The 53,494-nt window shown below is 63.2% G+C and carries 56 protein-coding genes and 1 pseudogene (2 of these 57 running past the window's edge); 27 read left to right on the top strand and 30 right to left on the bottom strand.

Going from position 1 to position 53,494, the window contains the following annotated elements; all coding sequences use genetic code 11:
- From PC358_RS28000 to PC358_RS05790, 4 genes and pseudogenes are all read right to left on the bottom strand, one after another.
- Positions 1–844, bottom strand: the 5' portion of a protein-coding gene (locus PC358_RS28000; protein WP_077068427.1) for a hypothetical protein. 71 nt of this gene lie to the left of the window's left edge; 844 of the gene's 915 nt are visible here — the first part of the coding sequence; the start codon lies at positions 842–844; its stop codon lies beyond the left edge, outside the window.
- A gap of 480 nt (positions 845–1,324) precedes the next feature.
- Positions 1,325–1,582, bottom strand: a pseudogene (locus tag PC358_RS28085) (site-specific integrase); the annotation flags it as partial.
- Between the two features lie 183 nt (positions 1,583–1,765).
- A complete protein-coding gene (locus tag PC358_RS05800) occupies positions 1,766–2,086 on the bottom strand; it encodes a hypothetical protein (protein ID WP_033700074.1) in 321 nt (106 codons plus the stop codon).
- A gap of 504 nt (positions 2,087–2,590) precedes the next feature.
- Positions 2,591–2,848 carry a hypothetical protein gene (locus PC358_RS05790; RefSeq protein ID WP_033698126.1) on the bottom strand — a complete coding sequence of 86 codons (258 nt, stop codon included), beginning with the start codon at positions 2,846–2,848 and terminating at the stop codon, positions 2,591–2,593.
- 271 nt (positions 2,849–3,119) lie between these two features.
- On the opposite strand from PC358_RS05790, the gene PC358_RS05785 reads away from it, so the two are divergent.
- The 4 genes from PC358_RS05785 to PC358_RS28080 all read left to right on the top strand — a co-directional run bounded on the left by PC358_RS05785 (position 3,120) and on the right by PC358_RS28080 (position 5,269).
- The gene (locus PC358_RS05785) at positions 3,120–3,692 is read left to right on the top strand and encodes a DapH/DapD/GlmU-related protein (protein ID WP_238338587.1); all 573 of its coding nucleotides are present in this window, start codon (positions 3,120–3,122) and stop codon (positions 3,690–3,692) included.
- A 569-nt stretch (positions 3,693–4,261) separates the two neighbouring features.
- Positions 4,262–4,558, top strand: a complete 297-nt coding sequence (locus PC358_RS05780; protein WP_033698122.1) for a hypothetical protein — start codon at positions 4,262–4,264, stop codon at positions 4,556–4,558.
- 60 nt (positions 4,559–4,618) lie between these two features.
- The gene (locus PC358_RS05775; RefSeq protein WP_033698120.1) at positions 4,619–4,816 is read left to right on the top strand and encodes a hypothetical protein; all 198 of its coding nucleotides are present in this window, start codon (positions 4,619–4,621) and stop codon (positions 4,814–4,816) included.
- 153 nt (positions 4,817–4,969) lie between these two features.
- On the top strand, positions 4,970–5,269 hold the full coding sequence (locus PC358_RS28080) for a hypothetical protein (protein ID WP_077068425.1): 300 nt from the start codon (positions 4,970–4,972) through the stop codon (positions 5,267–5,269).
- Here the strand turns inward: PC358_RS28080 and PC358_RS05770 are convergent.
- The 3 genes from PC358_RS05770 to PC358_RS28075 all read right to left on the bottom strand — a co-directional run bounded on the left by PC358_RS05770 (position 5,241) and on the right by PC358_RS28075 (position 6,344).
- Positions 5,241–5,483 (bottom strand): hypothetical protein, encoded by a 243-nt coding sequence (locus PC358_RS05770; RefSeq protein ID WP_050506063.1) that lies wholly within the window; start codon positions 5,481–5,483, stop codon positions 5,241–5,243. The genes PC358_RS28080 and PC358_RS05770 overlap by 29 nt on opposite strands.
- A 75-nt stretch (positions 5,484–5,558) precedes the next feature.
- Entirely contained in the window at positions 5,559–6,020 is a 462-nt protein-coding gene (locus PC358_RS05765; RefSeq protein ID WP_033698118.1) for a GNAT family N-acetyltransferase, read from the bottom strand.
- A 102-nt stretch (positions 6,021–6,122) separates the two neighbouring features.
- Positions 6,123–6,344: a hypothetical protein gene (locus PC358_RS28075; RefSeq protein ID WP_050506062.1), complete on the bottom strand. Its 222-nt coding sequence runs from the start codon at positions 6,342–6,344 to the stop codon at positions 6,123–6,125.
- A 193-nt stretch (positions 6,345–6,537) separates the two neighbouring features.
- Between PC358_RS28075 and PC358_RS05755 the strand changes: the two genes are divergently transcribed.
- A complete protein-coding gene (locus PC358_RS05755; RefSeq protein WP_033700067.1) occupies positions 6,538–6,897 on the top strand; it encodes a hypothetical protein in 360 nt (119 codons plus the stop codon).
- Between the two features lie 61 nt (positions 6,898–6,958).
- On the opposite strand, the gene PC358_RS05750 is transcribed toward PC358_RS05755, so the two are convergent.
- Positions 6,959–7,165, bottom strand: a complete 207-nt coding sequence (locus PC358_RS05750) for a hypothetical protein (RefSeq protein ID WP_033698116.1) — start codon at positions 7,163–7,165, stop codon at positions 6,959–6,961.
- 305 nt (positions 7,166–7,470) lie between these two features.
- On the opposite strand from PC358_RS05750, the gene PC358_RS05745 reads away from it, so the two are divergent.
- Both PC358_RS05745 and PC358_RS05740 read left to right on the top strand, forming a co-directional pair.
- Positions 7,471–8,271: an LPS biosynthesis protein gene (locus PC358_RS05745; protein ID WP_033698114.1), complete on the top strand. Its 801-nt coding sequence runs from the start codon at positions 7,471–7,473 to the stop codon at positions 8,269–8,271.
- 77 nt (positions 8,272–8,348) lie between these two features.
- Positions 8,349–8,849, top strand: coding sequence for a methylated-DNA--[protein]-cysteine S-methyltransferase (locus PC358_RS05740; protein WP_033698112.1), 501 nt, complete (start codon positions 8,349–8,351; stop codon positions 8,847–8,849).
- A gap of 23 nt (positions 8,850–8,872) precedes the next feature.
- Here the strand turns inward: PC358_RS05740 and PC358_RS05735 are convergent, their stop codons facing one another.
- The 3 genes from PC358_RS05735 to PC358_RS05725 all read right to left on the bottom strand — a co-directional run bounded on the left by PC358_RS05735 (position 8,873) and on the right by PC358_RS05725 (position 10,448).
- On the bottom strand, positions 8,873–9,097 hold the full coding sequence (locus tag PC358_RS05735; protein WP_156310068.1) for a hypothetical protein: 225 nt from the start codon (positions 9,095–9,097) through the stop codon (positions 8,873–8,875).
- Between the two features lie 14 nt (positions 9,098–9,111).
- Positions 9,112–9,855 (bottom strand): carbon-nitrogen hydrolase family protein, encoded by a 744-nt coding sequence (locus tag PC358_RS05730; RefSeq protein ID WP_033698108.1) that lies wholly within the window; start codon positions 9,853–9,855, stop codon positions 9,112–9,114.
- A gap of 77 nt (positions 9,856–9,932) precedes the next feature.
- Complete coding sequence (locus PC358_RS05725) at positions 9,933–10,448, bottom strand: DUF3016 domain-containing protein (protein ID WP_033698107.1); 516 nt, start codon at positions 10,446–10,448, stop codon at positions 9,933–9,935.
- Positions 10,449–10,523: 75 nt separating this feature from the next.
- Here PC358_RS05725 and PC358_RS05720 point away from each other — a divergent pair, with 75 nt between their 5' ends.
- Positions 10,524–11,249: a metallophosphoesterase gene (locus PC358_RS05720; protein WP_033698105.1), complete on the top strand. Its 726-nt coding sequence runs from the start codon at positions 10,524–10,526 to the stop codon at positions 11,247–11,249.
- Here PC358_RS05720 and PC358_RS05715 read toward each other — a convergent pair.
- Complete coding sequence (locus PC358_RS05715; protein WP_033698102.1) at positions 11,197–11,811, bottom strand: LysE family translocator; 615 nt, start codon at positions 11,809–11,811, stop codon at positions 11,197–11,199. The two genes, PC358_RS05720 and PC358_RS05715, sit on opposite strands and share 53 nt — an antisense overlap.
- A gap of 65 nt (positions 11,812–11,876) precedes the next feature.
- On the bottom strand, positions 11,877–12,689 hold the full coding sequence (locus tag PC358_RS05710) for a helix-turn-helix transcriptional regulator (protein ID WP_033698100.1): 813 nt from the start codon (positions 12,687–12,689) through the stop codon (positions 11,877–11,879).
- Positions 12,690–12,819: 130 nt separating this feature from the next.
- Here PC358_RS05710 and PC358_RS05705 point away from each other — a divergent pair, with 130 nt between their 5' ends.
- Entirely contained in the window at positions 12,820–13,443 is a 624-nt protein-coding gene (locus PC358_RS05705; RefSeq protein ID WP_033698098.1) for a LysE family translocator, read from the top strand.
- Between the two features lie 20 nt (positions 13,444–13,463).
- Here the strand turns inward: PC358_RS05705 and PC358_RS05700 are convergent, their stop codons facing one another.
- The 10 genes from PC358_RS05700 to PC358_RS05655 form a co-directional block, all read right to left on the bottom strand.
- Positions 13,464–13,739 carry a peptidylprolyl isomerase gene (locus PC358_RS05700; protein WP_016499499.1) on the bottom strand — a complete coding sequence of 92 codons (276 nt, stop codon included), beginning with the start codon at positions 13,737–13,739 and terminating at the stop codon, positions 13,464–13,466.
- Between the two features lie 59 nt (positions 13,740–13,798).
- Positions 13,799–14,278 carry a serine protease inhibitor ecotin gene (gene eco, locus PC358_RS05695; protein WP_033698096.1) on the bottom strand — a complete coding sequence of 160 codons (480 nt, stop codon included), beginning with the start codon at positions 14,276–14,278 and terminating at the stop codon, positions 13,799–13,801.
- Positions 14,279–14,333: 55 nt separating this feature from the next.
- Positions 14,334–15,104 (bottom strand): 3-hydroxybutyrate dehydrogenase, encoded by a 771-nt coding sequence (gene hbdH / locus PC358_RS05690; protein ID WP_033698094.1) that lies wholly within the window; start codon positions 15,102–15,104, stop codon positions 14,334–14,336.
- A 44-nt stretch (positions 15,105–15,148) separates the two neighbouring features.
- Positions 15,149–16,165, bottom strand: a complete 1,017-nt coding sequence (locus tag PC358_RS05685; RefSeq protein WP_033698092.1) for an ABC transporter permease — start codon at positions 16,163–16,165, stop codon at positions 15,149–15,151.
- Entirely contained in the window at positions 16,165–17,223 is a 1,059-nt protein-coding gene (locus PC358_RS05680) for a microcin C ABC transporter permease YejB (RefSeq protein ID WP_033698089.1), read from the bottom strand. Before PC358_RS05680 ends, PC358_RS05685 begins: the two co-directional genes overlap by 1 nt.
- A complete protein-coding gene (locus PC358_RS05675; RefSeq protein ID WP_241381064.1) occupies positions 17,220–19,055 on the bottom strand; it encodes an extracellular solute-binding protein in 1,836 nt (611 codons plus the stop codon). The genes PC358_RS05680 and PC358_RS05675 overlap by 4 nt, the downstream gene beginning before the upstream one ends.
- A gap of 64 nt (positions 19,056–19,119) precedes the next feature.
- Positions 19,120–19,401 (bottom strand): peptidylprolyl isomerase, encoded by a 282-nt coding sequence (locus PC358_RS05670; RefSeq protein WP_033698087.1) that lies wholly within the window; start codon positions 19,399–19,401, stop codon positions 19,120–19,122.
- Positions 19,402–19,480: 79 nt separating this feature from the next.
- Positions 19,481–20,542 carry a 3-deoxy-7-phosphoheptulonate synthase gene (locus PC358_RS05665; protein WP_033698085.1) on the bottom strand — a complete coding sequence of 354 codons (1,062 nt, stop codon included), beginning with the start codon at positions 20,540–20,542 and terminating at the stop codon, positions 19,481–19,483.
- 548 nt (positions 20,543–21,090) lie between these two features.
- The gene (locus PC358_RS05660; protein ID WP_033698083.1) at positions 21,091–21,642 is read right to left on the bottom strand and encodes a YbhB/YbcL family Raf kinase inhibitor-like protein; all 552 of its coding nucleotides are present in this window, start codon (positions 21,640–21,642) and stop codon (positions 21,091–21,093) included.
- 48 nt (positions 21,643–21,690) lie between these two features.
- The gene (locus tag PC358_RS05655; RefSeq protein WP_033698082.1) at positions 21,691–22,002 is read right to left on the bottom strand and encodes a hypothetical protein; all 312 of its coding nucleotides are present in this window, start codon (positions 22,000–22,002) and stop codon (positions 21,691–21,693) included.
- 274 nt (positions 22,003–22,276) lie between these two features.
- Here PC358_RS05655 and PC358_RS27700 point away from each other — a divergent pair.
- A protein-coding gene (locus PC358_RS27700; protein ID WP_156056779.1) for an IS3 family transposase occupies positions 22,277–23,631 on the top strand; the annotation gives its coding sequence in 2 pieces (ribosomal slippage) (positions 22,277–22,747 and positions 22,750–23,631; 1,353 coding nt in all).
- 36 nt (positions 23,632–23,667) lie between these two features.
- Here the strand turns inward: PC358_RS27700 and PC358_RS05640 are convergent.
- Positions 23,668–24,957 (bottom strand): MFS transporter, encoded by a 1,290-nt coding sequence (locus tag PC358_RS05640; protein WP_033698075.1) that lies wholly within the window; start codon positions 24,955–24,957, stop codon positions 23,668–23,670.
- 757 nt (positions 24,958–25,714) lie between these two features.
- On the opposite strand from PC358_RS05640, the gene fdnG reads away from it, so the two are divergent.
- From fdnG to PC358_RS05615, 5 genes are read left to right on the top strand one after another with little or no spacing between them, the layout of a single operon-like run.
- On the top strand, positions 25,715–28,765 hold the full coding sequence (gene fdnG / locus PC358_RS05635) for a formate dehydrogenase-N subunit alpha (RefSeq protein ID WP_077068421.1): 3,051 nt from the start codon (positions 25,715–25,717) through the stop codon (positions 28,763–28,765).
- Positions 28,766–28,778: 13 nt separating this feature from the next.
- The gene (gene fdxH, locus PC358_RS05630) at positions 28,779–29,663 is read left to right on the top strand and encodes a formate dehydrogenase subunit beta (protein ID WP_033698073.1); all 885 of its coding nucleotides are present in this window, start codon (positions 28,779–28,781) and stop codon (positions 29,661–29,663) included.
- Complete coding sequence (locus PC358_RS05625) at positions 29,660–30,295, top strand: formate dehydrogenase subunit gamma (protein ID WP_033698072.1); 636 nt, start codon at positions 29,660–29,662, stop codon at positions 30,293–30,295. The genes fdxH and PC358_RS05625 overlap by 4 nt, the downstream gene beginning before the upstream one ends.
- Positions 30,292–31,203, top strand: a complete 912-nt coding sequence (fdhE, locus tag PC358_RS05620) for a formate dehydrogenase accessory protein FdhE (RefSeq protein ID WP_033698070.1) — start codon at positions 30,292–30,294, stop codon at positions 31,201–31,203. Before PC358_RS05625 ends, fdhE begins: the two co-directional genes overlap by 4 nt.
- A 56-nt stretch (positions 31,204–31,259) precedes the next feature.
- Complete coding sequence (locus tag PC358_RS05615) at positions 31,260–32,135, top strand: AEC family transporter (protein ID WP_033698069.1); 876 nt, start codon at positions 31,260–31,262, stop codon at positions 32,133–32,135.
- Positions 32,136–32,542: 407 nt separating this feature from the next.
- Here PC358_RS05615 and PC358_RS05610 read toward each other — a convergent pair whose 3' ends face one another.
- The 3 genes from PC358_RS05610 to uvrA are packed head-to-tail and all read right to left on the bottom strand — an operon-like array spanning position 32,543 to position 37,899.
- Positions 32,543–33,676: an HlyD family secretion protein gene (locus PC358_RS05610; RefSeq protein WP_033698068.1), complete on the bottom strand. Its 1,134-nt coding sequence runs from the start codon at positions 33,674–33,676 to the stop codon at positions 32,543–32,545.
- Positions 33,673–35,322 (bottom strand): MFS transporter, encoded by a 1,650-nt coding sequence (locus PC358_RS05605; RefSeq protein WP_033698066.1) that lies wholly within the window; start codon positions 35,320–35,322, stop codon positions 33,673–33,675. Before PC358_RS05605 ends, PC358_RS05610 begins: the two co-directional genes overlap by 4 nt.
- A 60-nt stretch (positions 35,323–35,382) precedes the next feature.
- Positions 35,383–37,899, bottom strand: a complete 2,517-nt coding sequence (gene uvrA / locus PC358_RS05600; protein WP_033698064.1) for an excinuclease ABC subunit UvrA — start codon at positions 37,897–37,899, stop codon at positions 35,383–35,385.
- Between the two features lie 344 nt (positions 37,900–38,243).
- On the opposite strand from uvrA, the gene PC358_RS05595 reads away from it, so the two are divergent.
- The 4 genes from PC358_RS05595 to PC358_RS05580 all read left to right on the top strand — a co-directional run bounded on the left by PC358_RS05595 (position 38,244) and on the right by PC358_RS05580 (position 43,123).
- On the top strand, positions 38,244–39,419 hold the full coding sequence (locus PC358_RS05595; RefSeq protein WP_033698062.1) for a M20 aminoacylase family protein: 1,176 nt from the start codon (positions 38,244–38,246) through the stop codon (positions 39,417–39,419).
- A 96-nt stretch (positions 39,420–39,515) separates the two neighbouring features.
- Complete coding sequence (locus tag PC358_RS05590; RefSeq protein WP_033698060.1) at positions 39,516–40,826, top strand: citrate-proton symporter; 1,311 nt, start codon at positions 39,516–39,518, stop codon at positions 40,824–40,826.
- The gene (locus PC358_RS05585) at positions 40,823–42,280 is read left to right on the top strand and encodes an amidase (protein WP_033698057.1); all 1,458 of its coding nucleotides are present in this window, start codon (positions 40,823–40,825) and stop codon (positions 42,278–42,280) included. The genes PC358_RS05590 and PC358_RS05585 overlap by 4 nt, the downstream gene beginning before the upstream one ends.
- Before the next feature lie 69 nt (positions 42,281–42,349).
- Positions 42,350–43,123, top strand: a complete 774-nt coding sequence (locus tag PC358_RS05580; RefSeq protein ID WP_033698056.1) for an IclR family transcriptional regulator — start codon at positions 42,350–42,352, stop codon at positions 43,121–43,123.
- Positions 43,124–43,138: 15 nt separating this feature from the next.
- On the opposite strand, the gene PC358_RS05575 is transcribed toward PC358_RS05580, so the two are convergent.
- Positions 43,139–44,026, bottom strand: coding sequence for a helix-turn-helix domain-containing protein (locus PC358_RS05575; RefSeq protein WP_033698055.1), 888 nt, complete (start codon positions 44,024–44,026; stop codon positions 43,139–43,141).
- A gap of 180 nt (positions 44,027–44,206) precedes the next feature.
- Between PC358_RS05575 and PC358_RS05570 the strand changes: the two genes are divergently transcribed.
- Genes PC358_RS05570 through PC358_RS05555 form a run of 4 tightly spaced genes read left to right on the top strand, consistent with a single transcriptional unit; the run spans position 44,207 to position 48,473 of the window.
- Positions 44,207–45,037, top strand: a complete 831-nt coding sequence (locus PC358_RS05570) for an SDR family NAD(P)-dependent oxidoreductase (RefSeq protein ID WP_033698053.1) — start codon at positions 44,207–44,209, stop codon at positions 45,035–45,037.
- Complete coding sequence (locus PC358_RS05565; protein WP_033698051.1) at positions 45,034–46,752, top strand: FAD-dependent oxidoreductase; 1,719 nt, start codon at positions 45,034–45,036, stop codon at positions 46,750–46,752. The genes PC358_RS05570 and PC358_RS05565 overlap by 4 nt, the downstream gene beginning before the upstream one ends.
- A complete protein-coding gene (locus PC358_RS05560) occupies positions 46,752–47,081 on the top strand; it encodes an NIPSNAP family protein (RefSeq protein ID WP_033698050.1) in 330 nt (109 codons plus the stop codon). The genes PC358_RS05565 and PC358_RS05560 overlap by 1 nt, the downstream gene beginning before the upstream one ends.
- A 48-nt stretch (positions 47,082–47,129) precedes the next feature.
- Complete coding sequence (locus PC358_RS05555; RefSeq protein WP_033698048.1) at positions 47,130–48,473, top strand: MFS transporter; 1,344 nt, start codon at positions 47,130–47,132, stop codon at positions 48,471–48,473.
- A gap of 35 nt (positions 48,474–48,508) precedes the next feature.
- On the opposite strand, the gene PC358_RS05550 is transcribed toward PC358_RS05555, so the two are convergent.
- Both PC358_RS05550 and PC358_RS05545 read right to left on the bottom strand, forming a co-directional pair.
- Positions 48,509–49,420 (bottom strand): LysR family transcriptional regulator, encoded by a 912-nt coding sequence (locus PC358_RS05550; protein ID WP_033698047.1) that lies wholly within the window; start codon positions 49,418–49,420, stop codon positions 48,509–48,511.
- Between the two features lie 121 nt (positions 49,421–49,541).
- The gene (locus PC358_RS05545) at positions 49,542–50,198 is read right to left on the bottom strand and encodes an HAD family hydrolase (protein ID WP_033698046.1); all 657 of its coding nucleotides are present in this window, start codon (positions 50,196–50,198) and stop codon (positions 49,542–49,544) included.
- Positions 50,199–50,300: 102 nt separating this feature from the next.
- Between PC358_RS05545 and lexA the strand changes: the two genes are divergently transcribed.
- The 4 genes in view from lexA to PC358_RS05525 are tightly spaced (at most 6 nt apart) and all read left to right on the top strand, a layout consistent with a single transcriptional unit that may run on beyond the window.
- Positions 50,301–50,909 (top strand): transcriptional repressor LexA, encoded by a 609-nt coding sequence (gene lexA / locus PC358_RS05540; protein WP_077068526.1) that lies wholly within the window; start codon positions 50,301–50,303, stop codon positions 50,907–50,909.
- Positions 50,909–51,529, top strand: a complete 621-nt coding sequence (gene imuA, locus PC358_RS05535; protein WP_033698043.1) for a translesion DNA synthesis-associated protein ImuA — start codon at positions 50,909–50,911, stop codon at positions 51,527–51,529. The genes lexA and imuA overlap by 1 nt, the downstream gene beginning before the upstream one ends.
- Before the next feature lie 6 nt (positions 51,530–51,535).
- Positions 51,536–52,954, top strand: a complete 1,419-nt coding sequence (locus PC358_RS05530) for a Y-family DNA polymerase (protein ID WP_033698041.1) — start codon at positions 51,536–51,538, stop codon at positions 52,952–52,954.
- Positions 52,951–53,494: the 5' end (the start) of an error-prone DNA polymerase gene (locus PC358_RS05525; RefSeq protein WP_033698039.1), read on the top strand. 2,537 nt of this gene lie beyond the right edge of the window; 544 of the gene's 3,081 nt are visible here — the first part of the coding sequence; it begins with the start codon at positions 52,951–52,953; its stop codon lies off the right edge, out of view. Before PC358_RS05530 ends, PC358_RS05525 begins: the two co-directional genes overlap by 4 nt.

The following is a 53,494-nucleotide window of genomic DNA, read 5'->3' as shown; positions in this document are numbered from 1 at the left end:
TCATCCCAATTAATACCGTCAAGTCCCAGTTTGACCTCGTCGGCAGATTGGCAAGAGCTCCATAGCGGCCGTTTATCACATCCTGATAAAGCTTGGCTGCGAAATGGCAAGCTAGAGAGAAGCTAATTGCAGCAACTATGATGCGCTGTATGAAAGCCAATGTGGACTGTTTACAGATGATCGCACAGGCGACCAAAAAAATCCCGATTGCCAGCAGACCAGAGCCCTCTGCCCAACTACCTGGAAGTCTTGTATAACCGGAGTACGAAACAACGCCTCCTAGCATCAGCCAAGCTCCTCGGCGCCGGTCACTGCTTTTTTCTTCTTCGTGGTTCGGTTCAGTGCCGGTTTGTTTGGCACGCCACGGCAGGAACTTTTTGAGAGGGCTGGGTTGGGGCATCATGTTTTGGATGATGCCGAACTGATCGGCAAGCTCTCCCACCTTGGTGATCAGCTTCGCAATGTCCTGTTCCGGGTCGACGTAGAAGTACTCGATCACAAAGCGAAGCGTCGTGCCGAATTGCTCTCCAATAGGCGGAAGCGCCAAGGACCTGACCTGAATAGGCTCACCACCGCGCGCAGCATCGCGCACGCACCAGGAGATAAGCTCCAGAGCTTGAAGCCCTGCTAAATCTCGCGAGATGCCAAAGTTAACGGTAATTATGACTTCGTCCGCCAGGCCGCCGTGAGTACGGCGCAGTGCGCCGAGCGGCAAGTCCCCGTAGGGAAGAAGACTAAAATGATCCTCTGAGAGTTCCGACACGTACTCCTTATCAACCACTGCATCAGTGACGCCAGTAATTGCTTCAATTGTTTTTTGCAACTTTTCTATTTCAGGGGGCATCCCAGTCCTCGGAAACAAGGGGCAATCAAGTACCGGCAACGGCGGGAGTTCACTCTATCCGGGCGATAGCCCTAGTATGCGTAAGGCAGCGCACCGTACAGAAAGCCAGTTGTCGGTTTAGGATTGTGAGACTAGCAGATTTTCAAAGTGCAAGTAACCACTGCAATCATGCAGGGTGTAGTTACCGTCGCCCAGGCGGTGAGTTCGGGCTGCTAGAGCGTAAACGGATTCCACCCTCTCTTGCGCAAGGTCATTTGTGCACGCTTATGTAGATAATCCTCACCGGCTGCTTTGGGTCGAAAGCGGACAGTCAGCGACAGCTAGCAGGTGATACCAATTTTGATACCACCGATTGGGATATGAGGGTAATGGTGGGGCGTTTGTCCCAATGAAATTAACCCTTTGTCACCGCCAAACACCCCCTAAATACTGCATGGTGATGTTAGCGGTGGAGATCAAAGGAGCTTACCTATCAATAACTTACGTGGCTTCGTCGCAGCTGCGAGCCCATTTCGGACCAATCTGGAGCGGTTCCAGCTCCTGCCAGTCGTTGGACGTGTCAATCCAGCGCGCATGAGTCGATAAGAGCATCTGCACGCCATGCCCGAGCTGTTGGGCGATAAATGCGGGGTTGAGACCAGACATTGAGCCTATTGTCGCATAGGTATGGCGGCAGTTATACGGGGGGCGGTATCTGATCCCCAGCGTCTTAGGGGGCGGGCGCCATTGAGGGTGCAGATTTCGAACCGCACGAATCAACCCCTCTCTCGCAGGCGCGCGCGATGGACAAAGAGAGAAAGATGCACACGGGCATGAGCGGAAACCAGCACTTAACGGCCTGGGAGGCCGAGTGGGCTTCACTGAATTGTTCGGCTTTCGATCTGCAGGGCAGTCCTGCCGCCAGACAACCCTGCAGAAGCTTCAGAGCTTGTACTGGATGGTGTAGGACGCATCGGTTCGAGGTTCGATGGTAATTGGCATGCCGAATAGCTTCCCTTTACATTCACTGACGACGCAGCGATACACGGACCCCTGTCTGAGCTGCGCCCACAAGCCTTCGTCATGGATCACGATGCGCACGACATGGCTTTCCGGATCTTCTCTGATCTGAGCAACGTGGTGATCCAGGTCGCAGCCGAATTCAGGCGTGGTGAACTCTGGATCGTAGCCGATCAGCACCCCGTGCCGTTTTAGATCGTCCCTGATACGCTCAATAACGTCGTCCGCTTCTTGTTTTAGCATGATCGTCATCTCACGGTGTTTGAACTCATGAAAAACTCTAGCTGACCCTGATGGTTTACGCTGAAATGCGTTAAAAACTTAAACGGCGACCCTTGTAGAATGCCGGTCACAGGCGGTCTAATCCCGCTTTTTTTGGAACCGATTGTCTGCCAGAGTGTGTGCGTGTTCACGTGCTACTCATTTTTGCTGGCAGGGGCATTGATCAAGGTGTGTTGACTGTTGCGAGTGAAAACAAAGAAAACCCTCAGGTTGCTACGGAAGTGGTTCGTCTATCTCTGGATTGCAGGCTTGGCGGGCAACTCCAGCAGGTTGTTCGAGCACCTTTCACTCTGGAAGCCCTGGCGCTTGATCAAGGGTGCCGCCGCGTATCTTCTGACCACCTGAAGCAGGACCTGTTTATTCGTTGTGAACTGGCCGTGGGACTTCACCTCGATGCTAAGCGGGAGGTGCATACCTGCCCTGCGCTTGAGGTGAAGCTGGCTGAACGCGCTATTGAGGGCGGCGCTAGCCTCGAATCACCTCGAGGCGAGCCCGCCCGGCATCGGTGATGGCGTTCTCTCCTTCATCACGGATGCGATACCGACCCGACACCATTTTGGTAATCGTGAATCGCACCAGCTCGCTCCTCGACAGGGCTTCACCTACTTCAAAGCTCATTGCACGCTCTAGATCGAAGAGTTTTGTTTCTCCGGTTTTGTAGCGGGCAAACGCTATCAGTGCCGAATCCAAAGCTGCTTGATCAATCACCTGAACACGCTGCATTTGACCTCCTGGTCTGAATCGCCCAGGTCCATGGGTTTCAAAGTGACGGACCTGGAAGTTCGTAGAGGCCGAGACGCTACTACGGAGCAGGGCAGGTGGGTTACTGGGTTTGCGTCCAGGGTGGATGGGTGGCCAGGGGCTGCAGGGGCGATTACCATGAGCCCGACACGATAGGCTAAAGAAGTGTGCAAGGTCGCCGATAAAACGGCGCTATATAAAGTGTACCTTTGGCACGGGCCCGTTAGTGCTTCAGCTCGGCCATGCTTGCCGCATGGGTCGACAATCCGACCTTAAGCAACCATCACCTCATTGGGTTTACCGCTTGTTTTTATTCATCGCAAAACTCAAACGTAGCTTGACCCCACGCCAGCTCATGCGATTGCTGGATACCCATGATCTGGGCAAGAAGCAGACTAATCGCCTTATGGCCAAGGCGGGTATTCGCACTGAAGGCAGCGTTGTCATTCGCCCACCGATCTACTTCGAGCGCGGCAACCTGGAACTGGGCAAGGGCGCGTTTATCAATAGCGGTTGCGTGTTACTCGACGAGGCAACTATCCGCATTGGGCGCAAGGCGATGCTGGGACCACAGGTACGACTGTGCACGACCAGCCACGATGTGCACCCGGATCGGCGCAAGAGCAACGACTACATAGCGCCGATCACCGTGGGCGACAATGCATGGATAGGCGCGGGGGCCGTGATCCTGCCGGGCGTCAACATTGGCCAGAACAGTGTGGTTGCGGCCAACAGTGTGGTGACTGAGGATGTCGTCGCCAATGCGCTTTATGCCGGCTCTCCGGCGAAATTCAAGAAGTGGCTGGTAGAGCCGGACGCGGTGTAAGTTGCAGCCGCGAGCTTAACTTCCGCCGCCACCCGACCCACCGCTTGCCCCACCGCTGCCACCTGCGCCCCCACCGGCACCGCTGCTACCCGTACCACTGCCGCCGGTGCTACTCCCCGGGCCGGCGGTACCGCTATTACCCGAACCCGTGTGATCAGTCCCATCGCCGCCTGTTTTGTCGGTTCCGTTTCTTTCGGTGCCTGCTCCGGTGCCCATGGCATCTGCCGGCGTACCAGAGCCACTTGCTCCGCCGCCGCTAGGGCTACCTTGGCCGCTATTTGCGCCTGGAGTACCAGGCGAGCCTGCGCCGTTGTCGTTCATATCGCTGGTCGCGAAGGCCATAGGGGTAATGACGCCCAGGCAAAGGGCGAGCAGCAGGGTATGCGGAGGTGTCCGTTTCATGATGTATCTCCCGTTCGAGTGAGTACATCTCTTGGGCCATGGGCTGGGGACAGGGTGCCACGGGACTGACGGATGGCGACCTGAAGTGGCCGAACGAAGGGGTTGCGCGATCATTCGCGCTGGGCTAATTCTAGAATTTTCATAGCCCGGCAACTCAGGAGGTTTTAATGAAGCAGTTACTGCTAGGTGCGGCGTTGTGTTCCATTGCGGGTATCGCCAATGCGCAGATCCCGCTGGTCAATGCCACATGCCCGGGGAATATCGAGGTGCATGCCGATGAGGGCGGCCCTGTGTACATCAATGGCAAGGAAGCAAAATTGAAGAAATTCAGTGACACGTACTTCGAAGCCAAGGGCAGTGGGGTAACCGTATCGATCATGGTTAACCCTGACGGATCGTCGGGCGTTTCGTACACCGGCAAGGGTCGCGCAAATGGTGTCTGTGAGCTGACAGAGCAAGATTGAAGAATCTGTAACGTAGCCACGCGCCGACGCAATGGACCTGAGCGTGCAAAGGAATGGGTAATGGCTTGGCGTAAAAAACTGGAAACCTTTCAAAAGCGCTTCACGCCCCGACAGCGGCGTATTGTCGGTGGGGCTGTGATGGCGGTCTGGGCCATTGGTGTGGTGGTTCACCCTGGGCAGTACTTGCTCGCGCTCTCCATACCTGGGGTCATCATCTTCATGAGCGCATGGCCGCCAGAGCTGGACGGTAAACCCTGAGGCGTTGATATTGCAGAGGCGAAAATGACTTCGCTTTCGCCTGACAGCCAGTTGTCCGATTCAGCTCTCATTCCGACTAAGTACAGTTGCGTGCCGTTTGGCTTTGGCTATGGTGGCATTTACGCATACAACTAAAGTCGTAGGAGGGGCGACATGCGGATTCGCGGCGACGTTTTCTGGGGCTGGGCAGACCCAACGCTTCACCATCGGTCACACGACGAAACGTTAAACGATGGAACCTACATCGATGTCCAGGTGCGACTGTCGCGAACAGGCAGCACGCAGATGTTCATCGGTGTTTATGCCACTAGCGGCATGGCGATTCATGAAGAGGCATTCGATTCGCGCCCAGGCGAGTCGATGACTCGCGCTTTGGCCTGGGGCGTAGGCCGAGCACGGCGTATCGCGAGCGATGCGATGCCTGTCAACGAGCAATTTGCCTGTTCGAAGTAGCGGGTAGAGCGGTGTCTGTGATTTTTGCGGCAACTGACCTCAACTCATCGGCGACGCCGTCGATGGACTTGATATGAGCGCGTACATCGATCTTGGTTTCCGGAGTCGCTCTGGCCTCCATGAACTTGGCATGCCCGGTCATGGCCTTGCTGAGTGCATTGAGGTGGTCGGCCGTTTTGACGAGGTCTGATTTGATGGTTTGAAGCGGTTCCATGATCTTGGCTGCGTTCCTTGAAGTGTGCGTCTACGGCCCAGTTGGGCCTCGCTGCGGCATCGTTTGGGCGCAGGCTCAGCGAAGCGATCGCGACATCAGCCACTGCGCCTTGCCCCAGGCCTCGAACTGCTCGATCACCGCCCAGCCACGCTTGGCATAGTAAGACTGTTTGTCACTGGTGTGCAGGTATAAGGTTTCTACGCCGGTGTCACGTGCGTGGGTACATATGCCCTCGATCAACTGCTCGGCGATACCGGCACCTCTGGCTGCCGGGTCCACGAATACGCAGGCTAGCCAGGGGCCTAGCTCCGGGCGGGACGGCAGGTCTTCCTTGGCGAGGGCAGCGCCACCCAGCAAGTGGCCTTGATCCAGTGCGACCAGGCATTGCCATTGGCCATTGCCCTGGCCTTGCGCGAAGTCCAACTGCCATTGGGCGAGGTCAATGTCCTCGAACTCATACTGGAATTGCTGATGAATCCATTGAGCGAAAGTGTCGCAATGGTTCATATGGTTTTCTAGCCAGTCAATTTGAGGCATGGGCGTCCTGCGCTGATCAAGCTGTAAAACGCATCATCACACACCATTGAAGAGGGTGTGGCAAGTCCAGCTGTCTCGTGTTTTCCACGGTTTGTTTCAACGCTAAGCGGGGTCCGTGTCTGACGTTTCGATATCGCCACCCTGCACCTGGAGCACTGAGCCTTTATCATCCGTAGCCAACAACCCAGTGCCTTGCACAGTGTCAGGCTGCAACTCTGCAAGTGGCATGTCTGCACTACGAAAGATGACGCGGCTTTCGTCGCCCGTCTTCAATGTGTGGAGGCTGCCGTTCTGGTAGAAGAAACGCGTGCGGTCGGTTGGCATAGGGTAGGTCCTCGCTTTGTACCGGCTGGATGAACATCCGCAAGGCAAACTATCTTCCCCCTTTACGGTTTTCGCTACTGGCAGAATTGACAGGTGCCAGCGCGCTTGTACTCAAGCAACATGCCCAGGCATGGACAAAGGCTGAATGGCCACGACCTTGGTTGATTGGTACCCGTGCGCAACCCTCGGTAGAATGCCGCGTACCCCTAATGGCCAATTGCAAATGCCTACATTTCGTATCTTCTTCAGCGCTCTCATGGCTGCCAGCCTTGCCGGTTGCGCAACGCCAGGTAAACCCACAGCCAGCAAGCTGACCCATAAAACCCCCGCGCAGTTTGCCGCGTGCGTGATGCCGAAGTGGCGAGCACTGGCGCCACTTGCCAACCAGAAGTCCATCGCCCACGGCTATCGGTTGACGGCGCCCAGCGCGGTGGCCTCTGACGATGTGCTGGAGGTAGTCGACGTACGTGACGGCAGCCGGGCAACGTTCTACAAGGGCAGCTTCCTGTCAGGCGACAAGCTGCGCCTGGCGGCCAGGGAGTGTCTGGACTGAGGTCAGTAATCCGCGCTGCCCATGTTGGTCTCTGGCTGACTGGCCTTGCACTGTATGCCAATCATCTCATTTCGAGCTTGTTGTTCATCCGCTCACACTGCATCTGCGCATCGGTTCTGCTCGGGTAGCTGGGTTTCAGCCGCTCCTTCGCCAAGTTGTCATAGATGTCGAAGCCGCCGCTTACGGTAGCCGCGTAGTAGCGGCTAGCGATGCGGAAGGACTCCTTTTCGATGGGTACCGCCGGAACGATAACGAATCTTGGTTGCATGTTTCGTGCCTCCCCAGGCAGAGACTTAAGTATTAGTCTCGCAATGGGTAACCATCAAGGAGACTCATGAAGAAACGACGAATAGTTCAAGTGGCAAAAATGCACAGGCAGGCCGAAGGGCGGGGAACGCGTAGAGAATGCGTAGGTCTGAATGACACAGCACCTGTGTGGAAAACGGTGTGCACTTAGTTTTTGGACAGATTTAGACCCTTCAGTCGCTTTGTGTAAGGCTTATGTAAAAGCGTCCGTTGCGCGTACAAGGACCGGTATCGTGTTTTGTACTGTCCAGTCCAAAGTAGCCAATGATGAACACACTTCCGTCGCAGCCAAGCGCTGAACGCGGGGCGTTCTCCAGTTTCGAGGCGTGTCGCAATACCCAGCAAGGCCCCGTGGTAATTCTGGCTTCGGGCGCCTCAGCCAAGCATTTCCCCCTGGGCGAATTTGCCCATCTACCGATCATCGCCATGAATGGTTCAGTTGCCATGACTGCCGAGCATGGCGTGAAGCCGTTCTTTTACGTGTGCACCGACAAGAGCTTTGGCCAACAGCAACCAGCACTGTTCGCCACCGCCTTGCGTGACAGCCAGCGCCTGGCGTTATGGCCAGAGCAGTTCGAAGGTGCCGATATTCCCGCCGCCAGCGAATGCTATGCCTTGCACAAGGCGCACACGCCAGGCTTGCTCGACGGTATGCGCGGGCACGGTGACAGTTGTGTCTGCAACCGAGCGTTGTGGAGCAAACGAGCCCGCTCGATTGCCTTCAGCAAAGACCTGTCGCAGGGCTTTTTCGATGCCCGCACGGTCGCTTATGTGGCCCTGCAACTGGCGTATCACCTGGGTTTTGAAGAGGTGTTGCTGGTGGGCGTAGATCTTGATCAGACGGTAGGGCGCTTTTACGAAACCGCCGAAGGTGAACACTCGCCCTGCGGCCTGGACCAGCACTGGGACAGCCGTATCCTGCCGTCACTGACGCTGATGGCGCGGCAAGTGGTCAATGAGCACTTTCACGTCTACAACCTGTCGGCGGCTTCGCGTATTCCGACCGAGCTGATCCCCAAGGTCAACCTGTCCGAAGCCAGGCGCATTGCCGGTTGCGCGATTGGTTGAGCAAGAAAGCGGGTGCGTGCGGCCTTGGGCATGGGTAGAGTGCGCTGACCGCAACGCAGCCAGCAGGAACCTCCCCTATGTCCAGTGCCTTCACCTTGATGCAATCCCCCGTCGGCACGCTGACGCTGGTGGCCCGCGGCGAGCGGCTGGCAGCGGTGCTGTGGGAGGAGGAGCGGGAGAACCGCGTGCGGCTCGGCGCCCTTCATCGCGATGATCACTGCCCGGTTCTGCTGGACACCGCCCGCCAGTTGGGCGAGTACTTCGCCGGTAAGCGACGCTGCTTCGACCTCGCGTTGGACTTCGCCGGCACGCCGTTTCAGCGTGAAGTGTGGGCTGCATTGCTGGCCATTCCCTTCGGCGAAACCCGCAGTTACGGCGACATCGCCCGACAGATCGGTAACCCCAGCGCGGTCCGTGCGGTGGGCGCAGCCAATGGGCGTAACCCGATCTCGATCATTGCGCCATGCCATCGGGTGATCGGCGCTTCGGGCAGCCTTACCGGCTTTGCCGGCGGGCTTGCGGCAAAGCAATACCTGCTGGCGCTGGAAGGGCGACAGAGCCTGGCCTTGGCGCTTTGAGCCGGGCCACAGCAAGGCATCGATCAGCCAAACCAACTCGCGATCAGGCAAGCCACCAGCGCAAGCGCTGAGCCAGCCATCACGGTGTACTGCCTGTGGGCCCGTCGTGCCTGCGGCCTGACCTCGCGCAGGTACTCGCCAGGTGTCGGGGCATCGGGCCGGTGGCGCAGGCCTTCGGCGATATTGGCCAGTTGGCCCTGGATCAACAACCCGACCAGGTAATGAGTCGACGCGTAGCTCGCCAGCATTACTAACAGATACTTCACGCAGGGAGTGCCCTCAAAGGTACGGCAGACGCGCTGGCGTTGGCGGTATCCAGCACGATCAGCCCTTCGCAGCGGTCATCCAGGCTGGCCAGCAGTCGGCCTTGGCTGTCCCAGGCCGCCGACCCGCCTGCGCCAATGAAGGTATCGGCCGGCCCCACGCAGTTGGCCATCAATACGCCAAGGCCCAGCTGGCGCGCGACCTCGGGGTAGTGCTCATGACCTTCGCGAATACCCTTGGCCGTTTTCGCCACACTCACGAGGTACACCTGCGCACCCTGTGCGTGAGCCTCTGCCGCATGTTCGATGAACATCGACTCGTAACAAATGGCGGGCGCCACCCGATGCCCAGCCACGTCCAGGAGCAAGGGCTGATCACCTGTGGTGAAGTAGGGCAGTTCGTCGCTGTGCAGGCGTTGTTTGGCATAGGCCTGGCGAGGCGCACCCGGGCTGAAGATCGGCATGCCGATCTGGACGCCGTCCGGTGTCGGCAAGGGCAGGCCCACGGCGACCGTGATGCCATGTCGATCGCACAGCGCCTGTAGCGGGTCCAGCCGCGACGAAGACAGCGGCAGGGCGACCTGGCGGGCCAAGGTCGGCTCGTAGCCGGTCAGCGACAGTTCAGGAAACACCACCAGCTCGGCACCCAGCGCCACCGCCTGCTCGATGCAGACAAGGTGGCGTTCGAGGTTGCCCTGTAGGTCGCCCTTGAGCGATGCCAATTGCACGGCGCAAAGTTTCATCAATAGCTCCTTCCCTGGTACAGGCCGAAAGGCCGAGCATACTCTCGGCAGCAACACCTGTACCAGTGAAGGGTTTTTCAGGAAGCCGGATGCGGCGCGAAGCGCTGGCGGAACCAGTCGTTCAGCATGGCCTTTTCGGCGTACAGGCGGTCGCTGCTGCTGGTTACGCGCCCGGGGCGGCTGAGGTACATCTTGTCGCTGACCCGCTCCTGGGCTTGCTGGGCAGGTTTGCCGGGCTGGCTGAGGGTGTAGCTGAGGTCGATGGTCGGCCAGGTGATTTCGCGCATGAAGCGCACATCGTAGGCACGGCTGTGCCAAGGCTCGAAGCGGCCAGCCAGGTCGATGTCACGGATGTTGATGACCAGTTGCTGGTCCGCCTGCAAATAGCGCTGGCCGAGCTTCTGCAGGTACTCGGTCAGGCTCTTCATGACATAGGCATCGGCCCCGCGCTCGTATCCGGGGCTGTCGAGGCTGGCATCGCGAAATTTCCCGGGGCGGTCAAAATGCACCTCGACCTGCGCGGCCGGGGCGCCTTGTGCCATGCTGTCCAGTGACAGCGCCATGAGCACGGCACACACAAGGGCGGTACGCATGATGCACCTCCGGGGCGGTTTGCGTGTAGCGCCATTCTACGCCTGCCAGGCTGGCGCCAGCAGAGGAAGATTGTCATGAGTCGGTTTCTACGGCTAGCCGCCAATACCCAGGGGCGCGACCTGGCGGTAGGCGACATCCACGGGCACTTCGGGCGCCTTGTGATGTGCCTGGAGCAGGCCGGGTTCGACCCAGCGGTAGACCGCTTGTTCAGCGTCGGCGACCTGGTCGACCGTGGCCCTTACAGTGAAGCGGCGCTGCAATGGCTGGACCGGCCTTGGTTCCACGCGGTGCAAGGTAACCATGAGGCGCTGGCGATTACCTACCTGCGCGGTGGCCGGCTCGACCTGCAGATGTATCGCGCCGCCGGTGGTGGCTGGTTTCTCGACCTGCCCAGAAGCGAGCAGGTGCGTTTCGTCGAACGCTTCGAGCAATTGCCGATCGCCATGGAGGTCGAAAACGAGCGGGGGCTGATCGGCCTGTTGCATGCCGACAGCCCGTTCGCCGACTGGGCCGTTCTGCGCACCTGGCTGGAGCTGGATGACGACCCCGAAGTGCGTGAAGTTTGCCAATGGTCGCGGCGCCGGCTCAAGGAGGGCGACACCCAACCCGTGCACGGTGTCCGCGCCTTGCTGGTCGGGCACACGCCCGTGCTGCAAGCCAAGCTGCTGGGCAATGTCTGGCATCTGGATACCGGCGGTTGGGCCAATGGCCATTTCAGCCTGATCGACCTGGCAACCCTTGAACTGGTCAGCCCCGGGCAAGGTGCAGGGCCAGCCCCACTGCCAACACGATCAGCATGACCCCTGAGGCCCGTTCCAGCCATGGCAAGGAGCGCGCGAAACGCTGCAACACGCGTTGATTGCCGATGGCCACGGCTACCAGCAGGTCCCAGAGCAGTACCATGCTGAACATCCAACTCGCATAGACCACTTTCCAGCCGACGCTGCTGTTGGCCACCATGCTGGCGAGGCTGGCATAGAACAGGGCGTTCTTGGGGTTGAGAATGCCCGACAGAAACCCCAGCACGAAGCTGCGCCACAAGCCCGGCACGGCCCCGCTGTCGGCTACAGCGGCCAGGCTGGAGCGCCCCGCGTAGCGCAAGAACTGCGTGCCGATGTACAGGAGGTAGGCCGCGCCGGCCAGCTGCAAGCCAATGAACAGCGGGCTACCTTCACGCAGTATCGACAGGCCGGTGAACGCCATGGCGATGAAGGCGCCATTGGCCAGTGCGATGCCCAGGCAGGCGCCGCTGGCGATTCGCCAACCGCCGCTGACCGAAGTGCGGGCGACCAGGAAAAAGTCCGGGCCGGGTGAAAGCAGGGCAAGGAAGTGGGCGAGGGCGATGATCAGCAACTGCTCCATGGACGGGACGACTCCGGCTGGGGAAAGCCGCAGTCTGGCGCCGTGCCGGGTGAGCGTATTGAAGATTATTGCGTGCCCCGGTATTGCCCCGGCGTCACCCCCACATGCGCCTTGAACACCCGCTGAAAATGGCTTTGGTCGGCAAACCCGAGCTGGTAGGCGACCTCCGCCAACGCCTGGCCCTGGTTGAGCAACTGCCGGCCCCGGTTGACCCTGGCATTGAGCAGGTAGGCATGCGGGGTCAGCCCGGTTGCGGCGCGGAACGCACGGATCAACTGATAGCGCCCCAGCTCCGACTCCCGGGCCAGTAGATCGAGGCTCAAGCGTGCGGGGTCGGCTGCTTCTATACGCTCGACCAGCCCACTGAGCATGGACGCCCCCAGCGCGGGTTCCGCCTCCAGTGTGGGGTGTACGCAGAAGTCCTGATCGCCCATGAAGGCAATCAGCGCCGCCTCTTTCTCGCCATGGCTGGCCGTGGAGAACAGCAGTGCATTCAGTGCGCAGAATTGACGGTACAGGGCGGGCGCGCGGCTGATGCGGGCCGGCTCGCCAGGTCGTGCACCGCGCAGCCCAGACTCCTGACGTAGGTGCGTCAACCAGCCGGCATCCACATGCAGCATCTGGTAGCTCCAGGCCTGCCCCGGCTCAGGGTTGCAGGCGTGCACACGCCTTGCCGGTACCATCACCAAGGTGCCGGGTGTCAGGCGCTCCGTAGCACGGCCCGCGCCGGTAAAAAGGCTGAAGCCGGCATCGACTGCGCCCATGGAGAAGGTTGGATGGCTATGCGCCTTGTAGCAGGCCCGGCTGTGGCAGGCGCGGCGGCTTTCGACGAAGGGCAGGGCAGCATCGCGCCAGACAGAGGCTTGTGAGCGGGGCATGATGGGGTCCTCGGCAAGGGCAAAAGCTTAACAGCTGCAGGTGACCCATACAGTTTTTTCGCCTGGCTGTAGCTTGACCCCGCGCGCGTCAGCCGTCGAAATAAACGCTTGATGTCATAGGAAAATAAAAATGGACCTTTCCAGCTTGCTGCTGTTCATCCCTGCCTGCTTCGCCCTGAACATGGCGCCCGGGCCCAACAACCTGCTGTCTTTGCACAACGCCAGCCGCTATGGCCTGCGCACGGCCTGCGTGGCCGGCGGTGGCCGCATTGTCGCCTTCAGCGGCATGATCGCGCTGGCCGCCATGGGCTTGGCGGTGGTGCTGCATACCAGCGAATACCTGTTTCTCGCCATCAAGGTGGTCGGCGCTGCCTACCTGTTCTACATCGCCTGGCAGCTGTGGCGGGCACCGGTGGCTGAGGCCGTAGTCGCGGCCGACCATCCACGCGGCACCTGGCGCCTGGCGCGGCAAGAGTTCTGGGTGGCAGCGGGCAACCCCAAGGCCATTCTGATCTTCACGGCCTTCCTGCCCCAGTTCGTATCGGTCGGCAGCGCCACGCCGGTCAGTGAGCAGTTTTTGTGGCTGGGTGTGATGTTCCTGCTGCTGGAGTGGGCGGCCATCGCCATTTATGCAGGCCTTGGCACCTACATGCAGCGGTGGTTCAGCCAGCCAGGGCCGCGTCGGCTGTTCAACCGGGTCAGCGCCGCCTTGCTGGGCTGCGCTGGCCTTGGTCTGCTGGCGGCGCGCCGCTAAGACGGCGCGTGAGGGCAGGGTCAATCGCGATAGAAGGTCTGCACCAGGTGGTAGCCGAACTTGCTCTTGATTGGCCCGTGCACCACGCGCAGCGGCTTTTTGAAGATCACCTGGTCGATCGCCCCGACCATCTGGCCGGGGCGCACCTCACCCAGGTCACCGCCGCGCTTGCCTGACGGGCAAATGGAAAACTTCTTCGCCAGCACGTCGAAAGCCTCGCCATTGGCGATGCGCTGCTTGAGCTTTTCGGCTTCGTCAGCGGTCTTGACCAGGATGTGGCGGGCTTGAGCTTTCATGGGGCACCTGTGCTTCGGGGTAAAAAAAGGGCGCCATTATGCCTGATCGTGCAACGTGCTTACTCCACTTTTGCCTTTTGCACGTCTTGCGAAGCCGACCATACGCGGTAGCGCACCTCGACCCCTTTGGGCACATACACCACTACCGGCAACTTACTGTTGTAGCGCAGCATGAAGCCTTCACCGACTACGGGCACAAACGCGTCGGTCTTCTTGCCATCCGGGCAGGCCATCAGCGTGCTGGCGGGGCCGGCGACCTTGTCCAGACGGTAGTAGTTGTAGCCCCAGCCTTCAAGGGTACGTTCTTCGAGGTTGCCCCCCAGGTGCTGGCGGTTGCAGTCGACTTTGAGCGTCTTGCCGGCGAGTATTTCCAGTTTGTAGGCCGACTCATCGGCCTGGGCGGGCAGGTGGATGACCTGCCGGGTGTAGCCTTTTTCCGCCTCGGGATAGGGCGCGACGTCCTTCAAGCTGGCGGCCATCGCCGGAGCGGCAGCAGCCAGGGTCAAGGTCAGGATCGCGGAGAGTGTGATTGGGCGCATTAAGGCCTCCTTGCAGTTGAAAGGTGCGAGACCTTTGCCAGATCAAGGCCGGCCCTCACTGGGCCAACCAGCCGCCATCGACATTCCAGGCGGCACCGCGGACCTGGCTTGCGGCCTCGCTGCACAGAAATAGTACCAGCTCGCCCAACTGCTCGGGGGTGACGAAGGCCAATGAAGGTTGCTTCTCGGCCAGCAGGTCCTGTTGTGCCTGCTGCGCGTCCACACCGTTGGCGGCGCGATCGTCGATCTGCTTTTGCACCAGCGGGGTCAGCACCCAGCCTGGGCAGATGGCATTGCAGGTGACATTGCTGGTGGCGGTTTCCAACCCCACGACCTTGGTCAGGCCGACCACGCCATGCTTGGCGGCCACGTAGGCGGCCTTGCCGGTGGAGCCGACCAGGCCATGCACCGAGGCGATATTGACGATGCGCCCCCAGTTGCGCGCGCGCATGCCGGGCAGGGCCAGGCGGGTGCCGTGGAATACCGCCGACAGGTTCAGGGCGATGATCTTGTCCCAGCTTTCGACCGGAAACTGCTCCACCGGGGCCACGTGCTGGATACCGGCGTTGTTGACGAGGATGTCCACGCCACCGAATTGCCGTTCGGCGAGGGCGAACAGGGTTTCGATCTGCGCCACGTCCGACAGGTCGGCGGGGTGGTGGGCGACCTTCACGCCGTGGCGGGCGATTTCGGCCAGTGCCGGCGCCGGGTCGCCAAAACCATTGAGCAGAATGTCGGCCCCAGCGCCGGCCAGCACCTGGGCAATACCCAGGCCGATGCCGCTGGTGGAACCGGTGACGAGTGCAGTCTTGCCTTTGAGGGTCATGCGGATGCTCCCTGTCTACGTGATCAAACTGTCTGGGGCGGCTGTTACCTGCGTGGGTCGAACGCCTCGCGCAGTGCATCGCCGATGAACACCAGCAACGACAGCACCAGTGCCAGCGCGAAAAACGCGGTAAACCCAAGCCAAGGGGCCTCCAGGTGCTGCTTGCCTTGGGTCACCAACTCGCCCAGCGAAGCACTCCCGGCCGGCATGCCGAAGCCCAGAAAGTCCAGCGCGGTCAAGGTGGTGATCGCCCCGGTCAACATGAACGGTACATACGTCAGCGTGGCATTCATGGCATTGGGCAGGATGTGCCGCAGCATCACCTGGCTGTCGGGCAGCCCCAACGCGCGCGCGGCTTTGACGTACTCAAGGTTGCGCCCCCGAAGGAACTCGGCACGCACCACATCGACCAGGGCCAGCCAGGAGAACAGCGCCATGATCCCCAGCAACCACCAGAAGTCCGGCTCGACGAAGCCGCTGAGAATGATCAGCAGGTACAGCACCGGCAAGCCCGACCATACTTCCAGCAGGCGCTGCCCGAGCAGGTCGACCCAACCGCCGTGATAGCCCTGCAGCGCCCCTGCGGTCACGCCAATGAGCACGCTGACCACAGTCAAGGCAAAGGCGAACAGCAGCGACACCCGTGTGCCGTACAGCACCCGCGCCAGCACGTCACGTCCCTGGTCATCGGTGCCCAGCCAGTTGGCTGCGCTGGGCGGGCTGGGGGTCGGTACTTGCAAATCGTAGTTCGGCGTGTCGGCACTGAACGGGATCGGTGCGAACAGCATCCAGCCACCCTGGCTGTCGATCAACTGGCGCACGTAGGCACTGCGGTAGTCCGGCTGAAACGGCAACTGGCCGCCGAATTGCTGCTCGGTGTAACGCTTGAGCGCCGGGGTGTACAGCTCGCCTTTGTAGCCAAGCAGCAGGGGTTTGTCATTGGCCACCAGCTCCGCGCCCAGGCTCAGCAGCAAAAGGCCGGCAAACAGCCACAGCGAGACCCAGCCAAGGCGGTTGCGGCGAAAGCGTTGCAGGCGGCGGCGCGAGACGGGCGAGAGCATCAGTTGGCCCTCGTGTCGAAGTCGATGCGCGGGTCGAGCAGTGTGTAGCACAAGTCGCCGATCAGGCGGATCAACAGCCCTGCCAGGGTAAAGATGAACAGCGTGCCGAACACCACCGGGTAGTCGCGCGACACGGCTGCCTCATAGCTCATCCGCCCAAGCCCATCGAGGGAAAAGATCACTTCGATCAACAGCGACCCTGCGAAAAACACCGTGATCAACGCCTGGGGCAGCCCGGCCACCACCAGCAGCATGGCATTGCGCAACACATGGCCGTAGAGCACGCGGCGCTCGCTCAGGCCCTTGGCCCGGGCGGTGACCACGTACTGGCGGGAAATCTCGTCGAGAAAGGCATTTTTGGTCAGCAGCGTCAGGGTGGCGAAACCGCCGATCACCAGCGCACCGACCGGCAGCACCAGGTGCCAGAAATAGTCGGCGACCTTGCCCAGCAGGCTCAGCTGGTCGAAGTTCTCCGATACCAGGCCGCGCACCGGGAACCAGTTCAGTGACGTGCCACCGGCAAACAGCACGATCAGCAACAAGGCGAACAGAAACGAGGGCAGGGCATAGCCGATCACGATCAACCCGCTGCTCCAGGCATCGAACCGGCTGCCGTGGTGCACGGCCTTGCGGATGCCCAACGGGATAGATACCCAGTAGGTGATGAGCGTGGCCCAGAAGCCCAGTGACAAGGTGACCGGCAGCTTGTCGAGGATCAGGTCGGTGACCTTGGCCCCGCGAAAGAAGCTCTGGCCGAAGTCGAGCCGGGTGTACTGGCCGAGCATCAGCCACAGGCGCTCGGGGGCTGACTTGTCGAAGCCGTACTGGCGCTTGATCTCTTCGATCAGTTTCGGGTCCAGGCCACGGGTGGCCCGCGATTCGCTGTGCACCCCTTCGGCACGCACGCCTGGCGCGCCGCCGCCGATGCCCTGCAGCCGCGCCACCGCTTGCTCTACCGGGCCGCCCGGCGCGGCCTGGACGATGGCGAAGTTGACCAACAAAATCGCCAGCAGGGTCGGGATGATCAGCAACAGGCGACGCAGCACATAGGCGGTCATGGGGTGGCCTTCCTGCGCTCGGCCATCTGCGCGTTGGTCAGCGCGGTAGGGCTGACTTCCCACCAGGTGTCCAGGCCTTCGTCATAGGTGGCCTGCACCTTGGGCAGGCCGAAGCGGTTCCACCAGAGCGTGGAACTGCCGGGTGGGTAGTAGTTGGGGATCCAGTAGTAGTTCCACTGCAGCACGCGGTCCAGGGCATGGGCATGGCGCAGCATGTCGGCTTGCGTACTGGCGCGCACCAGGCCATCGACCAAGCTGTCGACGGCCGGATCCTGGAGCACCATCAGGTTGTTCGAGCCGGGGTCGTGGGCCGCTTGCGAGCCAAAGTAGTTGTACAGCTCGGCGCCGGGCGACAGCGTCACCGGGTAGCCGGTGACGATCATGTCGTAGTCACGCGCCATCAGGCGGTTGACGTACTGGGCCGAGTCGACATTGCGGATGTTGAGGGCGACACCGATCTGCGCCAGGTTACGCTTCCAGGGCAGCAGCAGGCGCTCCAGGCCAGCCTGGCCATTGAGGAAGGTGAATTCCAGCGGCTCGCCGTGGGTGTTCACCAGGCGATCGCCCTCGGGGCGCCAGCCGGCTTGCTCAAGCAAGGCCAGCGCTTGCAGCTGCTGAGTGCGGACAATGCCAGAGCCATCGGTGACCGGGGCCGTGAATACGTGAGTGAAGACTTCATCAGGCACCTTGCCGCGCAACGGTTCCAGCAGTTCCAGCTCGCTGGCGTCCGGCAGTTCGCGGGCTGCCAGCGGGGTGTTGGAAAACACGCTCTGCTGGCGGATGTAGAGGTTGCGCATCATCTGCCGGTTGCTCCACTCGTAGTCCCAGAGCATGCCCAGCGCCTGGCGCACGCGGCGGTCGTGGAACTGCGGCTTGTCCAGGTTGAACACGTAACCTTGGGCGACTTGCGGTTTGGCCGGCCCCAGGTGTGCCCGCTGCAGGCGGCCGTCGTCCAGCTGTGCGCCTTTGTAGCCTAGGGTGTAGCCGGTGGCGGAGAATTCGCGGTTGTAGTCGTAGCCGCCGCCCTTGAGTACTTGGCGCGCCACTTCGGTGTCGCCGAAGTACTCGATACGCAGCTTGTCGAAGTTGAAGCGGCCACGGCTGACAGCCAGGTCTTTGGCCCACCAGTTGCGGTCCCGTTCAAAGGTGATGCTGCGGCCATTATCGATAGCCCCGATGCGGTACGGGCCGCTGCCCACCGGCCGCTCGAAGCCGCCGCCGTTGGCGAAGTTGCGCTGCTGCCAGTCATGCTCGGGCAGCACCGGCAGGCTCGCCAAGTCTAGCGGCAGGGTGCGGCCATGGCCTTGCCTGAAGTCGAAGCGCACGCGATGGGGGCTTTCGACCGTCACCCCGACGACATCGGCGAACTGCGTGCGGTACTTGAGGCTGCCCTTGCGCATCAGCAGCTCGAAGGTAAAGCGCACGTCTTCGGCGCGCACCGGCTTGCCGTCGGCGAAGGTGGCGCGCGGGTCGATCTCGAAGCGCAGCCAGGCATCTTCGGGGCCGCGTTCCATGCGCCGGGCGATCAGGCCATAAACGGTGTAGGGTTCATCGAACGCGCGCACGGCCAGCGGCGCGTACAGCCAGCCATCGACTTCGCTGACGCCGGTGCCTTTGTCGATGTACGGAAGAATGTGGTCGAACTGGCCAATCTCGAGGGCCGAGCGGCGCAGCATGCCGCCCTTGGGGGCGTCGGGGTTGGTGTAGTCGAAATGGCGGAAGGTGTCGCTATAGCGGGGGGCTTCGCCATAGACGGTCAAGGCGTGGCTGGGCCCGGCGTGGGCGGGCTGACCCAGGCACAGTGCCAATGCCAGCCAGCCCAGGCGATACAAGCCCCGGTAGCAGCACGCCGGTGCTGCTACAGGTGATACGTCGTTCCAGAGGAACAACGTGGCATCAGTCCTGACGGCTGGTCACTTCCAGCAGGTGATAACCGAATTGGGTCTTCACCGGGCCCTGGACAACGTTCAGCGGCGCGCTGAAGACCACGGTGTCGAACTCCTTCACCATCTGGCCTGGGCCGAACGAGCCCAGGTCGCCGCCTTGGCGGCTGGAAGGGCAGGTGGAGTTGGTTTTGGCGACTTCAGCGAAGTCGGCACCCGCTTCGATCTGGGTCTTGAGTTCGTTGCACTTCTCTTCGCTGCTGACCAGGATGTGGCGGGCTGTGGCACGGGCCATGGGTACTGCTCCTTAGGGTAAAAATGCAAGCCTAGCGCACTTGTTCGGGAAATGTCTCGCAAGGCTTGCTGGTGGCTTCCTACAGTTTTTGTGCAGCCTCGCGCAACAGCGTTTCAGTGGCGGCCCAGCCCAGGCAACCGTCGGTGATCGACACGCCGTATTTCAAAGTACCTTTGCCCAAGGCCTGGCAGCCATCGAACAGGTGCCCTTCGATCATCACACCGACAATCGAGCGGTCACCGGCCAGGCGCTGCGCCAGCACGTCCTCGAACACCGCTGGCTGACGCGCCGGGTCCTTGCCGCTGTTGGCATGGCTGCAATCGACCATGATCCGCGCCTGTAAACCGACCTTGGCCAGCCCCTGGCGGGCCTGGGCGATGCTTGCCGCATCGTAGTTCGGGCCCTTGTGGCCGCCACGCAGCACCAGGTGGGTGTCGGGGTTGCCGAGGGTCTCGATGATCGCCGGGTAGCCCTGCGCATCCATGCCGAAGTGGCGATGCGGGTGGGCGGCGCTGCGCATGGCGTCGCTGGCAACGCCGATGCCGCCGTCAGTGCCGTTCTTGAAGCCTACGGGCAAATCCAGGCCGCTGACCATTTCGCGGTGGATCTGCGACTCGGTGGTACGCGCGCCGATGGCGGCCCAGCCTAGCAGGTCGTCGAAGTAGCCCGCGGCCATCGGTTGCAAGAGTTCGGTGGCAATCGGCAGGCCGCGCTCGATCATGTTCAACATCAGGCCGCGCGACAGGGCGATACCCGCATGCATGTCATCGCTGCCATCAAGGCGCGGGTCGTAGGCCAGGCCTTTCCAGCCCACCGTGGTGCGGGGTTTTTCGACGTAGGCGCGCATCACCAACAGCAGCTTGCCGCCCACCTCGCGGCTCAGCGCGGCCAGGCGGTCGGCGTATTCCAGGGCCGAGCGTGGGTCATGGATCGAGCATGGGCCGACTACCACCAGCAGGCGCTCGTCGCGGCCTTCGAGAATGGCGCGGATGGCCTGGCGATGGGCATGAACTTGCTGGGTGAGTTCAGCGGTCAGCGGCATTTGCTGCTTGAGCAGGTGCGGGCTGGGCAGGCGCTGGCTGACGGTGGTATTGGCAGCTTGCGGTTGGGTCAGGGGCAGGGCGAGGTTCGAGGCTTGCATGGCGTTTTTCCCTGGGCGGACGGCGGGTTGTGGCCCGCGCGGTCGGCCCTATCGAGGTGTTCGACAGATCGTTGAGTGTGTGTTGTCTGCAGCGTTGCCACCCTTGAGGGACCGAACGGAGGCGGCAGGCTGGCCCGAACGGGATTGGCTAAATCGCCAGGCATAGGTGCTTGCGGAGTAATAAGTGGCGTAGTTCATGGATCTGTCCTCAATATGAATCGGTGTTGTTCAAAGGCCTGAAAAGCAAAACCCCCGGTCGGGGAGCCGACCGGGGGTTTGAGTATTCTCATGTTCGGCGGCCCCTCGAAAGTGGGCGCCGTGTAGGTATCAGCGGCGCCTAGTGGCTAAACCAATACCCAAAATAAAAGCTGGCAGGGGCCATGCTACCGGCAACGGCCAGCACAGGGCGCAGGGTGCGACCGGTGTGGTTGGCGTGATTGCAGGTGTGTTTCGGCATGTTGCTCTCCAGTGAATGAGCCCGAGCTTACTGCAGATCGGGCGCGCCGTTCAATGGGTAAATGCTATGGGGCAGATTATTACTGCCAATATCAGTGGCCGTAACGCCCTACCAAGGTTTGCGCACCTAGTGCATGGCCTTGCAGCAATTCAAGCAGCCCATTGCGGTCCAGTTCAGCTGGCAGGATGCCGGGTGCCAGGTCGGTGGCGATCAAGGTCAGTGCGTAGTGGTGCGGGTTGTCCCCGGCGGGCGGGCAGGGGCCTCGATAGCTGGCCGTGCCGCGGGAATTGCGCCCCACCGTCACGGCATGGGTGGTTTGCCCGGCCACACCTTCTTTCAAACCATCCAGGGCCGGGTCGATGTTGTAGGCGATCCAGTGCACCACCCCGAGGCCCTTGCCGCCATCGGGGTCGAACATCACCAACGCCAGCGAGCGGGTGCCTGCGGGCAGGTTGTCCCAGCTCAACTGCGGCGTGCGTTCCTCACCGGCACCACAGGCCGGGTCTGGCCCGACCTGTTGCAAGGCGATCACCCCGCCGTCAGTGAACGACGATGAGCTGATCGACAGCGCACCAGAACCCGGCCCTGCGGCCAGTGCGCTGCACGGCAGCAGGGCTGCGAGCAGCCACGGTTTGATGTTCATGGCAATTCCTTGGCAGGGCAATGGGGCGCAGTGTAGTCCAGGCTAGCCTTAACGGCTGTCCTGGTCCTCGGCGGTGCCGCCGCTGCTGCCAGCCCCCGAGCCTGTGGCCTCGCCCGTGCTGTTGGAGCCGCCACTGGCGCCGTCTGCGGCATCGGTGCTGGTGCCGGTGTTGCTGCTGTCGTTGTCCTGGCCGCTGCCGGGGCTGTTGACGCTGCTGTCATCACCGGCGGTCTTGCCGCCGGATTGATCGGTCTGCGGGTGGCTGTCGGTATTGGTGGGCTCGGTGGCGGCAAAGCTGGTGCCGCTGATGACGCCCAAGGCCAGGGCCAGGCACAGCGAGAGGGGACGAATGCGGATCATGGTGTATCTCCCTTGCGGATGATCTGTCATTCGTTTGGCCGGGCAGCGCCGGCGCGGTGCCCTTCGGGCGACGGGTGGTCATGCACTCCCGGGATTGCGCCTTGTGTAGGAGCGGCCTTGCGTCGCGAACGGGTTGCGCAGCAGCCCCGGCAATCTCTGCGGCCAAGCTGAAATCTCGGGGCTGCTGCGCAGCCCGTTCGCGACGCAAGGCCGCTCCTACAAAATGGACTGCCCCCAAGAAGTTGGACAAAAAATCCAACCCTTGGGGGGACCGATGGGCAAATACACAGAGCAGTTCAAACTCACAGCCATCTCAGCCTACCTAGATGGTAGCGATGGCTTCCGAAAAGTAGCCCAGCGTTTCGGTATCGACGTCAGTCTGCTGCGCCGGTGGGTCTCCAGCTATCAGAGCAAGTCCAGCCTTAGTCCGCGCTCGCACGGGCAGCGCTATGACGACGACTTCAAGCGCCAAGTGCTGAGCCACATGCACGAGCATCGTCTCTCTCTTCGCCAAACCGCTGCGCATTTTGGCCTCGGCCAGTCCTCGCAGATAGGCAACTGGCAGCGGCAGTACTACAGTGGTAGCCCTGTAGCCCCTGTCATCCGCCAGAAAAAGCCGATTAAAGTGTTGAAGAAGATTAAACCAGCAAAGCCCACAGATACCGACGATTCGCAAAAGCCCAGAGACCAGCTGATGGCTGAGCTTGAGTATCTGCGCATGGAGAACGCTGTCCTAAAGGAGCTCAAGGCTCTGCGCGAGGAAAAGGAACGAATACCGGCGAAAAAGTCCTGATCGTTTCCAAACTCAAACGTAGATTCCCTTTGCCTGACCTGCTGCGGCTGATCGGACTGGCTCGCAGCACTTTTTACTACCAGGTACAGAGCCAACAGAAGCCGGATAAATACGCGGAGCTTAAAGAGAGAATTCGGCAGGTCTATCACAAAGAGAAGGGGCGTTACGGGTATCGGCGCGTTGCACTAGCAATCAGAAAAGAGGGGCCGCTAGTCAACAAGAAGGTCGTTGAGAAACTGATGACTGGGCTGGGTCTGAAGTCACTGGTGCGACCCAAGAAATATCGGTCGTACCGAGGTACTGTCGGCAAGATAGCGATGAATCTGCTGGAGCGTAATTTCGTCGCCCAGCGCCCCAACCAGAAATGGGTGAGTGACGTAACCGAGTTCAAGGTGGCGCAACAGAAGCTCTATCTTTCGCCTGTGATGGATTTGTATAACGGGGAAATCATCGCCTACGAGACGGCCAGTCGCCCACAGTACAGCCTGGTTGGGAACATGCTCGACAAGGCACTCAAGACCCTGGGGGAGAAGCCGAAACTCGTGCTCCACACCGATCAGGGGTGGCAGTACCAGCAGGCTCAGTATCGCCAGAAACTGCGCAGTTGTGGAGTGAAGCAGAGCATGTCTCGTAAAGGCAATTGCCTAGATAATGCAGCTATGGAAAGCTTCTTCGGCACGCTCAAGTCAGAATTTTTCTACCTCAAGCGGTTTGAGAATGTTGATGAATTGAAAGCGGGCTTGGATGAGTACATCCACTACTACAACCATGACCGCATCAAGCTGAGGCTCAATGGCCTGAGCCCTGTCGAGTACAGGACCCAGGCGGCAGCATAGAACTGTCCAACTTTTTGGGGGCAGTCCAAAAAGCGATTAGCGGATGGGGTCGGGGCGGGTGCTTTCCACGGGTTCCAGCGGCGGATGCTCCTGCGCCGCATGCATCAGGTCTTCGGTCACCCGCAGCTCCGCGCCGGTGGGCGAGAAGGTAGTCGAGGCGGTGAACGGTGCCGGGTGCTCCGCCGCCGGGCGCTTGCCACGGCGCCACAGGAAGAAGCTCACCATCCCCAAGTTGACCACCGCAAAGGCCCAGAACAGCCCCGCTTCGCCGAACGACGTCATCATCGGCGAAATCGCCAATGGCGCCAGCGCCGAGCCCAGCGAGTTGATCAGCAGCAAGCCCTGGATCATCGGCACCAGGGCGTCGGACGGTGCACGGTCGGCCGCGTGGCTGACCGCCACCGGGTACAGGGCGAACACCCCGCCACCCAGCAGGAACAGCATCGCCGGCAGCAATGACGATTCAGACGGCAGGAACACCGTGATCAACGACAGCACCACGCACAGCCCGGCCAGGGCAATCAGCACGTCCTGGCGGTCTTTGCGGTCAGACCAGCGGCCAACCGGGTATTGCAGCAGCATGGCACCGAGGATGACCCAGGCCATCATGTTGCCGACTTCCCCCACGTCCAGGCCGATGCGCTGCAGGTACAGCGGCAGCAGGGCATAGATGCCGGCAATCGCCACGCCCGAACCGAAGCAGCCGACCAGGCCCGACGGTGCGACCCCCAGCAGTTGCCGCGGTTTCAGTGGCTCGACCTGGTCCAGCAGCGGCGATACCCGCGGCAGGATCACGATCGGCAGCACCGACAGCGCCGCAAGCATGCCAGCGAGCATGAACGGTGCGGTATCGCCCAGGCGAGTGATCTCGCCAAGGCCTGCCTGGGCAATCACGCCAGCGCCATAGAAGGCAATCATGTACAGCGCCAGCAGGCGGCCCCGGATCTTCGCGTCGCCGGCCAGCAGCAGCCAGCTCTCGATCACCAGGAATACGCCCACCGCGGCCCAGCCGTTGATCAAACGCAGGATCGACCACCAGGTCGTGTCGTAGAACATCCCTTGCAGCAGGATGGTTGCAGCGATCAGCGAGGCGAAGCTGGTGTAGGCGCGGATATGGCCGATGCGCAGGATCAGCCTGTCATTGAAGATCGCGCCAAGGGTCAGGCCAATGAAGTAACTCGACGACACGATACCGATGGTGGTTGCCGATTCACCGGCAGCGCCCAGGCGCAGGGTGGTCAGGGAAGACATGAAGCCGTTGCCCAGGGCAATGATAAACAGCCCGAGCAGGGGCGCCAGCGCCATGGCCAGCAAACGCGGAGACATATGTACCTCAAGGTGGATGAGCGGAATGAGCGCCTCTTCGGACGCGCACGCCGACATGGCCCGATAAGGGGCCAAGAGGCTGCACGGATGTGCCTGGGAGGGATGCGACCTGGGCAAGACTCAACCGCTGGGCCTTGGAAGAACTGGGCCGGGCGGGGTGGGTTGAGCCTATTTCACATGTGCGTTCATGTGTTCAGGCACGGACTCTGTCGTTGCTGCCGGTTGCCACCGTTCAAGGCGACGGGCGAAAAGGAAGCGCGATTCTACGTGCTTGCATCGATTTGCCCAAGGGGCATTGGCCTGCGACGAGACGCCGCAGGGGGGAGTGCAGCTGCACCCAGAATACAGCCTGCTAATAATAATTTGTAAGGGAAAATAACTTTAGTCGTATTGATTCATGGGTTTATCGAGTTGCCGAGTCCGTTTATTGATCTGGATCAATACAGTTATGCAGTTATTTGCCATCGCAGTGTATTGATCGATAAAACTTATCAAGCGATCAAGCCGGTCAATTGGTCCCTGCGGCATCCTGCCACTACAATGGCGGCCGCGGCCTGCAAGGGGCGCCTTGATAAACGAGTGATGCCACGGCCCATTTAGTGTTTGCCAACAAGTTGCGTTTATATCAACGCACTGCAAATACCTATTGCCGCCGATTAGTGCCCGTCACCCAACTAGAACGACTTGCCGATAACACCCGTTGATAAGTAACGCCTGTTCGCCCGGTACCGAGCCGGGCTTAGATGAGGAGATGCCCATGGCACTTGGCAGACGACAATTTTTCAAACTTTGCACGGCCGGGGCGGCGGCAGCGACCAGCGTGTCGCTTGGCTTTGCACCGGCGGTGGCCAATGCCAGCCAGTCACGCCAATACAAGCTGTTGCGCGCCAAAGAGACACGCAACAACTGCACCTACTGCTCGGTAGGCTGCGGCATCCTCATGTACAGCCTGGGCGACGGTGCGAAGAACGCCAAGGCGCGCATCTTCCATATCGAAGGCGACCCGGACCACCCGGTCAGCCGGGGCTCGCTGTGCCCGAAAGGGGCGGGGCTGGTGGACTACATCCACAGCGAACAGCGCCTGTTGTACCCGGAGTACCGCGCGCCAGGCTCGGACACGTGGCAGCGCATCAGCTGGGACCATGCCATCGAGCGCATCGCCCGGTTGATGAAGGACGACCGCGATGCCAACTTCATCGAAAAGAACGCCAAGGGCGTAACCGTCAACCGTTGGCTGTCCACCGGCATGCTCTGTTCCTCGGCGGCCAGCAGCGAAACCGGCTCGCTCGATCAGCGCTTCACTCGCGCCCTGGGCATCCTCGGCACCGACAGCCAGGCCCGGGTGTGTCACGCCCCGACCGTATCGGCGCTGGCACCGACCTTTGGCCGTGGCGCCATGACCAACAACTGGGTGGACATCAAGAACGCCAACGTGGTGCTGATCATGGGCGGCAACCCCGCCGAAGCGCACCCGGTGGGCTTCAAGTGGGTGATCGAGGCGAAGATCCGCAACGGCGCCAAGGTGATCGTGGTCGACCCGCGCTTCAACCGCAGCGCCTCGGTGGCCGACCTGTACTCGCCGATCCGCGCCGGCTCCGACATCACCTTCCTCATGGGGGTGGTGAATTACCTGATCAGCCACGACCGTATCCAGCATGAGTACGTGCGTGCCTACACCAATGCCAGCCTGATCGTGCGCAGCGACTACAGTTTCGACGACGGCCTGTTCAGCGGTTACGACGCAGGCACCCGGCGCTACGATCGCAGCTCCTGGGCCTACGAGCTCGACGAGCAGGGCTTTGCCAAGCGCGACATGTCGCTCAGCCACCCGCGGTGCGTGTACAACCTGCTCAAGCAGCATGTCAGCCGCTACACGCCGGAGCGGGTCAACGAGTTGTGCGGAACGCCCAAGGACGATTTCCTGCAGATTTGCGAGATCCTTGCCAGCACCAGCGCACCGGACAAGACTGCGACCTTCCTCTATGCCCTCGGCTGGACCCACCACACCACGGGCGCCCAGATGATCCGCGGTTCGGGCATGATCCAGCTGCTGCTGGGCAATATCGGCATGGCCGGTGGCGGCGTCAACGCCCTGCGCGGGCACTCCAACATCCAGGGCTATACCGACCTGGGGCTGTTGTCGCAACGCCTGCCGGGTTACATGAACCTGCCGTCCGACAACCAGACCAGCGTTGAAACCTACCTCAAGGAAACCACCCCCAGCGCCCAGCTGCCGGGGCAGGTCAACTACTACCAGCACACACCCAAGTTCTTCATCAGCCTGATGAAGAGCCTGTGGGGCGACCAGGCCACCCGCGAGAACAACTGGGGCTTCGACTGGTTGCCCAAGTGGGACGACAGCTACGATGTGCTCAACTATTCCAACCGCATGTACGAAGGCAAGGTCAACGGCTACATTGCCCAGGGCTTCAACCCGATCGCGGCCTTCCCGGACAAGAACAAGGCTGCCGAGGCCTTGGCCAAGCTCAAGTTCCTGGTGATCATCGACCCGCTGGCGACCGAGACATCGAGCTTCTGGCAGAACCATGGCGAGTCCAACGACGTCGACCCGGCAGCCATCCAGACCGAGGTCTTCCGCCTGCCCTCCAGCTGCTTCGCCGAAGAGAACGGCTCGATCGTCAACTCCAGCCGTTGGCTGCAATGGCACTGGGCCGGCGCGGCGCCACCGGGTGAAGCCTGGCACGATGGCAAGATCCTCGGCCATCTGTTCATGAAGCTGCGCGAGCTGTATCGCCGCGAGGGTGGCGTGTGCCCGGAGCCCGTGTTGAACATGGCCTGGGACTACAAGAACCCCTACGACCCAGAACCCGAGGAAGTCGCCAAGGAGTCCAACGGCTACGCCCTGGCCGACCTGCATGACGACAAGGGCAACCTGGTGCTGCGCAAGGGCCAGTTGCTGGACAACTTCGCCCAATTGCGTGACGACGGCAGTACCGCCTGCTTCAACTGGGTGTTCGCCGGTTCCTGGACCGAAGCCGGCAACCAGATGGCCCGCCGCGACAACGCCGACAGCGGCCTGGGCTGCACGCCGGGCTGGGCGTGGGCCTGGCCGCAGAATCGCCGCATCCTCTACAACCGTGCCTCGGCCGACCCTCAGGGCAAGGCCTGGGACCCGAAGCGCCAGATCATTGCCTGGGATGGCAGCCGCTGGGCTGGCAGCGATGTGCCGGACTACCCGGTTACCGCCGCGCCCGGCAGCGACGTCAACCCGTTCATCATGCTGCCCGAAGGGGTAGGGCGGCTGTTCTCGGTCGGCGCCATGAACGATGGGCCGTTCCCTGAGCATTACGAACCGATCGAAAGCCCGCTGGTGTCCAACCCGCTGCACCCCAATGTCAGCAAGAGCCCGACCGCACGGCTGTACGAAAGCGACCGGGCGCGCATGGGTAGCCGTGAGGAGTTCCCTTACGTGGCCACCACCTATTCGATCACCGAGCTGTTCCGCCACTGGACCAAACACTCGCGGCTCAACGCGATCATCCAGCCCGAGCAGTTTATCGAGATCGGCGAAGTGCTGGCCAAGGAGAAGGGCATCGTCCAGGGCGACCTGGTGCGGGTGACCACCAAGCGCGGCTACATCAAGGCCAAGGCGGTGGTCACCAAGCGGGTCCAGCGCCTGGAGGTTGCCGGGCAGATGGTCGACACCATCGGCATCCCTTGCCACTGGGGCTTCGAAGGCGCTACCCGCAAGGGTTTTCTGGCCAACACGCTGACCCCAGGCGTGGGTGATTCCAACACCAACACCCCGGAATACAAAGCGTTCCTGGTGAACGTGGAAAAGGCCTGACGGAGCGACGCACATGTCCCTGCAATCCCAAGACATCATTCGCCGTTCGGCGACCAACGCCTTCACCCCCGCGCCCCGTGCCCGCGACCACCAGGCCGAGGTGGCCAAGCTGATCGACGTCAGCATCTGCATCGGCTGCAAGGCCTGCCAGGTAGCGTGCAACGAGTGGAACGACCTGCGTGACGAGGTCGGGCACAACGTCGGCGTGTACGACAACCCGGCCGATCTCACGCCAGACACCTGGACGCTGATGCGTTTCGACGAGCACCAGGACGAAAACGGCAAGCTGGAGTGGCTGATCCGCAAGGATGGCTGCATGCACTGCGCCGACCCTGGCTGCCTGAAGGCTTGCCCGCAACCGGGTGCGATCATTCAGTACGCCAACGGTATCGTCGACTTCCAGTCCGAACACTGCATTGGCTGTGGCTACTGCGTGGCCGGCTGCCCGTTCGATGTGCCGCGCATCAGCAAGAAGGACAACAAGGCCTACAAGTGCACGCTGTGCGTCGACCGGGTCACGGTCGGCCAGGAACCGGCCTGCGTTAAAACCTGCCCGACCGGCGCGATCAACTTCGGCAGCAAGGCCGACATGCTGGTGCAGGCAGAAGAGCGCGTGAGCGAACTGCAAGGCCGCGGCTTTGCCGGTGCCGGTATCTACGACCCGCAGGCCGTGGGTGGCACCCATGTGTTCTACGTGCTGCAACACGCCGACAAGCCGCAGCTGTACCACAAGCTCAACCCGGACCCGCGCATCAGCAGCGCCATCGAGGGCTGGAAAGGCTGGCTGAAGCCGGTGGCCGCCGCAGCGTTCTTCGCCACCCTGGCGGGCACGGTGTTCCACTACATCGGTGTAGGCCCCAACGAAGTCGAGGAAGACGAAAAGGAGACCCAGGTATGAACAAGGACCGACTGATTCTGCGCACGCGCTTCATCGACCGGGCCAGCCACTGGTTCATGGTCATCTGTTTCTTCCTGGTGGCGATGTCGGGGCTGTCGTGGTTCTTCCCGTCGCTGAACTGGCTCAACGGGGTGTTCGGCACGCCACAGTTGGCGCGTATCCTCCACCCGTTTTTCGGGGTGGTGGTGTACGTGGTGCTGATGTTCCTGTTCGTGCGCTTTGTCAGGTACAACCTGCCCGAGCGTGAAGACGCCATCTGGTTTCGCAACGTCAACAAGGTGCTGGCGGGCGATCACAGTCAGCCGCTGCGCATTGGCAAGTACAACGCCGGCCAGAAGATCCTGTTCTGGGGGATCATGGGCCTGATCACCTTGCTGATGGGCAGTGGCGTGATCATCTGGCGGCCGTGGTTTGCCGACTACTTCAGCATCCCGCTGATCCGCATTGCCCTGTTTACCCATGCCCTGGCCGGCATCTCGCTGATCTTGCTGATCATCGGCCACGCTTACCTGGCGTTCTGGGTCAAGGGCTCGATTCGCGGCATGATCACAGGCTACGTCTCGCGTACCTGGGCCAAGTCGCATCATGACCGCTGGTACCAGCAGATCAGCAACAAGAGTGAGAAGAAATGAGCAGCAGCATCAAACTGACGGCGGTCGAGCAACCCAGCGGTGGCGTGGGCGCTATCAGCGCCTTGTTGCTGCCGCAATTGGGTCAGCACTTTGCCAAGCGCGCAGCGCGTTTGCGCCAGCTGGCCGAGGGGCATGAGCAGGCTGATTACCTGGGCTTCGCCGCCACCGTTGCACAGGCCCAGCAGCGGCTGCTGGAGCGTTTTCCGGTGCCTGCGCCCGAGCTTGAGGCCCTTGCCCAGCGGGTGGGCGATGCTGCGCCGTTAGCGGTGCAGCAGTTGCCGCGTTCGCGTTACTGGCAGCAAGCGCTCGAAGCGTTGATCGAAGACCTGCGCGCTGAGGCCAGCGGCCCGGTACGCGCCGCGCTGGATGCGCTTGCCGCATTGAGCCACGAACAGCGCGAAGCCTGCGCCGAGCACCTGCTGCAGGGCCGCTATGGCGAAGTGGACAGCGGCCAGGCGCTGTTCCTGTGGGCCGCACTGGGGCTGTACTTCGTGCAACTTGCGGCGGCACTGCCTGCCCATGCCCACGCGGCAGTGGGGGAGCACCGCCAGTTCTGCCCGGTATGCGCCGGCGCGCCGGTGGCCAGCGTCATCCTCACGGGCAAGCGTGCCGGGCTGCGCTATTTGCATTGCGGGCTGTGCGAGAGCCGCTGGCACATGGTGCGGGTCAAGTGCAGCAATTGCGAACACACCGGCAAACTGGACTATTGGTCGCTGGAGCGTCAGGACAGTGCGGTCAAGGCAGAAAGCTGCGGCGACTGCGAAAGCTACCTCAAGGCGTTCTATTACGAGCACGACCCTGCGCTGGAACCTGTCGCCGATGACCTGGCCACGCTGCGGCTGGATGCCGAGCTTGAAGGGCAAGGCTTTGCCCGTAGCAGCATCAACCCATTTCTGTTTCCGGGTTGATGCGGGGTAACACTGCGGCATACTGACGCCTTCCCCAACCCAGGAAGGTAAGGCTCATGCTGGCATCGTTGTTCGCCGTTTTGGCACCCGTGTTCATCGTTGCCGGCATTGGTTTCGCCTGGGCTCGCAAAGGCTTGGACTACCCCACCGAGTTCATCGCCAGGATCGTGATGACGGTCGGCACGCCCTCGCTGGTGCTGTCGACCTTGAGCCGCACCGAACTGGACCCGACGGCGTTCACCAGCATGGCCGTGGCCTGCCTGTTGTGCACGCTGGGCATGGCCTTGGCAGGGCTGCTGGTGTGCCGCGTCTCGGGGCAACACTGGCGGGTGCTGTTGCCGGCGTTCATGTTCCCCAATACCGGCAACATGGGCCTGCCGATCAGCCTGTACGCCTTCGGCGAGCATGGGTTGGCCCTGGCGGTGGCGTTTTTCCTGACCCTGTCGATCGTGCAGTTCACCATCGGCATGGCCATCTCGGGCACGGCGGCGTCGCTCAAGGCGCTGGTCCGCAACCCCATCGTGATCAGCCTGGCGGGGGCGATGCCGATCATCTTTCTCGATTTCGAACTGCCGCGTTGGCTGGCCAACACGGCAGACCTGCTTGGCGGCATGACCATACCGCTGATGCTGCTGACCCTGGGGGTATCGTTGGCCAGCATCCGCTTGCAGCATGTCGGCAGCGGCATCCTGTTGGGTGGGCTGCGTATCGTGCTGGGCGCGGCAGTGGGTTGGGCCGTGGGCGCGGGGCTGGGTATGGAACCGCTGGAGCGGGCGGTGCTGATGCTGCAGTCCGCGATGCCGGTGGCGGTGTTCAACTACCTGATGGCGGTGCGGGCCAATCGCTCGCCCGAGCAGGTGGCGAACCTGGTGATGTGTTCGACTGTGCTGTCGTTTGCCTGGTTGCCGGTTGTGCTGGCTGCATGGATGTAGCGCGTAGGTTTACGTTGTGGGGGGCAGTTGTATTGCTCGCGTTTTTGGGGGGGCTGGAGATTGTAGGGAGGGGCATCAGGTGCCTGGCTTGGTTTCTTCAGGGGTGCGTATATCGAGCGCCGCCCGCGCGGCGCATCGCGACGCAAGGCCGCTCCTACATTTGTTTCGGGCCAGTGAGGCCAGTGGCATTTGCGCGCGACCGCCTTGTTTGTACGACGCGATATATTGAGGGGGGCACCAAGGGGCCGCGCGCCAATGCCTCAGGAATAATTGGCCCGAAACAAATGTAGGAGCGGCCTTGCGTCGCGATGCGCCGCGCGGGCGGCGCTCGATATCAGCACCACCGCCAAGCCAAAGCCAGGCAAACCCCACGGCCTAGAGCGGCAAGACGGCACCTCGGCAGGTACCTACCGCTCGTCACGGGTGTCGATGCTCACCACCACCGACATACCTGGCCGTAACCGTTTTGCCTGGGGCTGGTCGGCATCCACGGTGATGCGCACCGGGATCCGCTGGGCAATCTTGACGAAGTTGCCGGTAGCGTTGTCCGCCTGCAGCAGCGCGAACTCGGAGCCGGTGGCCGGCGAAATCTGCTGCACATGGCCGTACAGCTTCAGGTGGTTCAAGGCATCCACGGTGAAACTCACCGGTTGGCCGATACGCACTGCGGCCATCTGGGTTTCCTTCATGTTGGCGATCACCCACAGGGTGTCGGGCACCAGCGCCATCAATTGCGCACCTGAGTTCACATAGGCCCCCAGGCGCGTGCCAATCTGCCCCAGCTGGCCATCGCGCGGGGCGGTCACACGGGTGTTGTCGAGGTCGATGCGGGCCAGCTCCACGGCGGCCTTGGCATTTTCCACCGCAGCTTGCAGCGCAGCCCGGTTGACCACCACGGTTTCCCGGTCCTGTCGGGCGATTTCCAGTGCAGCCTTGGCCTGGGCCAGGCTGGCGACGGCAGCCGCCTGGCTGGCCCGGGCCAGGTCCAGCTCGCGGCGCGACACCGAGCCGTCGCTGACCAGAGCCTGGTTACGGCCGAGGTCGGCCTTGGCCTTGGCCGCCTGGGCTGCCGCATCACCGATGGCAGCCTGACGCTGGGCGATGGTGGCCTCGGCACTGTTGCGTTGCTGCAGGTTATTGGCCAGTGCCGCCTGTTGCTGTTGCAATTGGGCGATGGCCTGGGCCAGGCGTTGCGTGTAGATGCGGTCGTCCAGTTGCACCAGCAGGTCGCCCGCCTTGACGAACTGGAAGTCATGCACCGGTACATCGACGATGTAGCCACTGAGTTGCGGGCCGATGATGGTCACCTGGCCGCGCACCAGGGCATTTTCGGTACTCTCGATGGCGCTGCCGAACGGCGGCAGGCGCCAGGCATAGAGCACCAGCAGGATGCCGGCCAGGGCCACGCAGGCAAAACTGACCGTCGACAGGATGCGCACCCGGCGCGAGCGTACCGGGCTGGTTGGTTCGCTGGGGGGCGGCGTGCCTTCCGGGGTCTCGGCGAGGGCGGTGGTGGTGGTCGTGCGGGTTTCGTCGGTCATCGGGTAGGCGCGCTACGGCTAGAGTCGGAGGAGGTGGCCTTGGCGGCCGTGTACCAGAGCCAGGTGCTGCGGATGCAGATCCAGACCATGGTCAGGATAGCGATGCTGCCGATCAGCATGAAGACATCGTTGTAGGCCATCACGTTGGCCTCCCGGGTGGCCGCACTGGCTAGCACGCGCAGGCCGGCTTCGCTGCGCAGCGCCGGGTCGGCGAGGATCCCGGCATAACCGCCGCCACCGCTTTGCACGCGGGCGTTGACCAGCGGCTCAAGGTAACTGAGCCGGTCCATCAGGTGGCTGGAGTGAAATTTTTCCCGCCAGGTCTGGAAGGTGCCGAGCAGCGCTGCGCCAATAAGGCCGCCGAGGTTGTTGCAGATGCCGAACAGCACCGAAAAACTCACCAGGTTGCGGGGGTTGGCCCGCACATGGCTGATGCCCAGGGCCATCGACGGGCCCAGGAAGAAGGTGCTGCCGAAGGCCAGCAGGAACTGGCTAAGGTACATCTGCGCCGGGCGCGTGAGGTTGCTTGAGCTGCTGTCCATGAAGGCTCCGACGGCCATTGCCAGCAGCGAAACCAGCAGCGGGATGACCAGGTGCTTGGGGTCGATGGTCAGGGCGCTGGTGGCAAGGCCGGCCACCGCGCCGAACAGCATGATCGCGTACAGCGTGCGCATCTGCTCGCTGCCCATGTTCAGCGCCTGCAGAAAACCCACCGCACCGGTGGACTGCTCCGAGGTCACCATGCGAATCAGGATCACACACAGGGCCAGGCGGATGATCGTGCCGCTGCCCAGCCAGCGTGTCATCAGCAAGGGGTTCTGGCGATTGTGTTCGATGGCCAGGCCGCTGAATATCAGGCCGATCGACGACGCCAGCGCCACACCGATCCAGGGCGCCTCCAGCCACCAGTCGATGCGCCCCAGCGACAGTGCGGCGCAAAGCAGGGCGGTGCCGCTGGCCATCAGGGTGAAGGTCAGAAAGTCGAGCGGCTCGAAGGTCTTGAAGCGGTCGCCAGGCGGCAACTTGAGCATCAGCACGCAACCCAGTGCGGCCAGTGCCAGGCCCAACTCGAACAGGTACAACCCGCGCCATTCAGCGATCTGCAACAAGTCTTCGGAGAAGATCCGCGCCAGCGGCAAGGCCAGCTGCGAGGCGCCAAGGCCCAGGACCATAGCCTTGAGCCGCCACTGCGCAGGGAACGCCTGGATCATGTAGTACAGGCCCAGCGAACTGAGCGCAGCGCCGACCATGCCGTGGGCGGCGCGCACGGCGATTGCCGAGTTCAGGTCATTGACGAACAGGTGGGCAAAGGTGACCAGTACATAGAGCACCAGGAACACTTCGGTGAAGGCGCGCAAGCCGAACTGCTGGCGAAACTTGACCAGCAGCAGGTTCATCGACACGTTGGTCATCACATAGGCGGCCGGCAGCCAGGCCATTTCGGCGGTGGTCGCGCCAAGGGCACCCTGCAGGAACACCAGGTTGGCCGTTACCAGCGCGCTGCCCAGGCCACCGGTGATCGCCACCAGCAGCCCCACTACCCCATAGGCCAGGCGTTTTCCGGGCGTGTGCAGGGGAGTGGAGGGCGACCCAGGCAGGCTGGGTTTTTCGTGTGGGAGCCACTGGCGTGGGGCGTATTTGTTCATGGGCAGACTGTACGTGAGGGGCTGGGGCATTAAAACTGTCTGCGCTCAAGTTTGCCGCGCCTACAACGCCTTGGCCAGGAAGCTGGCGGTGCGGCTGTCTTTGCACTGGGCAACCGTTTGTGGCGTCCCACTGACCACGACCTTGCCGCCGGCATCCCCAGCCCCCGGCCCGATGTCGATCACCCAGTCGCTTTGCGCCACCACACGCATGTCATGCTCGACCACCACTACGCTATGCCCGGCATCGACCAGACGATTGAGTTGCACCAGCAGCCGGTCGATGTCCTGCGGATGCAGCCCGTTGGTGGGCTCGTCCAGCACGTACAGCGTCGCCCCGCGCGCGGTGCGCTGCAGCTCGGTGGCCAGCTTGATGCGTTGCGCCTCGCCGCCGGACAGCTCGGTGGCCGGCTGCCCCAGGCGCAGGTAACCCAGGCCGATATCCTGCAGGACTTGCAGGCAGCGTCGTACCGGCGGTTGTTCGGCGAACACCGCAAGGGCCTGGTCGACGGTCAGTTGCAGCACCTGGGCGATGTTCATGCCCTGCCAGGTCACTGCCAGGGTATCGGGGTTGTAGCGGGCGCCATGGCAGGTGGGGCAGGGTGCATACACGCTGGGCATGAACAGCAGCTCGACGCTGACGAACCCTTCACCCTCGCAGTTCTCGCAACGGCCCTTGGCAACGTTGAACGAAAACCGCCCGGCATCGAAGCCGTTCGCCTTGGCCTGCTCGGTGCTGGCGAACAGCTTGCGCACGTAGTCGAACAGGCCGGTGTAGGTGGCAAGGTTGGAGCGCGGCGTGCGGCCGATGGGCTTCTGGTCGACCTGCACCAGCCGCTTGATGTTGTCCAGGCCCGCGCTGACACGGCCTGCGCTGGTTTGCTCGGGCTCGTCTTCCAGGCTCTGCTCCTCGGGCTCGGCACGCTGTTCGGCATGGCCCAGGTGGGCACCGACCAGCTCCAGCAGCGCCTGGCTGACCAGGCTCGACTTGCCCGAGCCGGAAATACCGGTCACCGAGGTGAAGCACCCCAAAGGGAACCGGGTACTGAGGTTGTTGAGGTTGTTGCGCGTGATGCCCTCCAGCTGCAGCCAGGCCTGCGGCTGTCGTGGCGCTCGAGCGGCCGGCTGCTGCGGGGCGAAGAGATAGGCTCGGGTGCGCGATACCTCGACCTCGGCCAGGCCTGCGGGCGGGCCGCTGTACAGCACCTGCCCGCCATGCTCGCCGGCTGCCGGGCCGACATCCACCAGCCAGTCGGCGCGGCGCATGGTGTCCAGGTCGTGCTCCACCACGTACACCGAATTGCCCGCCTGCTTGAGCCGTTGCAGGGCGTCGAACAGCGCTTCGCTGTCGGCCGGGTGCAGGCCGGCCGACGGTTCGTCGAGCACGTAGATGACGCCGAACAGTTGCGAGTTGAGCTGGGTGGCCAGGCGCAGGCGTTGCAGTTCGCCCGAGGACAGTGTCGGCGTGCTGCGTTCCAGGGCCAGGTAGCCGAGGCCCAGGTCAATCAGCGGCGCGATTCGTTCCAGCAGTTCGTGGGCGATGCGCTGGGCGGCCAGGCGCTTTTCCAGGGTCAGGGTGTCTTCGTGCTGTTGCAGATAACCGGGGGCTGCCACCGAGCGGAATACCTCGGCCAGCGTCTGCAAAGGCAGGCGCGACAGCTCGCCGATGTCGCGGCCGGCGAAGGTCACGGCCAGCGCTGCGCGCTTGAGCCGTTTGCCCTGGCACAGCGGGCAGGGGCTTGGGCGCATGAATTGGGAGACGCGCTTGCGCATCTGCGCGCTCTGCGAATGCATGAACGTGTGCATCACGTAGCGCCGGGCGCCGCTGAAGGTGCCTTGGTAGCTGGGTTCGAGCTTGCGCTTGAGTGCGGCGCGGGTCTGCGCCGGGCTGAGCCCGGCGTAGACCGGCACGGTGGGGGTTTCTTCGGTGTAGAGGATCCAGTCGCGTTGCTCCTGGGGCAGGTCGCGCCAGGGGGTGTCAACGTCATACCCCATGGTCACCAGGATATCGCGCAGGTTCTGGCCCTGCCAGGCCATCGGCCAGGCGGCCACCGCCCGCTCACGTATGGTCAACGACGGGTCGGGGACCATGGTTGCCTCGTTCACCTCGTAGACACGGCCCAGGCCGTGGCATTCGGGGCAGGCCCCTTGTGGGGTATTGGGCGAGAAGTCTTCGGCGTACAGCATGGCCTGCCCGGCCGGGTAGTGGCCGGCACGCGAGTAGAGCATGCGGATCGAGCTGGACAATGTGGTGACGCTGCCGACCGAGGAGCGCGCGCTTGGCGTGCCGCGTTGCTGCTGCAGGGCCACCGCAGGGGGCAGGCCTTCGATGGCGTCCACGTCGGGTACGCCAACCTGGTCGATCAGGCGCCGGGCATAGGGCGCGACCGATTCGAAGTAGCGGCGCTGGGCTTCGGCATACAGGGTGGAGAAGGCCAATGAAGATTTGCCCGAGCCGGATACACCGGTGAACACCACCAGCGCGTCGCGGGGGATGTCCACGTCGATGTTCTTGAGGTTGTGCTCGCGAGCGCCACGGACACGGACGAAACCGGTAGGGGTTGGGTTGCGTGGTGGCATTGGGCGCTCCTTGGCTGGGGAAATGGGGCACGGTAGCAGTAATTTGAGGGGCTGTGCGGGGATTGGGGGGGGCTGGCAGGTGTAGGGGTTGGGAGGTTTAGCGCCTGCGAGATCGAGCGCCGCCCGCGCGGCGCTCGATCTCATAGGCGCAAAAACTCCCAAGACATACCCATAGCCGCCCGCCCGCAATCCCCCTTCGCTGCCATGTTCCACCCCGTGGAACCACATTCAATTGTGCTCCGGCCCCCGTCGCGCTTATCTGTCCGTAACCACGACCTGCCTTCCCCGTCGTGATCTCAAAGCGAACAACAAGAACGGGACCCACCCGCGCGAGGAGATTCCACATGCCGCACCATCAGCACATCCTGGCCTGGCTCAACGACGTGGCCAGCGACCTGCACGCCATCCGCCACGATATCCACGCTCACCCCGAACTCGGTTTCGAAGAAAGCCGCACCTCGGCCCTGGTCGCGCAATTGCTCAAAGACTGGGGCTACGAGGTGCACACAGGCATCGGCAAGACCGGCGTGGTCGGCGTGCTGCGCAACGGCAGCAGCCCACGCAAGCTCGGCCTGCGTGCCGACATGGACGCGCTGCCCATTCACGAGGCCACCGGCGCTGCCTACAGCAGCCGCCACCAGGGCTGCATGCACGCTTGCGGCCATGACGGGCATACCACCATGTTGCTGGGTGCCGCCCGTTACCTGGCTGCTACCCGCCAGTTCGATGGCACGCTGACGCTGATCTTCCAGCCGGCTGAAGAGGGCCAAGGTGGCGCCGAGGCGATGCTCGCCGACGGCCTGCTGGAGCGCTTCCCCTGCGATGCCTTGTTCGGCATGCACAACATGCCCGGGCTGCCAGCGGGGCACCTGGGCTTGCGTGAGGGGCCGATGATGGCCTCGCAGGACTTGCTCACGGTGACCATCGAGGGGGTCGGTGGGCATGGTTCCATGCCGCACCTGACGGTCGACCCGCTGGTGGCAGCGGCCAGTGTGGTGATGGCGTTGCAGACCGTGGTGGCGCGCAACATCGATGCGCAGGAAGCGGCAGTAGTGACCGTCGGTGCGCTGCAGGCTGGCGAGGCAGCCAACGTGATCCCGCAGCAGGCCCTGCTGCGTCTGAGCTTGCGCGCCCTGAATGCCGAGGTGCGCGCACAGACCCTGGAGCGGGTGCAGGCGATCATCGTCAGCCAGGCGCAGAGCTATGGCTGCACCGCCAGCATCGAGCATCGTCCCGCTTACCCGGTGCTGGTCAACCACGCCGCCGAAAACGCCTTTGCCCACCAGGTCGGTGTCGAACTGCTCGGCGCCGACGCGGTGGATGGCAATACCCGCAAGCTGATGGGCAGCGAGGACTTTGCCTGGATGCTGCAGCGCTGCCCTGGCGCCTACCTGTTCATTGGCAATGGCGTGAAGCGGCCGATGGTGCACAACCCGGCCTATGACTTCAACGACGACATCCTGCTGACCGGCGCCGCTTACTGGGGCGCGCTGACCGAGCGCTGGCTCGAGCCCGCCTGAACCCTGCATTGACGACTGCCGCTGGAACCCGGGCGCGAGCGTGCCTGGGCGATCACTTGAAGCGTTTCTGGCCAACAGATTGATGGAGTGCTCCGCATGCAGACTTCCAATACAGGCGCGTCGCGTACCCGGCAAGTGGTCGCGGCGGTCATCGGCAATGCCCTGGAGTGGTATGACTTTATCGTGTACGGCTTTCTGGCCAGCATCATCGCCCGTCAGTTCTTCCCCTCCGACGACGAGTACGCCTCGCTGCTGATGGCCCTGGCCACCTTCGGCGTGGGCTTTTTCATGCGCCCGGTGGGCGGGGTGCTGCTGGGTATGTATTCCGACCGCAAGGGGCGCAAGGCGGCGATGCAACTGATCATCCGCCTGATGACGGTGTCCATCGCGATGATCGCCTTTGCCCCCAGCTACGTGGCCATCGGCATGGGCGCGCCGCTGCTGATCGTGGTGGCGCGCATGCTGCAGGGCTTTGCCACGGGCGGTGAATACGCCAGTGCCACGGCGTTTCTGGTGGAAAGCGCACCGGCCCACCGCAAGGGGCTGTATGGTTCGTGGCAACTGGTGGGGCAATGCCTGGCGGTGTTCAGTGGGGCGGCGATGGTGGCGCTGGTCACCCACCTGTGCACGCCCGAGGCCTTGGACAGCTGGGGCTGGCGGATCCCGTTCGTGATCGGCTTGCTGATCGGCCCGGTGGGGCTGTGGATTCGCAAGCACATGGAAGAGCCCGAGGAGTTCCTCGAAGCCCGCAAGCAGGCCAAGGGCCAGGCGCCGAGTTTGTGGCAGGTACTGCGTGAGCACCGCCGCAGCCTGTTGGTGTCGATGGGCTTGGCCTGTGGGGCGACGGTGTCGTTCTATGTCGTGCTGGTGAACATGCCAACCTTCGCCCACAAGAACCTGGGCCTGCCGCTGGACCAGGTGTTGCTGGTGCAGATGCTGGCCGTGGGCCTGATGACCGTGGTGATCCCCCTGGCGGGTGCGTTATCGGACCGCCTGGGCCGGCGGCCGGTGCTGATGGCCTTTACCTTGGCGTTCTTCGTGATGGTCTACCCGTTGTATGTCTGGGTAGCGGCGGCGCCATCGATCGAGCGCCTGCTGGTGATGCAACTGCTGCTGTGCACTGCCATCGGCGGCTTCTTCGGCCCGGCGCCGACCGCCCTGGCCGAGCAGTTCCCGATCGAGGTGCGCTCCACCGGGGTGTCGGTGGCCTACAACGTTGCGGTGATGGTGTTCGGCGGCTTCGCCCCGCTGATCGTCACTTGGCTGAGCAAGGTGCTCGGCACGCCGGTGGCGCCGTCGTTCTATGTGCTATTCGCGTGCCTGCTGACGCTGCTGGGCACCTATTGCCTGAAAGAGGCCCCGCGTGCTGGCAAGGCTGTTGCCTTCAACCTTGGAGTGAAACCGTGAACCTGTTAGCCATCGACCCGATCGTTGCCCTGGATGCCGAGGCGCTGTCCCAGGCGATTCATGCCCGCCAAGTGTCGTGCCGTGAAGTGATGCAGGCCTACCTGGGCCATATCGAACGCTTTAACCCGCAGGTCAATGCGTTGGTGTCGCTGCGCGAGGGCGCGGTGCTGTTGGCCGAGGCCGACGCGCGCGACCGCGAGCTGGCGGGCGGGCAGTCGCGGGGCTGGATGCATGGCATGCCGCAGGCGGTCAAGGACCTGGCGGCCACGGCGGGGCTGCGTACCACGCTGGGCTCGCCGCTGTTCGCCGAGCATGTGCCCGAGCAGGATGCGCTCAGCGTGGCGCGGGTGCGCGCCAGCGGGGCGATCATCATCGGCAAGAGCAATGTGCCGGAGTTCGGCCTCGGCTCGCAAAGCTACAACACGCTGTTCGGCACCACCCTCAACGCCTACGACCCGAGCCGCGTGGCCGGTGGCAGCAGTGGCGGGGCAGCTGCGGCCCTGGCCCTGCGCTTGCTGCCGGTGGCCGATGGCAGCGACATGATGGGCTCGCTACGCAACCCGGCGGCGTTCAACAATGTGTTTGGCCTGCGCCCTTCGCAAGGGCGGGTGCCATATGGGCCGACACCGGAGCTGTTCATGCAGCAGCTGGCCACCGAGGGCCCGATGGGGCGCACGGTGACAGATGTGGCGCGGCTACTGTCGGTCCAGGCCGGCCATGACGCGCGGGTGCCATTGTCACTGCGCGACGGCCCGCGCGACTTCGCCCATGGGCTGCCGCGTGATTTCAAGGGCGTGCGGGTCGGCTGGCTGGGCAGCCATGACGGTTACCTGCCGATGGATGACGGGGTAATGGGCCTGTGCGAAGCGGCCTTGGCGGACTTCGCCGCGCTGGGTTGCGAAGTCGAAGCGTGCCAGCCAGGCTTCGATATGGCGCGCCTGTGGCAATGCTGGCTGACTCACCGCCACTTCCTGGTGCACGGAAGCCTGAGCGCAGCCTATGCCCACCCCGCGAAGCGCGCACTGCTCAAACCCGAGGCGCGCTGGGAGGTTGAAGGGGGCCAGCGCCTGACGGCGGCGGACGTTTACCAGGCCTCGCTGGACCGCAGCGCCTGGTACCAGGCGTTGAACACCCTGTTTGAACGTTACGATTTTCTGCTGTTGCCTGCTGCCCAGGTGTTCCCTTTCGACGCAGCCCAAGCGTGGCCGAAGGTGGTCGGCGGGCAGGCGATGGACACCTACCACCGCTGGATGGAGGTAGTCATCGGCCCGACGTTGGCCGGCTTGCCGAGCATGAGCGTACCGGTTGGCTTCAATGCCGCGGGGCTGCCGATGGGCCTGCAGATCATAGGCCCCGCCCAGGCCGACCAAGCCGTGCTGCAGCTGGCGTATGCCCATGAACAACTGACCCGTTGGGTCGAGCGGCAGCCGCCTAATTGCCTGCAATCACGTTGAGCACCCTGGGCAGGCGCGTTTTTTGCTGGGCATCATGACCATCCACGCAGAGACAGGGAGGTCAGACACATGGGCACCACGACAGACAGCGGCGGCGTGCGCTCGGTGGAGCGGGCGCTGGCCATCGTCGATTTGCTCGGCGAACACCAGGCGTTAGGGCTGGAGGAGCTGCATTACCTGACGGCCCTACCCAAGGCCACGGTGTCGCGAATGCTGGCCACCTTGCAGGAGCAGGGCTGGGTCTACCGGGGCTTGAGTGATCGGCGTTATCGCCTGTGCGCCCGGCGCCTGTTCGGTGACCGCCAGTTGCGTTTGAAGCGGCGCCTGGTCGAACACGCAGCGCCCTGGTTGCTGGAACTGAGCGAGCGCACCGGGCTGGTGGCGGACCTGTCGTGCTTCGATGGCGAGCGCCTTGAAGTGATGGAAAGCGCCATCCCCCTGGTGCTGCGCAAGCGCTACCCGAACAACTGCCAGATCGTCGGGCACCATGCCAGCCTGTTTCACTCGGCAATGGGGCGGGCATGCCTGGGGGAAATGCACAGCGACGAAGTGCAGCGCCTGGCCAGCCACCAGCAGTTGGGTGATGAAACGCTGTTGCGCGATATCGAGGACGATGCGCACAAGGGCTTTGGTCAGCGCACCGAGGGGCACTGGGAGTACCCGGTGCGGTTGCCGTTCCTGATCCGGGCGATCGCGTTGCCGGTGCGGGTTGAAGGGCGGCTGGCGGGTAGCATTGCCTTGCACTGGCCGGAGGACCAGGCGCCGGTAGAGCGGGTGTTGAGCCTGCATCTGCAGCGCTTGGCGGCGACAGTGGGCCAGGTGCAGCAGGCACTGGAGGCTTGAGGGTGCTGTGCGAAATTACGGGCCCTTTCGCCCTGCGGCCTCACGAAACCCACTCGGGCTCACCCCTGAATGCTTGCGGAAAAACCGGCTGAAGTAGCCGACATCGACAAACCCCAGCTCATGGGCAATCTCTTTCACACTGAGGCTCGAATGCCCCAGCGCCCGTTTGGCCTCCAACACCAGGCGGGCATTGATGACGTTCATCGGCGTCATGCCCAGATGCTCCTGGCACAGCCGCCCCAGCGTGGTCAAGGTCAGCCCGAGCTCACCGGCGTAATCACCGAGCGACCAATGCGCGCGGTAGTGCATGTCCACCAGCTCACGGAACCTGGTCAGTTGCTGGCTGCGCCTCGACGGTAGACGCTGCTCGCCGGCGCGGGCCTGCGGCTCGTGGCGCAACACCTGGATCATCAGCGTCAGCAACAGCGACATACTGCACGCCACATGCTCGCGGGCGCGGTTGTGGTATTCCTCACGCAGTGCGCGGCACAGCGGTAGCAGCGGGTCTTCGTCGGCGTCCCACTGCGGCAGGGCGATCACCTGGGGTTTGCGCACCTGTGCCAGCAGGTTCGGTGCCAGTACCTGGGCGATACTTTCCAGCGGATGCTGCGCCGCCGTGATCACCTGGCCCTCGACCGCGCCGGCCCAATGAAAACCATGCACCACCTGCGCCGGCACGTACACCACGCAGGGCGCCCGGGCCTGCACGCGGTCGCTGTCGAACAGCACTTCGCCGGCACCGCTTTGCAGGTACAGCAACTGCAGCAGGCCTTCATGACGGTGCGCGGCAATCTCCCAGTTGTAGGCGCCGGAGCGTTGCGAGATCGACTCCACATGCAGGGACTCGTGCCACACCGGCTGCGCGGTTTCGCCGTACAGGGCGTAGTTGGGGATCTTGTTCATGGTCTTGTAGTTATTGTTGTGATCGATACCCGGCTACTGTGCCACAGCGGCTTGCCGGGTTAAGGGCCAGTGGACGAAATTGTCGGGAATGTGGGGTGGGTTGCAGGTTTTGTCCATTCTGCCCGGGCACGTGCCGGCCCTAGGCTGTTTGCCAGATGAAGCGACACTCTGGAGAGCAGCATGCATAACAACAAGATGACGACTGATCACTGGCTGGGCCTGGACTCTGCCGTTTGCGTGGTAACCGGCGCGGCCGGCGGCATTGGCGCGGCCCTGGCTGCCGCATTGGTGGGGCAGCATGCCCATGTGGTGTTGCTGGATCGCGACCTGGATAAATGCCGCGAGCTGGCGGCGACCTTGGGCGAGCACAGCGTCGGCGAGGTCAGCGCGCTGGGCTGCGACATCGCCGACCCCGACAGCGTCAGCCAGGCGGCGGCACAGGTGCAGGCGCTGCACGGTCGCTGCGATGTACTGGTCAACAACGCCAGTGTGTTGCGCCCCGGTGCCCTTGAAACGCTGAGCCTGGAGCAATGGAACCAGGTACTGGCGGTCAACCTCAGCGGCTACCTGCTGTGTTCCCAGGCCTTCGGCCGTTCGATGCTTGCCCGTGGCCAGGGGCGGATCGTGCATATTGCGTCCATCGCCGCTCATTACCCACAACCCAACAGCGGTGCCTACAGCGCGGCCAAGGCCGGTGTCAGCCTGTTGTCGCGGCAAATAGCCGTGGAGTGGGGCCCGCGCGGGGTGCGTAGTAATGCGGTGTGCCCCGGGTTGATCCGCACGCCGTTGTCGGCCGCGTTCTACGCCGACCCGCACATCGAGCGCCAGCGCAGCGCCATGACCGCCAACCAGCGGATCGGCGAGCCGCAGGACATCGCTGAAGCAGTCCTGTTTCTCGCCAGCCCGCGCGCCGACTACATCAACGGCGCCGAGCTGACCGTCGATGGCGGGCTGGAGAGCATGCCCATGGCATTGATCCCACGCCCAGGCTTCGAGGGCGTTCGCCCATGAACACGCGCAACTGCGATGTACTGGTGGTGGGGGCGGGGGCCGGTGGCCTGGCGACAGCGATCACCGCGAAAAAGCACGGCCTGGATGTAATCGTGATCGAGAAGGCGGACTGCTTCGGCGGCACCACGGCGTTTTCCGGCGGGGTGCTGTGGGTGCCGTGCAGCCGACATGGGGTAAACGACAGCGAGGCGGCGGCACTTACCTACTTGCGCAACGAAACCGGCGACTGCTTCGACGAAGCGGCGGTCAAGGCGTTTCTGCGCCACGGGCCACGCATGGTGGACTTCTTCGAGCGCGAGACAGCCGTCAAATTCGTCCCCACCCTGTACCCCGACTACCACCCGCAGGTGGAGGGTGGCGTCGAGGTCGGCCGCTCGATACTGGCGGCGCCCTACGATATCCGGGGCCTGGGGCCAGACATGGCACGCCTGCGGCCACCGCTCAAGACCATCACTTTCATCGGCATGATGTTCAACTCGTCGAATGCCGACCTCAAGCACTTCTTCAATGTCACGCGTTCACTGTCGTCGTTCGCTTATGTGGCCAAGCGCTTGCTAACCCATTTCAAAGAGCTGGCGCTGTACCGGCGCGGTACTCAGGTCACCAGCGGCAATGCCTTGGCGGCGCGACTGGTGAGGTCGGCGCTGGACCTGGATATTCCGATTCTGACCGGCACCCCGGCCAGGCAACTGTTGCTTGAAGGCAACCGGGTCACGGGGGTGTTGGCCAAGCAAGGCGACAGCGAGCTGCGTATCGAAGCGCGGCGGGGTGTGGTGCTGGCCTGTGGCGGGTTCTCCCACGACCTGCAACGGTTGAAGCAGGCCTACCCGCATGTGCGTCGCGGCGGTGAGCATTTTTCGCCGGTGCCTGAAGGCAACACGGGTGATGGTGCCCGCATGGCCGAAGCATTGGGCGCCAAGGTCGATATCCGCCTGCAAGCCGCAGCGGCCTGGATGCCGGTATCGAAAGTGCCCATGGGGGCAGGGCGCTACGTTGCCTTTCCGCATTTGCTCGATCGTTACAAGCCCGGTGTGATCGGGGTGCTGCGCTCGGGCAAGCGATTCACCAACGAATCGAATTCCTACCACGATGTGGGGGCAGCGTTGATCGAAGCCTGTGCCGAGCAGCCGGAAACCGCCATGTGGCTGGTCTGTGACCGCCGCACCCTGGCCAAGTATGGCCTGGGTTTCGCCAAGCCCGCGCCGATGCCGCTGGGGCCGCTGTTGCGCAATGGCTACCTGCTCAAGGGGCGCAGCCTCGCAGAGCTGGCCGGCAAGGCCGGGATCGATGCCGCCGGGCTGGAGCAGACCGTGCGTGAGTACAACCTGGGCGCCGTTCAGGGTGAGGACCGCCAGTTCGGGCGTGGCACTACCCGCTTCAATCGTTATCTGGCCGACCCGCAACACGCGCCCAACCCTTGCGTGGCGCCGCTGGGCGAGGGGCCTTACTTTGCCGTGAAGGTGATCATGGGCGACTTGGGTACCTTCGACGGGATCCGCACCAGTGTGGTCGGCGAAGTGCTCGGCACCGATGAGCGGGCCATCGAGGGGCTGTATGCCGTTGGCAACGACCGCGCCAGCATCATGGGCGGCAACTACCCCGGCGCAGGCATCACCCTGGGGCCGATCATGACCTTTGGCTACATCACCGGGCGCCATCTGGCAGGCGTCGAACAAGGCCTGGCGACTGCGGCCAATGCACGGGAGGTGGCGTGATGGACAAGGCCATCGTCGACCATCGGATCTACACCATTCGCCCACGTGGCATGGCGGCGTTTCTCGAGGCCTTCGACCAGTTGGCGATGCCGATTCTGCTGCGCCATCTGGGGGCGCCACTGGCCTTCTACACCAGCAGCATCGGCCCGCTGAACCAGGTGGTGCACCTGTGGGGCTACGACAGCCTGGATGACTTCGAAACGCGCAGCGCCGCCCGCGATGCCGACCCGGACTTCGCCGCCTACCTGCACGCCACCCGTGACCTGGTGGTGGCCCAGGAGACGCGGATCATCAGGCCGGTGCGGCTGCACAGCCTCGCTCACCGCTAATGCCACCGGGGCCCTGCACCCGCATAAAAACAACAACAGGTGATACCCATGAACAACGCTATCGATGTGCGCCAACTGATCGACCAGCAACCCATCGGCCGCTACCAGAAGTGGGTGGTCTTTCTGGGGTTTCTGATCATCGCCCTGGACGGGCTGGACGTCGCCATCATCGGTTTCATCGCCCCGCAGCTGAAAAGCGACTGGGGCCTGAACGCGCAAAGCCTGGGCCCGGTGCTGAGCGCCGCCCTCATCGGCCTGGCGCTCGGGGCCTTGATCGCCGGCCCCCTGGCAGATCGCTACGGGCGCAAGGTGGTCTTGCTGGGCAGCGTCCTGCTGTTTGGCGTCTGGACCCTGGCTTCGGCGTTTTCGCCCAACCTTGAAACCCTGGTGGCCCTGCGTTTTCTCACCGGGCTGGGCTTGGGCGCCGCCATGCCCAATGCCAGCACCCTGGTCAGCGAATACGCGCCGGCGCGCAGCCGCTCGTTGCTGATCACCCTGGCGTTCTGCGGCTTTTCCCTGGGCGCGGCGGCAGGCGGCTTTGTCAGTGCCTGGATGATCCCGAACCTGGGCTGGCGCAGTGTGCTGGTGCTGGGTGGCGTGCTGCCGCTGCTGACCTTGCCGTTGCTGTGCTGGCGGCTGCCCGAATCGGTCACCTTCCTGGTCAGCAAGGGTGCCGATGTGCGACGCATACGCGCCATTGTCAGCCGCCTGGCGCCGGGGCGCATCAGCGCCGACAGCACTTTTGTGCTGCCGCCCAGCACGCCGAGCAGCGGTGGGGCAATTGGCACCATCCTTTCGCCGCGCTATCGCTTCGGCACCTTCATGCTCTGGACCGGCTACGTGCTGGCGTTGTTTCTGGTCTACCTGTTCAGCGGCTGGTTGCCCACTCTGGTGAAGGAGGGCGGTGGCTTCTCGGTAGCCGAAGCGGCCATCGTCACCGCCTGCTTCCAGATCGGCGGGCCGCTGGGGGCGATTTCGGTGGGCTGGGCCATGGACCGCTGCAACCCGCAACGCGTGCTGATGCTGACCTTCCTGTTCAGCGGCGCAGTGATCTTCGCCATTGGCCAAGTGGCCGGGGACTTCACCTGGCTGTGCACGATTGCCTGGGCCGTGGGCTTTGGCCTCAATGGTGCCAGTGTGGGCATGAATGCGCTGGCGGCAGCGTTCTACCCGACCGAAGCGCGCGCGACCGGTGCCAGCTGGATGAGTGGCATCGGCCGTTTCGGGGCGATTCTCAGTGCGTTTGCCGGCGCCCAGATGCTGGCAATGGGGTGGAGCTTCGCGCAGGTGTTCGCGTCGTTGCTTGTACCGGCGGTGCTGGCTGCGCTGGCCGTGCTGCTGCAAGGGCGCCATGCCGGTTCAGGCCGACGCGCTGCACGGCAGGTGGTGTAATCTGTGCTGGCGTGCAAAAGCCCTGCAGGCCTTGTTCAGTTTTCCCGGCTGTACATCCTGCATTGCGCCAGCAACGCCAACAGGTTCGGTTCCCGCTCCCGTGCTTTCAGAAACACCACGCCGATATGTTGTTGCAGACGATAGCGCGGCTGCAGGGCAATCAGCCGCACCCGGTTCTCGTACACCGCTGCGATCCGCCCTGGCAGCAGGGCAAAGCCCACGCCCGAGCTGACCATGCTCAGCAGGGTGAAGATATCGTTCACCTGCATGGCCACCTTGGGCTCGAACCCTGCCTGCTGGAATACCCGCGCACCGTCACGGTGGGTGGCGAAGCCTTGGGTCAGGGTGATGAACGTGGAGTCGGCGAGGTCTGCCAGGTCCACCTCGGCTTGTTCGGCAAAGGGCGAGTCGGTGGGGACGGCGAGGAAGATATCGTCGGAGAAAAGCGGCAGTTGCTCGCAGGCGGGGTCGCTGACACTTTCGTCGAGCGATACCAGGATGGCCTCCAGTTCGTGGTTTTTCAGGCGTTGCAGCAGGTCGACGTTCGAGCCCAGGGTCAGGTCGATGTTGAGCTCGCTGCGGCGTAGCTTCAGGCCCATGACCAGTTTTGGCACGGTCTTCACGGTCAGCGAATACAGGGCGCCAAGGCGGAAGCGTTCGGCATAGAAGCCTGCGGCCTCGCGGGTCTGGCGGACCATCTGCTCGGCGTCCTGGATCAGCTGGCGGGCTTTTTTTTCCAGCACGTAGGCACTTTCCAGCGGGATCAGCTGGCGACCTTCGTGCTTGAACAGGGGGCAACGCAGGGCGTTTTCCAGCGAGTGGATGGCGCGGTGCACGCTGACGGCACTGGTGGCGAGTTCGGCGGCGGCCCGGCCGAGGTTGCCACTGCGCATGAAGGCGAGGAAGGTTTCCAGCTTTTTCAGGGTCAGTTCTTCGTCGATGAGCATGTGGGGGCCTGGAGGAGGGGCGCGTGGGACAAATGTAGGAGCGAGCTTAGCTCGCGATGCGCCGCGCGGGCGGCGCTCGATCTCATAGGCGCTAGAGCGCTCAAGGCATGCTCCAAAGCCATCACCCCATCGATTCAATCAACGCCCACAACCGCGGATCATCAAAGTCCCGAATCACCAACCCAGCACCCGCCTCCATCAGCCGTTCGGCTGTCTGCGTCGTGGCAACCCCCACCGTAAAGATACCCGCCCCGCTGGCAGCCCGGACCCCAGGCAGCGAGTCCTCGAAGGCCAGCGCCTGACCGGCCACCGCGCCAAGGCGCTGCAGCCCGGTCAGGTAGGGCAGCGGGTCCGGCTTGGCACGTTCAAGCTCTTCGGCCACCAGCACATGCTCGAAACGTGCCCCCAGCCCCATGGCCTGCAACATGTGCTCGGCATTGAGCCGCGGCGCGTTGGTGACCACGCACATGCCCAGGCCATAGGCCTGGGCGTGCTCCAGCAGGCGCAACAGCCCCGGCATCGGCTCGAGCGATGGCGCCAGCGAGCGGAACAACGCCTCTTTGCGGTCTGCCAGTGCCAGGCACTCCTGTGGGCTGGCATCGGCAAACAGCTCGGCGAACAGTTCGCCGTTGGCCCGGCCACTAACCTGCGCATCGAACTGGGCCTGGGAAAGTTCGCGGCCATCATGCTCACGCAGCAACTGGCGGAAAGCCTGCAAGTGCAGGGTATCGGTATCGGTAAGGGTTCCGTCGAGGTCGAACAGCAGGGCAGTCAGCATCAGGTATCCAGGTATGAAAAAACACAAGCCCAACGATCATAACCAAAGCAGACGACGAAGGGGGCTGTTCAGTGCGCTGGGAAAAGAGTACAAATGTGCTCCATGGACAATATGACCCCCAAACGCCGCGCCATTCTCGAATTCATTCGTGAGCGCATCACCGATCACGGCCAGCCCCCGAGCCTCGCCGACATCGCCACGCGCTTCGGCTTTGCCTCGCGCAGCGTCGCGCGCAAGCACATCACCGCCCTGTGCCAGGCCGGTTACATCGACGTCACGCCAAACCAGGCGCGTGGCATTCGCCTGGCCCAGCCCCTGCGCCGCCCGGAAATTCTCGAAGTGCCCGTGTTGGGCCAGGTCGCCGCAGGTGCGCCGATCGGCCCGGACCTCGGTATCCACGAGCAATTGCTGATCGACCCCAGCCTGTTCCGGCGCACACCCGATTACCTGTTGAAGGTGCGCGGTGACTCCATGATCGACGACGGCATCTTCGACGGTGACCTGGTCGGCATTCGCCAGCAGGGCGAGGCCCGTGACGGGCAGGTCGTGGTTGCCCGCCTGGACGGCGAGGTGACCATCAAGCGCTTGCAGCGCCAGGCCGGTGGTTACCGGCTGCTGCCACGCAACCCGGCCTATGCGCCGATTGATGTGGGGCCTGAACAGGCGTTCTTCATCGAAGGCGTGTTCTGCGGCCTGCTGAGGCGCGACTGATGGGCGCGGTGGTCGATCTCGACAGGCTGCTCGACCAGCGTCAGGTCTGGCGCGGTCGGCAGGTTCAGGCTCGGCCTCTGGGGTTGCAGCCCACCGGCCATGCCGCGCTGGACCAACGCCTTGCAGAGGGCGGCTGGCCGGCCGCAGCGCTCAGCGAACTGTTGCTGGCCAGCCCCGGTTGCGGTGAGCTGAAGTTGCTGTGGCCTTCGCTGGCACGCCTGACCGCTGAAGGCGGTCGGGTAGTGCTGGTCGCGCCACCGTTTATTCCCTTTGCCCCGGCCTGGCAGGCAGCGGGGGTGGATTTACGCTGGCTGGTCCAGGTCGCCGCCGCGCCGGTCGACGCGCTCTGGGCGGCTGAGCAATGCCTGCGCTCGGGCAGTTGCGCCGCCGTGCTGTGCTGGCCAGAACGCGCCGATGACCGTGCTCTGCGGCGCCTGCAGGTGGCCGCCGAAACCGGCCAGGCGCTGGCCTTCGCCTGCCGCCCGCAGCAGGCGGCAAACAACCCGTCGCCAGCCGCTTTGCGCATTGCCATCGACACCCGGCCAGCACAATGGCGCGTGCTCAAGAGCCGAGGTGGCATGCCCCCGGCGCTGCCCATCGCCTGCCCCGGGCAGGGCTGATGCATCATGCTCTGGGCCTGCATTCTGCTGCCACAGCTGGCGCTGGACACGGTGCTGCGCGAACGCGACGACCCCGATACGCCACTGGTGCTGATTGGCGGCCCCACTCAGCGGCGCGTCTTGCAGGCGGTCAACCCCGCTGCTGCGGCATTGGGCCTGCGTGCCGGGCAGACCCTGACAGCAGCCCGTGCCCTGGCCGATGGCTTCACCTGCGTGGAGGCCGACGGCAAACGCATCGAACAGTTGCAACAACTGCTGGCAGCCTGGGCCTATCGCTTCAGCGCCCAGGTGAGCCTGCATTACCCACGGGCGCTGCTGCTTGAAGTAGGCTCCAGCCTGCAATTGTTCGGCCCCTGGCCCTTGTTCGAGGCACGGCTGCGCCAAGAGCTTGGCGAGTTGGGCTTGCGTCAGCGCATTGTGCTGGCCAGCAACCCGGTGGCGGCGCGCATGCTCGCCAATGGCCACGATGGCTTGGCGGTGACCTGCGCCGAAGAGGCGCGCGCAGTGCTGGCACGCATGCCAATCGAGCGTGTCGGGCTGCCTCAGGAGGCCGCCGAGGCCTTTGCCCGCATGGGGCTGCGCCAGCTCGGCCAGGTCATGGCCTTGCCTCGCGATGCCCTGGCCAAACGCTTTTCTGCCCAGGTCCAGCTGCACTTGGACCAGTTGCTGGGCCTGCGTAACCTGGGGTTGGCTTTCTACCAGCCGCCTGACCGCTTCGAAGCGCGTCTGGAGCTGAACTTTGACGTTGAATCGCACCAGGCGCTGCTGTTCCCATTGCGCAGAATGCTCAATGACCTTGGCGCGTTCCTGGCCGGGCGCGATTGCGGCGTGCAACGCTTCTGCCTGCACCTTGAGCATGCCGAAGGGCCTGACACGCAACTGCAGGTGGGCCTGCTGGCAGCCGAGCGTGATGCCGGCATGCTCTTCGAGTTGGCCAAAGGGCGGCTGGAGCCGCTGCAGCTGCGCGCCCCGGTACGCAACCTGCGCCTGGTCGCCGATGACTTGCCACCCTTCGTGCCCCAGCACCAGGCGCTGTTCGACCCCCGCGCGCAGCAGGCGCAGCCTTGGGAGCAGCTGCGTGAGCGGTTGCGTGCGCGCTTGGGCGATGAGGCGGTAAAAGGGCTGAGCGCCCAGGCCGACCATCGCCCCGAATGCGCCTGGCAAGCGGTGGAGCAGGGCGCACGCGCGAGCCTGCAACTGATGCCAGGTAGCCGCCCCGGCTGGCTGCTCCCGACGCCTTTGGCACTTGACGACGCAGGGCACCGCTTGTTGGGCCAAGCCGAGCGCATCGAATCGGGCTGGTGGGACGGTGGCGACGTGCGTCGCGACTACTACCGCATCGAAACCCGCGAAGGCCTGCGTGGCTGGGCCTACCGAGACCTCAGCCAGCCTGGCCCGTTGTGGTTGCAAGGTTGGTTCGCATGAATACATTCGGCTATGCCGAATTGCATTGCCTGTCGAACTTCAGCTTCCAGCGGGGGGCGTCGAGTGCCGATGAGTTGTTCCGGCGTGCCCGCGAGCAGGGCTACCAAGCCTTGGCGATCACCGATGAGTGCACCCTGGCCGGTATCGTGCGCGCCTGGCAGGCGGCCAAGGAGCACCAGCTACAACTGATTGTCGGCAGTGAAATACGCCTGCAGGATGGCCCCAGGCTGGTGCTGCTGGCGGAAAACCTGGCGGGCTACCAGAGCCTGTGCGCACTGATTACCCGTGCGCGACGGCGGGCGGAAAAGGGCGCGTATCAGGTGTTCGGCGATGACCTGCGCGCGCACAATCAAGGGTTGCTGGCGCTATGGATAGCCGACGACCCCGATGACCCTGCGCCTGGCCACTGGCTGCACACGTTGTTCGCCGAGCGGCTCTGGCTGGCGGTGCACTTGCACCGAGGCAGTGACGACGAGGTGCGCCTCGGCAAGCTTCGTGAACTGGCGGGCAAGGTCGGTGTCCGTGCCGTGGCCTGCGGCG

It is taken from the genome of Pseudomonas capeferrum (assembly GCF_000731675.1).
GTDB lineage: Bacteria > Pseudomonadota > Gammaproteobacteria > Pseudomonadales > Pseudomonadaceae > Aquipseudomonas > Aquipseudomonas capeferrum.
This window is presented reverse-complemented; position numbering and strand designations above follow the sequence as displayed.

What these genes read in the sequence shown, in the direction of transcription:
- PC358_RS05700 (WP_016499499.1), bottom strand. Translation starts at nt 13,739, where the DNA reads ATGAAAGCTCAAGCCCGCCACATCCTGGTCAAGACCGCTGACGAAGCC.
- PC358_RS05790 (WP_033698126.1), bottom strand. Translation starts at nt 2,848, where the DNA reads ATGCAGCGTGTTCAGGTGATTGATCAAGCAGCTTTGGATTCGGCACTG.
- PC358_RS05605 (WP_033698066.1), bottom strand. Translation starts at nt 35,322, where the DNA reads ATGAACAAATACGCCCCACGCCAGTGGCTCCCACACGAAAAACCCAGC.
- PC358_RS05595 (WP_033698062.1), top strand. Translation starts at nt 38,244, where the DNA reads ATGCCGCACCATCAGCACATCCTGGCCTGGCTCAACGACGTGGCCAGC.
- PC358_RS05725 (WP_033698107.1), bottom strand. Translation starts at nt 10,448, where the DNA reads ATGCGTACCGCCCTTGTGTGTGCCGTGCTCATGGCGCTGTCACTGGAC.
- PC358_RS05590 (WP_033698060.1), top strand. Translation starts at nt 39,516, where the DNA reads ATGCAGACTTCCAATACAGGCGCGTCGCGTACCCGGCAAGTGGTCGCG.
- PC358_RS05560 (WP_033698050.1), top strand. Translation starts at nt 46,752, where the DNA reads ATGGACAAGGCCATCGTCGACCATCGGATCTACACCATTCGCCCACGT.
- PC358_RS28075 (WP_050506062.1), bottom strand. Translation starts at nt 6,344, where the DNA reads ATGCCAACCGACCGCACGCGTTTCTTCTACCAGAACGGCAGCCTCCAC.
- PC358_RS05680 (WP_033698089.1), bottom strand. Translation starts at nt 17,223, where the DNA reads ATGACCGCCTATGTGCTGCGTCGCCTGTTGCTGATCATCCCGACCCTG.
- PC358_RS05775 (WP_033698120.1), top strand. Translation starts at nt 4,619, where the DNA reads ATGGCTTGGCGTAAAAAACTGGAAACCTTTCAAAAGCGCTTCACGCCC.
- PC358_RS05785 (WP_238338587.1), top strand. Translation starts at nt 3,120, where the DNA reads ATGGGTCGACAATCCGACCTTAAGCAACCATCACCTCATTGGGTTTAC.
- uvrA (WP_033698064.1), bottom strand. Translation starts at nt 37,899, where the DNA reads ATGCCACCACGCAACCCAACCCCTACCGGTTTCGTCCGTGTCCGTGGC.
- PC358_RS05730 (WP_033698108.1), bottom strand. Translation starts at nt 9,855, where the DNA reads ATGAAACTTTGCGCCGTGCAATTGGCATCGCTCAAGGGCGACCTACAG.
- fdhE (WP_033698070.1), top strand. Translation starts at nt 30,292, where the DNA reads ATGAGCAGCAGCATCAAACTGACGGCGGTCGAGCAACCCAGCGGTGGC.
- PC358_RS05550 (WP_033698047.1), bottom strand. Translation starts at nt 49,420, where the DNA reads ATGCTCATCGACGAAGAACTGACCCTGAAAAAGCTGGAAACCTTCCTC.
- PC358_RS05735 (WP_156310068.1), bottom strand. Translation starts at nt 9,097, where the DNA reads ATGCTGGCGAGCTACGCGTCGACTCATTACCTGGTCGGGTTGTTGATC.
- PC358_RS05705 (WP_033698098.1), top strand. Translation starts at nt 12,820, where the DNA reads ATGGACCTTTCCAGCTTGCTGCTGTTCATCCCTGCCTGCTTCGCCCTG.
- PC358_RS05660 (WP_033698083.1), bottom strand. Translation starts at nt 21,642, where the DNA reads ATGAACATCAAACCGTGGCTGCTCGCAGCCCTGCTGCCGTGCAGCGCA.
- fdnG (WP_077068421.1), top strand. Translation starts at nt 25,715, where the DNA reads ATGGCACTTGGCAGACGACAATTTTTCAAACTTTGCACGGCCGGGGCG.
- fdxH (WP_033698073.1), top strand. Translation starts at nt 28,779, where the DNA reads ATGTCCCTGCAATCCCAAGACATCATTCGCCGTTCGGCGACCAACGCC.
- PC358_RS05530 (WP_033698041.1), top strand. Translation starts at nt 51,536, where the DNA reads ATGCTCTGGGCCTGCATTCTGCTGCCACAGCTGGCGCTGGACACGGTG.
- PC358_RS05755 (WP_033700067.1), top strand. Translation starts at nt 6,538, where the DNA reads ATGCCGCGTACCCCTAATGGCCAATTGCAAATGCCTACATTTCGTATC.
- PC358_RS05640 (WP_033698075.1), bottom strand. Translation starts at nt 24,957, where the DNA reads ATGTCTCCGCGTTTGCTGGCCATGGCGCTGGCGCCCCTGCTCGGGCTG.
- PC358_RS05580 (WP_033698056.1), top strand. Translation starts at nt 42,350, where the DNA reads ATGGGCACCACGACAGACAGCGGCGGCGTGCGCTCGGTGGAGCGGGCG.
- imuA (WP_033698043.1), top strand. Translation starts at nt 50,909, where the DNA reads ATGGGCGCGGTGGTCGATCTCGACAGGCTGCTCGACCAGCGTCAGGTC.
- eco (WP_033698096.1), bottom strand. Translation starts at nt 14,278, where the DNA reads ATGCGCCCAATCACACTCTCCGCGATCCTGACCTTGACCCTGGCTGCT.
- PC358_RS05655 (WP_033698082.1), bottom strand. Translation starts at nt 22,002, where the DNA reads ATGATCCGCATTCGTCCCCTCTCGCTGTGCCTGGCCCTGGCCTTGGGC.
- PC358_RS05715 (WP_033698102.1), bottom strand. Translation starts at nt 11,811, where the DNA reads ATGGAGCAGTTGCTGATCATCGCCCTCGCCCACTTCCTTGCCCTGCTT.
- PC358_RS05545 (WP_033698046.1), bottom strand. Translation starts at nt 50,198, where the DNA reads ATGCTGACTGCCCTGCTGTTCGACCTCGACGGAACCCTTACCGATACC.
- PC358_RS05780 (WP_033698122.1), top strand. Translation starts at nt 4,262, where the DNA reads ATGAAGCAGTTACTGCTAGGTGCGGCGTTGTGTTCCATTGCGGGTATC.
- PC358_RS05610 (WP_033698068.1), bottom strand. Translation starts at nt 33,676, where the DNA reads ATGACCGACGAAACCCGCACGACCACCACCACCGCCCTCGCCGAGACC.
- PC358_RS05800 (WP_033700074.1), bottom strand. Translation starts at nt 2,086, where the DNA reads ATGCTAAAACAAGAAGCGGACGACGTTATTGAGCGTATCAGGGACGAT.
- PC358_RS05770 (WP_050506063.1), bottom strand. Translation starts at nt 5,483, where the DNA reads ATGGAACCGCTTCAAACCATCAAATCAGACCTCGTCAAAACGGCCGAC.
- PC358_RS05670 (WP_033698087.1), bottom strand. Translation starts at nt 19,401, where the DNA reads ATGGCCCGTGCCACAGCCCGCCACATCCTGGTCAGCAGCGAAGAGAAG.
- PC358_RS05685 (WP_033698092.1), bottom strand. Translation starts at nt 16,165, where the DNA reads ATGCTCTCGCCCGTCTCGCGCCGCCGCCTGCAACGCTTTCGCCGCAAC.
- PC358_RS05665 (WP_033698085.1), bottom strand. Translation starts at nt 20,542, where the DNA reads ATGCAAGCCTCGAACCTCGCCCTGCCCCTGACCCAACCGCAAGCTGCC.
- PC358_RS05750 (WP_033698116.1), bottom strand. Translation starts at nt 7,165, where the DNA reads ATGCAACCAAGATTCGTTATCGTTCCGGCGGTACCCATCGAAAAGGAG.
- hbdH (WP_033698094.1), bottom strand. Translation starts at nt 15,104, where the DNA reads ATGACCCTCAAAGGCAAGACTGCACTCGTCACCGGTTCCACCAGCGGC.
- PC358_RS05575 (WP_033698055.1), bottom strand. Translation starts at nt 44,026, where the DNA reads ATGAACAAGATCCCCAACTACGCCCTGTACGGCGAAACCGCGCAGCCG.
- PC358_RS05565 (WP_033698051.1), top strand. Translation starts at nt 45,034, where the DNA reads ATGAACACGCGCAACTGCGATGTACTGGTGGTGGGGGCGGGGGCCGGT.
- PC358_RS05555 (WP_033698048.1), top strand. Translation starts at nt 47,130, where the DNA reads ATGAACAACGCTATCGATGTGCGCCAACTGATCGACCAGCAACCCATC.
- PC358_RS28080 (WP_077068425.1), top strand. Translation starts at nt 4,970, where the DNA reads ATGCGGATTCGCGGCGACGTTTTCTGGGGCTGGGCAGACCCAACGCTT.
- lexA (WP_077068526.1), top strand. Translation starts at nt 50,301, where the DNA reads ATGGACAATATGACCCCCAAACGCCGCGCCATTCTCGAATTCATTCGT.
- PC358_RS05745 (WP_033698114.1), top strand. Translation starts at nt 7,471, where the DNA reads ATGAACACACTTCCGTCGCAGCCAAGCGCTGAACGCGGGGCGTTCTCC.
- PC358_RS05740 (WP_033698112.1), top strand. Translation starts at nt 8,349, where the DNA reads ATGTCCAGTGCCTTCACCTTGATGCAATCCCCCGTCGGCACGCTGACG.
- PC358_RS05570 (WP_033698053.1), top strand. Translation starts at nt 44,207, where the DNA reads ATGCATAACAACAAGATGACGACTGATCACTGGCTGGGCCTGGACTCT.
- PC358_RS05625 (WP_033698072.1), top strand. Translation starts at nt 29,660, where the DNA reads ATGAACAAGGACCGACTGATTCTGCGCACGCGCTTCATCGACCGGGCC.
- PC358_RS05710 (WP_033698100.1), bottom strand. Translation starts at nt 12,689, where the DNA reads ATGCCCCGCTCACAAGCCTCTGTCTGGCGCGATGCTGCCCTGCCCTTC.
- PC358_RS05720 (WP_033698105.1), top strand. Translation starts at nt 10,524, where the DNA reads ATGAGTCGGTTTCTACGGCTAGCCGCCAATACCCAGGGGCGCGACCTG.
- PC358_RS05765 (WP_033698118.1), bottom strand. Translation starts at nt 6,020, where the DNA reads ATGCCTCAAATTGACTGGCTAGAAAACCATATGAACCATTGCGACACT.
- PC358_RS05615 (WP_033698069.1), top strand. Translation starts at nt 31,260, where the DNA reads ATGCTGGCATCGTTGTTCGCCGTTTTGGCACCCGTGTTCATCGTTGCC.